Here is a 57,671-nt window from a genome sequence, read left to right on the forward strand (position 1 = left end):
CTTCCACCTGGGCGAGATGGCCACGGCCACCCAGTCCCTGGACGAGGACACCTTCTCGACGCTCGGCACGGAGCTGGGCTACGTCATCGAGATCGTGTCTCCCGAGGAGGAGGAGCGCGAGCTCCTCGAGAGCTTCGACATCGACCTCCAGGCCGAGGAGGCCGGGGAGACCGACGAGGACCTCATGCCGCGTCCGCCGGTGGTCACCGTCATGGGTCACGTCGACCACGGCAAGACCAAGCTCCTTGACGCCATCCGGTCCACGGACGTCGTCGCCGAGGAGCACGGCGGCATCACCCAGCACATCGGTGCCTACCAGGTCACGACCGAGCACGAGGACGTCGAGCGCCCGATCACCTTCATCGACACCCCCGGTCACGAGGCCTTCACCGCCATGCGTGCCCGTGGTGCGCAGGTGACGGACATCGCGATCCTCGTGGTCGCCGCGGACGACGGCGTGATGCCCCAGACCGTGGAAGCGCTCAACCACGCCCAGGCGGCCGGTGTGCCGATCGTCGTGGCGGTCAACAAGGTGGACAAGCCGGAGGCCAACCCGGCGAAGATCCGCCAGCAGCTGACCGAGTACAACCTCGTGACCGAGGAGTACGGCGGCGACACCATGTTCGTCGACGTCTCCGCCAAGTCCCGCACGGGCATCGACGACCTCCTCGAGGCCGTCCTGCTCACCGCGGACGCGGCGCTCGACCTGCGGGCGAACCCCGACAAGGACGCGCGCGGCGTGGCCATCGAGGCCAACCTCGACAAGGGCCGCGGCGCCGTCGCGACCGTGCTGGTGCAGACCGGCACGCTGCACGTCGGCGACTCGATCGTGACCGGCACCGCCCACGGGCGCGTACGGGCCATGTTCGACGAGCACGGCAACACCGTGAACGAGGCGGGCCCGGCCCGTCCGGTCCAGGTGCTCGGCCTGCAGTCGGTGCCACGCGCCGGCGACAGCTTCCTCGTCGCGCCCGACGACCGCACCGCCCGGCAGATCGCCGACAAGCGCGAGGCCGCCGAGCGTGCCGCGACGCTGGCCAAGCGCCGCAAGCGGGTCAGCCTGGAGGACTTCACCAAGGCCCTCGAGGAGGGCAAGGTCGAGAACCTCAACCTCATCATCAAGGGTGACGTCTCCGGTGCCGTCGAGGCACTCGAGGACGCCCTGCTCAAGATCGATGTGGGCGAGGAGGTCGCGCTGCGCATCATCCACCGCGGTGTGGGTGCCATCACGCAGAACGACGTCAACCTGGCGACGGTGGACAACGCCGTCATCATCGGCTTCAACGTGCGCCCCGCGGAGCGGGTCGCCGAGCTGGCCGACCGCGAGGGTGTCGACCTGAAGTTCTACTCGGTCATCTACGACGCGATCGACGAGGTGGAGAGCGCGCTCAAGGGCATGCTCAAGCCGGAGTTCGAGGAGGTCCAGCTGGGCACCGCGGAGATCCGTCAGGTGTTCCGCTCCTCCAAGTTCGGCAACATCGCCGGTTCGATCGTCCGGTCGGGTCTCATCCGCCGCAACGCCAGCGCGCGTCTCACGCGCGACGGCGTGGTGGTGGCCGACAAGCTCACCATCGAGTCCCTCCGCCGCGAGAAGGACGATGTCACCGAGGTCCGCGAGGGCTTCGAGTGCGGTATCGGCCTCGGCGCGAAGGACGTCCGGGAGGGCGACATCATCGAGACCTTCGAGATGCGCGAGAAGCCGCGCGCCTGATCGCCCACCGGCCGCCACCGGGTGGAGCCCGGCTCCGCGTCGTCGCCTCGTGCGACGGCGCGGGCCGAGGCCCCGCCCGGGGGCGGCCCTCTTCGTCCCAGCACCCCAGGAGAACGCTCATGGCCGACGCACCCCGCGCCCGCAAGCTCGCCGAACGGATCCAGCAGATCGTCGCGCGCATGCTCGACACCCGCATCAAGGACCCGCGTCTGGGTTTCGTCACCGTCACCGACGTCCGGGTCACCGGTGACCTGCAGAACGCCACGATCTTCTACACCGTCCTCGGCGACGAGCTGGACCGCACCTCCTCAGCCGCCGCGCTCGCGTCCGCCAAGGGCCTCATCCGCTCCGAGGTGGGCAAGCAGACCGGCATCCGCCTGACCCCCACGATCGAGTTCGTGCTCGACGCTGTGCCCGAGACCGCCGCGAGCCTCGAGGAGGCCTTGCGTACCGCCGCCGAACGCGACGCCGAGGTCGCCCAGCTCGCCGCCCAGGCCACCTACGCCGGCGACCCCGACCCGTACCGCCGTCCGGCCGACGAGGACGAGGACGACGGCGCCGGGCCTGCCCCCGCCGAGGACGCCGGCCCCGCGCGCCCGTGACCGAGGCGCGCACCGAGCGGCGCGGCGCGGACATCCCACGCGGCCGCGTCACGGCGGCCGACGGGCTCCTGGTCGTGGACAAGCCGCAGGGCTGGACCAGCCACGACGTCGTCGCCCGCACACGGCGGCTCGCCGCCACCAAGAAGGTCGGCCACGCCGGCACCCTGGACCCGATGGCCACCGGCGTGCTCGTCCTCGGGGTCGGGCGCGCCACCCGGCTGCTCACCTACCTGGTGGGCGCGGACAAGGAGTACACCGCCACCGTCCGCCTCGGCCAGGCCACCGTGACCGACGACGCCGAGGGCGACATCGTCGGCCAGCCCGGCGCCGAGCCGCTGCTGCGGGCCGACGGCACCGCCGAGACGGCCGCGATCGAGACCGCGCTGGCCGGCCTGCGTGGCCCGATCGAGCAGGTGCCCAGCGCCGTTTCGGCCATCAAGGTCGACGGCAAACGCGCGTACGCCCGCGTCCGGCAGGGCGAGGACGTCGCGCTCCCCGCACGGCCGGTGACCATCCACCGCCTCGAGCTGACCGCGCCGCCGCGTGCCGCCGTTGTCGGGGAGACCGCCGTGCTCGACCTGGACGTGGTGGTCGGCTGCTCCTCCGGTACCTACGTGCGTGCCCTGGCCCGCGACCTCGGTGCCGCCCTGGGGACTGGCGGGCACCTGACCGCACTGCGCCGTACCCGGGTCGGTCCCTTCACGCTCGACGGCGCTCGCACCGTGGCGGAGCTGGTCGCCGAGGTCGCCGCCCAGGCGGAGGAGCTGGAGCCGACCGGACTGCGCACGACCACCATGACCGAGGCCGCCACGGCCTGCTTCCCGGTACGCCACCTCGACGCCGACCAGACCGCGGCCGTGCGGGTGGGCAAGTTCCTGCACCCGACGGCGCAGCTCGGCTCGGGCCGGGACGAGGCTGTCACCGCCGCGCTGGCGCCCGACGGGCACGTGGTCGCCCTGCTGGGCGACCGCGCCGGGCAGGCGCGGCCGATCCTCGTGCTCGACCCCGCATAGAGTGTGTGCCAGGTACGCGGACGACGAGGGGAGAAAACCGTGAATAACACTGGGACGACGGCGGCCAACACCACGGCAGCCGAGACTACGGCAGCCGAGACGACGGCAGCCGAGACGACGGTGCGAACGGGCGGGTGCGGCTGCGGCGGGCACCACGGCGCAGGGCACGGCGGCGGGCACCACGCCGGACACCAGCACGGTGGCAGCCACCAGCCCGGTCTGCCGCAGGACCTCGCCGCCGGTCGGCGGAACCTCGGCCTCACCTCGGCCCGGCCTGGTGAGGGCACCGACCCCGAGACGCTGGCCAACCAGGGGCCCCGCCCCGGTGGCGGCTGCGCCTGCGGGCGGCACTGAGGCCCCACCAGCCGAGGCCGGCCTGAGAGGGGCCGCCCGCTGGGACCGGTGGTCGTGACCTCCTCGGGGCACGGCAGCCACAGAGAGAACGAGCCAGGAGGTCTGTGCGTGCAGGTGTGGAGAGGGACCGGGGAGGTCCCGGCTGACCTCGGCACGACCGTTGCCACCCTCGGCATCTTCGACGGCGTGCACCGGGGGCACCAGGTGGTGCTCGGCGCCACGGTCAGCGAGGCGGAGGCCGCCGACCTGGTCTCGGTGGCGATCACCTTCGACCCCCACCCGGCCACGGTGCACAGGCCCGACGAGCAGTTCGAGCTCATCGCCTCCCTGACCGACCGCCTCGAGCGGCTCGCCGCGACCGGTCTGGACGCGGTGCTCGTGCTCGAGTACTCCCTCGACCTCGCGCGCAACACCCCCGAGGAGTTCGTGCGCACCTACCTGGTCGACACCCTGCACGCCGCGATGGTCGTCGTGGGGGAGGACGTGCGGTTCGGCTGGCGCAACTCCGGGGACCAGCACACCATGCACGACCTCGGTCACGAGCTCGGCTTCGGGGTGCGCATCGTCGAGGACATCGCCTGCGAGGCCAACGGGCGACGCTGGTCGTCCACCTGGATCCGTGAGCTGCTCGCGGCCGGCGACGTCGCCGGTGCCACGGACGTGCTGGGCCGGACACACCGGGTGCGCGGCGTCGTCGTGCACGGCGCCAAGCGGGGCCGCGAGCTGGGTTACCCCACCGCGAACCTGCTCGCGGACGACCTCGGGGTGGTCCCCGCCGACGGCGTGTACGCCGGCTGGCTCATCCGCCCCGCGCACGCCCCCGCGGACGGCAGCTCCAAGCGCCTGCCCGCCGCGATCTCGGTCGGGACCAACCCGACGTTCCACGGCGTCGAGCGCACGGTGGAGGCCAATGTGCTGGGCCGCACCGACCTCGACCTCTACGGCGAGGAGGTCGTGGTCGAGCTCGTGGCGAACCTGCGGCCGATGATCGCGTTCGACGGCATCCCCGCGCTGCTCGACCAGATGGCGAAGGACGTCGCACGGAGTGCGGAGATTCTCGGGGTGCCCGCACCACAGCGGCCCGAGACCTCCACCTTCCCGTGAGCCGCACCGCCACCACCCCGTGAGATGTCATCTTTTCCGCGAGATGTCGTCGGGCCTCAAGCGTCACGGCGCGTGACGGCTCCCGAGGACATGACATGTCGCGGAGGACATGACACTTCGCGGGAGAGCTGGTGGCTCGGGGGAGTGTGTGGCGAACGTCCGGTCGAGCCGCCCGCCGCGTGCCTGATAGGCTGCCCACTGCCGTCAAGCCGGCCACGGATGCGTCATGCCCGGGAGAACATGCCCCGGTGCTCCGTGCAACGACCAACAGGAGAACCAATGGCCCTCGCTGCCGACGTGAAGCAGTCCATCATCGCTGAGTACGCCACCCACGAGGGTGACACCGGTTCGCCGGAGGTCCAGATCGCGATGCTCAGCCAGCGCATCAAGGACCTCACCGAGCACTTCAAGACCCACAAGCACGACCACCACTCCCGTCGTGGTCTGATGCTCCTCATCGGCCAGCGCAAGCGCCTCCTGGCATACCTGGCCGCCGAGGACATCGAGCGCTACCGCAGCCTCATCGCGCGGCTCGGCCTGCGCCGCTGAACCTCCGACCGGCTCGGACCTGCGGGTCCGAGCCGGTCGTGCATGCCCGTCCGGCGTGCGGCGCCGTCGCCGCCGGGCACCCGGGCCTCAGGGCCCACAGCAGGAACCCGGGCCCGCGGGCCCACAACTGAACACGCACACCACCTCCGCACCGGCCACGCACGAGTCGGTCCTCGGTAGTGGCCTCCGGAACGCGGGACAACCCGCGCCCGTCCGTGGGCCTCGATCGATGACCGCCGGGCCGCCGGGCGGACGAACCACGAAGGAGGGCACCCATGGAGGGTCCCGAGATCAAGTTCGCCGAAGCCGTCATCGACAACGGCTCGTTCGGCACCCGCACCGTCCGCTTCGAGACCGGGCGGCTCGCCCGGCAGGCCGCCGGCTCCGCCGTCGCCTACCTCGACGAGGAGACGATGGTGCTGTCGGCCACGACGGTCGGCAAGCACCCCAAGGAGCAGTTCGACTTCTTCCCCCTCACGGTGGACGTCGAGGAGCGCCAGTACGCCGCCGGGAAGATCCCCGGCTCGTTCTTCCGCCGCGAGGGCCGGCCCTCGACCGAGGCCATCCTCGCCTGCCGCCTCATCGACCGCCCGCTGCGCCCGTCCTTCGTCAAGGGCCTGCGCAACGAGGTCCAGATCGTCGAGACCATCCTCGCGATCCACCCCGACGACTCCTACGACGTCCTGGCGATCAACGCCGCCTCGATGTCCACCCAGATCTCCGGTCTGCCGTTCTCCGGCCCGATCGGCGGCGTCCGCATCGCGCTCATCGGCAGCCAGTGGGTCGCCTTCCCCCGCTACAGCGAGATCGAGAAGGCCGTCTTCTCGATGGTCGTCGCCGGCCGCGTCGTCACCAAGGACGACGGCACCAACGACGTCGCCGTGATGATGGTCGAGGCCGAGGCCACCGACAACGCCTGGACGCTCATCAAGGAGCAAGGCGCCACGGTCCCGACCGAGGAGGTCGTGGCCGAGGGCCTCGAGGCCTCCAAGCCCTTCATCAAGGCGCTCGTCGAGGCTCAGCAGCAGCTGGCCGCCGAGACCGCCAAGCCGACCGCCGAGTTCCCCCGGTTCCTCGACTACGAGGACGACGCCTACGCCGCCGTCGAGGCAGCGGTCTCCGCCGACCTCGCCCAGGCCATCCAGATCGCCGGCAAGCAGGAGCGCGAGACCCGCCAGGACGAGATTCGCGCCGCCATGCTCGAGACGCTCACCGAGCGTTTCGAGGGCCGCGAGAAGGAGCTCTCCGCCGCGTTCCGCGCCGTCGCGAAGACCGCCGTGCGCCACCGCGTCCTCACCGACGGCATCCGCATGGACGGCCGTGGCCTGAAGGACATCCGCACCCTGTCCGCCGAGGTCGAGGTGCTGCCCCGCGTGCACGGCTCGGCGCTGTTCGAGCGCGGCGAGACCCAGATCATGGGCGTCACCACGCTGAACATGCTGCGCATGGAGCAGCAGCTCGACACCCTGTCCCCGGTGACGCGCAAGCGCTACATGCACAACTACAACTTCCCGCCCTACTCCACCGGTGAGACCGGCCGGGTGGGCTCGCCCAAGCGCCGCGAGATCGGCCACGGCGCACTGGCTGAGCGGGCCCTCATGCCTGTCCTGCCCAGCCGCGAGGAGTTCCCCTACGCGATCCGGCAGGTCTCCGAGGCACTCAGCTCCAACGGGTCCACCTCCATGGGCTCGGTGTGCGCCTCGACCCTGTCGCTGCTCAACGCCGGTGTGCCGCTGCGCGCGCCTGTCGCGGGCATCGCCATGGGCCTCATGAGCGACACGGTCGACGGCGAGACCCGCTACGCCGCCCTGACCGACATCCTCGGCGCCGAGGACGCTTTCGGCGACATGGACTTCAAGGTCGCCGGCACCCGCGAGTTCGTCACCGCCATCCAGCTCGACACCAAGCTCGACGGCATCCCCGCCTCGGTCCTGGCCGGTGCGCTGACCCAGGCCCGCGACGCCCGCCTGTACATCCTCGATGTCATGAACGAGGCGATCGACGTCCCGGACGAGATGGCCCCGACCGCCCCGCGCGTCATCACCGTGAAGGTCCCGGTCGACAAGATCGGCGAGGTCATCGGCCCGAAGGGCAAGATGATCAACCAGATCCAGGAGGACACCGGCGCGGACATCTCCATCGAGGACGACGGCACCGTCTACATCGGCGCCACCGACGGTCCCTCGGCGGAAGCGGCACGGCAGGCGGTCAACGCCATCGCCAACCCGCAGATGCCGGAGATCGGCGAGCGCTTCGTGGGCACGGTCGTCAAGACCACCTCCTTCGGTGCCTTCGTCTCCCTCACCCCGGGCAAGGACGGCCTGCTGCACATCTCGCAGATCCGTCGCCTGACCGGCGGCAAGCGCGTGGAGAACGTCGAGGACGTCCTCTCCGTGGGCCAGAAGGTCCAGGTCGAGCTCGCCGAGATCGACCCGCGCGGCAAGCTGTCCCTGCACGCCGTCGTCGAGGGCGAGGAGGACGCCGAGGGCGAGGCGTCCGGTGACGGTGCCTCGGCCGACGGCGGGGCCTCCACCCAGCGCGACGGCGACCGGGACGGCCGCGACGGCGACCGGGACGGCCGCGACGGCGACCGGGACGGCCGCGACGGCGACCGGGACGGCGACCGGGACGGTGGGCGCCGTGACGGCGGCCGCCGCCAGCGCACCCGCACGCGCCGGCACGACGGCGCCGAAGGCGCCGAGGAGCCGGCGGCAGCGCCCGGCACCGACGCCTGAGGATGCCCGAACAGCTGAACCTGGGCCCGGCCGGCGCACCCGGCACGGAGATCCGCGCCGAGCAGGACGGCAGCGTCATCCGACGCTCCGTCCTGCCCGGCGGTATCCGGGTACTCACCGAGGCCATGCCCGGTCAGCGCTCGACGGCGGTAGGCGCCTGGGTGGCCGTCGGCTCGCGTGACGAGACCAACGGCCACCACGGCTCCACGCACTTCCTCGAGCACCTGCTCTTCAAGGGCACCCCCACGCGCACCGCGCTGGACATCGCCGAGGCCTTCGACGCCGTCGGCGGGGAGGCCAACGCCGCCACCGGCAAGGAGCACACCTGCTACTACGCGCGGGTGCTCGACGCCGACCTGCCCATGGCCGTGGACGTCATCACCGACATGGTGACCTCCTCGGTCATCGACGCCTCCGAGCTCGAGACCGAGCGTGGCGTCATCCTCGAAGAGCTCGCCATGAACGACGACGACCCCGTCGACGTCGCGCACGAACGCTTCACCACCGCTGTGCTGGGGGCCCACCCCCTGGGCCGGCCCATCGGCGGCACCCCGGAGACGATCCGCGCGGTGCCCCGTGAGGCGGTGGTCGAGCACTACCGCCGCACCTACGTCCCGCGCGAGCTCGTCGTGACGGCGGCGGGCAGCGTGGACCACGACGCCCTGTGCGAGCAGGTGCTCCGCGCCGTCCAGGAGGGCGGCTGGGCGCTGGATGCCGACGCCGTCCCCGCCGAACGGCGCGTGGGGGCCGCCGTCGCCGGGGCACGCGGCGTGCCACCGGGGTCGGGGGCCGTGATCGTCCCCGGGCCCGAGACGGCCCTGCTGCCGCAGCAGGGCAGCGCGGTGACCGTGCAGCGCCCCACCGAGCAGGCCAACGTGCTGCTGGGCGGGCCAGGTATCGCGGCCGGTGACGAGCGGCGGTACGTGCTCTCCGTGCTCACCACGGTGCTCGGCGGCGGCATGTCCTCGCGGCTTTTCCAGGAGATCCGCGAGAAGCGCGGACTGGCGTACTCCACCTACGCGTTCGCCTCGTCCTACGCCGAGGCCGGCACGTTCGGCCTCTACGCCGGGTGCGCGCCGGGCAACGTCACGCAGGTGGTCGAGCTGCTCACCACCGAGTGGGACCGCCTCGTCCGCGACGGCATCAGCGAGGACGAGCTGCGCCGCGGCGTCGGCCAGCTGCGCGGGAACATGGTCCTCGGCCTGGAGGACAACGGCTCGCGGATGTCCCGGCTCGGCCGCGCGGAGATCGTCCACGGCGAGCTGACCAGCCTGGACGAGATGATCGACCGCATCTCGAAGGTGACCGCCCCTCAGGTGCGCGAGCTCGCGGCCGACCTGGCCGCCGGACCGCGCTCGCTGGTCGCGGTGGGCCCGTTCGAGGACGACGTCGCCGCCCGGCTGCTCACCGCGTAGTCCGGTTCCTTTACGGGCTCAGCAGCTCGGTCATCCACTCCTCGACGGCCGAGCGGATGTTCGGGTGGTCCTTGGCCAGGCTGTGGTCGCCGTCGACCACCACCACGCGGCGGTCGGGGCCCGACGGCGGCATGCCGAAGGGGTCCCGTGAGCCCTGGACCACCAGGGTCGGCACGGTGACGCCGTCGAGCTCCGGCAGCCGGCTCGGCCGGTCGGCCCGGCCGGGCGGCCGGAGCGGGAAGGCCAGGCAGAGCACGCCGACGGCGCCGACCTCGGCGGCGGTGCGGCACGCGACCCGCGCACCCGAGGACCGTCCGCCGGTCACCAGCGGCGTTCGGTCGCCGGCCTGTTCGCGCAGCCATGCCGCGACCGCGACCCAGGCGGCGTCGAGCTGGCGGGCGGGGGCGGGGGCCCGGCGGCCGGCAACCCGGTAGGGCTGCTCGACCAGCGCCACCCCCAACCCGGCGCGACGCGCCACCGACGCGGCGAGCGTCAGGTCACCAGCCGTCACGCCACCACCCGCGCCGTGCCCGAGCATGACCGTCGCCCGGGATCCCGCCGGGCTGTCGAGGTGGACGCGCGCCGGACCGTGCGGGGTCGTGACCTCGGCGACGCTCGCGGACGCGTGGTCGGGTCCCGAGGGGGTTGTGGCCATCGGCAAATCGTATGCGCGGGACGTCCCCTGAGTATCGGACGGCAACAAGTGGCAACTGCTAGGTTTCCTGTGGCGCGGCTAACAGACTGGCCACACGTTCCTGGAGATCTGCTGGGAGCGGCGTGGTTCCACAGGGGGGATCGCGGTTGCGGGTCGCCAGACCCGGGTAAGCGAAAGCGGTATGGGGGCGTGCCGCGACCTGCGTGCGCCCGTGTAGTGGAACCGAGGTCGAGGGAGACCATCTTCATGAGCAGCACTTCCCGGCGGATCGGACGGCGTGGGCTTACGGGCCTCGCTGTCGCTCTGCCTCTCTCGCTGGTCCTGGCCGGTGGCGCGATGGCCGCACCACCGGAGCACGCCAACAACAGCGACCGCGCGGCGGCGGCGTCGAAGTCCAACGAGGGCAACCACGGCAAGCCGCCCGAGCTCGAGGCCCGCGTCAAGGACGTCATCAAGGTCAAGGGCCGGAGCTTCAAGGACCTCAACGACAACGGCAAGCTCGACGTCTACGAGGACTGGCGCAAGCCCACCTCCGAGCGCGTCGCGGACCTCGTCGAGCAGATGACGCTCGAGGAGAAGGCCGGCCTCATGCTCATCCAGACCCTGAACGCGGGGTGTGAGGGCACGGTCGTGGATCCGGCGACGGACTACATCGAGAACCAGTACATGCACCGGTTCATCTTCCGCAACGTGGTCAACTCCACAGCCTCCGAGTGTGGTGCACCGGGCACGCCGCAGGTCACCCCCGCGCAGGCGGCGGAGTTCACCAACGCGGTTCAGGAGAAGACGGAGGCCACGCGCCTGGGCATCCCGGCCCTGTTCAAGTCGAACGCCCGCAACCACATCGAGCACGACGCCCGCGTCGGGATCAGCGAGGCCGCCGGCGCCTTCAGCGCGTTCCCGAAGGAGGCCGGCATCGCCTCCGCCGCACTCGGCGACGACGAGTACATGGGCGTGGTCGAGGACTTCGCCACGGTCATGGGTGACGAGTGGTCCTCGATCGGACTGCGCGGCATGTACGGCTACATGGCCGACCTGTCCACCGACCCCCGCTGGTACCGCGTGCACGAGACCTTCACCGAGGACGCGGACCTCGGCGCGGACATCATGGGCACGCTGGTGGAGACCCTGCAGGGCCCGGTCGACAAGGATGGACTGTCGCTCAGCCCGGACACCGACGTCGCGCTCACGATGAAGCACTTCCCGGGCGGTGGCCCGCAGGCGCTCGGCCTGGACCCGCACTACGCCCACGGCAAGACGCAGGTCTACCCGGGTGACGGGTTCGGGGAGGCCCTCAAGCCGTTCGAGGCCGCCATCGACGCCGGCGTGTCGTCGATCATGCCGTACTACGGCGCGCCCATCGACGTCACCTACGAGGGCGTCACCTTCCAGGAGACCGGCTTCGCCTTCTCCGACCAGATCGTCAACGGGTTGCTCCGTGACCAGCTCGGCTTCAAGGGCTACGTCAACTCCGACACCGGCATCATCAACGACCGGGCGTGGGGGCTGGAGTCGGCCACCGTCCCCCAGCGTGTGGCGGCTGCCGTCAACGGGGGCACCGACACGCTGTCGGGCTTTAGCGACGTCCAGACCATCCTCGGCCTGGTGGACGCCGGCCTCGTCACCGAGGATCGGGTCGACCTCGCGGCCGAGCGCCTGCTCGCGCCGCTGTTCGACCTCGGTCTGTTCGAGGACCCGTACGTCGACCCGGCGCTGGCCACGGCGACCGTGGGCAGCGACGAGAACCGTGAGATGGCCCAGCTGCTGCAGCGCAAGTCCGTCGTGCCGCTGCAGAACTCGGGCGTGCTGCCGCTCAAGGCGGGCTCGAGCGTCTTCGTGATGGGCAACTACAACGAGGACCAGGTGGCGGAGTTCGGCTTCGACGTCATCAACGGCAACAAGGCGGGTGCCGGGGCGGCCGCGGTTGCGGATGTCGCGGTCATCAACGTGACGGCCGCGACCGACCGCGCGGTCACCGGCGCCTACCGGTCGAACTTCGACGACACCGGCTGGTTCAACCCGGCCACCGGCGAGTTCGCCGACGCCGACGACCCGAGCACCACCGCCGACTTCTACGTCATCGGTGGGATGGACCCGGAGTACGGGAACAACCCGGTCGTCATGGACGGCGTTCCCGGCCTCGACGGGAACAGCCCGTGGGGCGCTTCGGACCGCTGCGTCGCCGAGGGTGGCGAGGCTGCGATCAACAACCCCAGCCCGACGCCGTCCTGCACCGACAACCGCCTGGGATTCGGCGGGGCGCTCCCGTGGGAGTCCAACGTCCTCGACTTCACGGGCATGGCTGACTCGCAGTCCTGGAAGGTGACACCTTCGCTCGACGAGATCCAGACCGTCATGAACGAGGTCGGCGCGGAGAACGTCGTCCTCAGCGTCTACTTCCGCCAGCCGTACGTCCTCGACGACGCCAGCGGACTGACGGACGCGGGCGCGATCGTCGCCGGGTTCGGGGTCACCGACGCCGCGCTGTGGGACGTCCTCGCCGGCAACTTCACCCCGCAGGGCAAGATGCCGTTCGCTCTCGCGAACAACGTGGAAGCCATCAAGACGCAGGCGCCGGACCGCCCGGGCTACGAGGACGAGGACACCCTGTTCCCGTTCGCCTTCGGCCTGACGTACTAGCAGGGCGCTGATCCGGCGACCAGTCGCCGGACGCAGCACGACGGAGGACCCGCTCACCTTGGTGGGCGGGTCCTTCGCTGTCGCTGCGGAGGTGCGGACTCGATTCGCCGCCGGCCCGCACCGTGGGTGCAGGGATCGCCTGGCGGATTTAGATGACCACGACGGCGGGCATCCCGCCTGAGGGTCTTGACCGGTAGGGACTAGCGCACGGCGCCCGTGGCGAAGGCCACGGGCGCCGTCGCATGTCATCGCGCGAGCTGGGGCCCGGCTGATGACCCGCCGTGATACGCGCGCGGCCCGATCGCCTACGCTGCCCGCGTGACCTCCCACCTCTCGGTAGCAGTTGTCGGTGCCCACGGGCGGATGGGCCGGGCGGTGTGCGACGCCGTCGACGGCGCGCCCGACCTCGAGCTCGTCGCCCGGCTCGACGCGACCGACGACGTCGCCGGCCTCGCGGGCGGCCCCGCCAAGGTAGCCGTCGACTTCACCGTTCCCAGCGTCACCGAGGCCAACGTCCACGCCCTTCTCGACGCCGGCCTGCACGTGGTGGTGGGCACCACCGGCTGGACCGAGGAGTCCCTCGGGCGTGTACGCGACCACCTGGAGGAGGTCAACTCCGGCACCGGAGGAGGGCTAGGCGTCCTCATCGCCCCGAACTTCGCGCTGTCCGCCGTGCTCGCCATGACGTTCGCCCAGCGTGCCGCCCGGTTCTTCGAGTCCGCCGAGGTGATCGAGCTGCACCACCCCAACAAGGTGGACGCCCCCTCCGGCACCGCGATGACCACGGCCCGGCACATCGCGGCGGCCCGCGCCGAGGCAGGTCTCGGGCCGATGCCGGACGCCACCGAGACTCAGGTCGACGGCGCCCGCGGCGCCGTCGTCGACGGCGTGCACGTCCACGCGGTCCGGCTGCGCGGCCTGGTGGCCCACGAGGAGATCCTGCTAGGCAACCCCGGCGAGCAGCTGACGATCCGCACCGACTCCTTCGACCGGTCGAGCTTCATGCCCGGCGTGCTGCTGGCCGTGCGCGAGGTGGCCCGTCGTCCCGGTCTCACCTTCGGGCTGGACCAGGTGCTCGACCTCAGCTGACCTGCCGGTCGGCGTCGTGCCGGCCAGACGAGCTACAGATCCGCGTACCAGCAGATCTCGGTCACCTGGGAACCGCCGACGTCCAGGACCCGGCGCAACCCGGCCGGGGCGAACCCCGCCTGGCTGAGGAAACGGGTCCGTGACTCGTCGTCCTGCACGGTCCAGGTCTGCACCCGTGTGGCGCCCTGGTCGCGCAGCAGGTCCGCGCATGCGGCCAGCAGGCGGGAACCGTGCCCGCGCCGGGCGTGGGCGGCGGGCACCTCCAGCGCGAGGATCTCGGCGACGACGGCGGTGCTGTCCCGCTCGGCGTCCGAGGCCCCGGAGCCGGCGTCCGGCTCCTCGATGGTGTACGTCACCTCTACCGTCACCTCTGCCGGCGCGAAGGCGGCGAAGCCCACCACCTGGGCCCCGGCGACGGCGGTCAGCACGCGGTGGCGGGGCGTGGGCGGGGAGGTGATCGCCGCGGCCCAGAACTGACCGAAGGCGACGGGGTCGATGGCGTCGGCCACCTCGGAGGGGAGGTCGCCGACGGCGGCCGTGAGCGATGCCTTGAAGGTCCGGGCCTGGATGCTGCCGAGGAACGGGGCGTCCTCCGGGAGCGCCGGACGCACGGAAAGGTCCGCGGTCGGCCTGAGGGGGTCGAGGTGCGCGTGCCCGGCGTGCGGGTCGGCGTGCTCATGACCGGCATGCGGGTCTGCCGCACCGGCGGCCGCCGCGACGGTGCTGCCTGCACCGAGGCCGCCGGTGCCGGCCGGCCCCTCCGCGTCACCGGCCGCGTCGTCCAGGAGGCGGCCGAGCAGGTCGTCGTCGGGGGAGAGGGCGTCGCCGGAAGTCACCGCACCAGGCTAACCGGGCACGACGGCGGCCCGGCCCCCGCCGTCGTCGGCGCTCCCGGTCCGCCTGTGACCACCACCATGTGGGATGCGGCCCTGTCGGTGTGGGCGGTCGGCGCTACCGTCTGCACATGACTCAGCAGCCGGCCTCCGCCTCTCACCCGTCGCGCACGTTCGGGTCCGTCTCGACGGCGATGGTCACGCCGTTCCACGCCGACGGCTCGATCGACATCGACTCCGCGGTGCGGGTGGCGGTCAAGCTGGTGGACGACGGCTGTGACGCCCTCGTCCTCAACGGCACCACCGGCGAGTCACCCACCACCCACCAGCCGGAGAAGGACGACCTGGTGCGCGCCGTCGTCGACGCGGTGGGGGCGCGCGCCATGATCATCGGCGGCGCCGGGTCCAACGACACCGCGCACGCCGTGCGCATCGCTCAGGGCGCCGAGCGCTCCGGCGCCCGCGGCGTCCTGGTCGTCTCGCCCTACTACAACCGCCCCTCCCAGGAGGGCGTCTACCGGCACATCAAGGCGGTGGCCGACGCCGTCGACCTGCCGGTGCTGCTCTACGACATCCCCGGCCGCACCGGTGTGGCCATCGGTGACGAGACGCTCGACCGCCTCGCCGAGCACCCGCGCGTCCTGGGCGTCAAGGACGCCACCGGTGACGTGCCGGCCGGTTTCGAGCGGATGGCCCGCACCGGGCTGGAGTTCTACTCCGGTGACGACGGCCTCAACTTCGACTGGCTCGCCCACGGTGCCTCCGGCGTCGTCTCGGTGGTGGGCCACGTGGCCGCCGGCGCCTACGCCGAGATGGTCCGCGCCGTCGACGCCGGCGACCTGCCCGGCGCCCGCGCGGTCGCGGCCCGCATGCGCCCGCTCGTTGCCGCGATCATGGGTGGCGGGCAGGGTGCGGTCATGGCCAAGCACGCCCTGCACCTGCAGGGCGTGCTCCCCAGCACCACCGTGCGCCTGCCGCTGGTCGAGGCCACGCCCGCAGAGGTTGCCGCCCTGGAGCAGGTGCTCCGCGAGCACACGCTCATCCCGGCCTGACCGCCCGCGCCGGAGACGGCGTCCGCCGGCCGTGAGTCTGGTCACCCGGTGCCGGCGGCCGTCCGCGCGCCGTTCCGCGGCCCCGTCCGCCGGCGGCGGCTCCCGGCCCTGCCCGGGATGCGGCCCGGGCGTGGTCCGGGGCGCTGCGGGAGGGTGTCGCCTGGCAGGATGGGGCCCGTGAGCCATCCGCACCCTGAACTGTCCGCGCCCGGTCCCATCCCGCAGGGCGGCCTGCGCATCGTCCCGCTCGGCGGGCTCGGTGAGGTCGGGCGCAACATGACCGTGTTCGAGCACGGTGGCAAGCTGCTGATCGTCGACTGCGGCGTCCTCTTCCCCGAAGACAACCAGCCCGGGGTCGACCTGATCCTGCCGGACTTCGACTACATCGCCGGCCGCCTGGACGACGTCGAGGCCATCGTGCTCACGCACGGGCACGAGGACCACATCGGCGGTGTCCCATACCTGCTGCGGATGCGCCACGACATCCCGCTCATCGGCTCCCAGCTCACCCTCGCCTTCATCGAGGCTAAGCTCCGCGAGCACCGCATCTCGCCGGTCACCCTCTCGGTGCGCGAGGGGCAGACCGAGCAGCTCGGTCCGTTCGGGCTCGAGTTCGTGGCCGTCAACCACTCCATCCCCGACGCGCTCGCGGTCATGATCCGCACCGCCGCCGGCAACGTCCTGCACACCGGTGACTTCAAGATGGACCAGCTCCCGCTGGACGGTCGCGTCACCGACCTGCGGGCCTTCGCCCGCCTGGGCGAGGAGGGGGTCGACCTGTTCATGGTCGACTCCACCAACGCCGAGGTGCCCGGCTTCACCGCCCACGAGCGCAACATCGGCGGTGTCCTCGACAACGTCTTCGCCCAGGCCGAGGGGCAGATCGTCGTCGCGTCCTTCGCCTCGCACGTGCACCGCGTGCAGCAGGTGCTCGACGCCGCGGCCCTGCACGAGCGCAAGGTCGCCTTCGTCGGCCGGTCGATGGTCCGCAACATGGGCATCGCCGCCGACCTCGGCTACCTCCGTGTGCCGGAGAACACCCTCATCGACGTCAAGAAGATCGACGACTACCCGCCGAGCGACACCGTCCTGATGGCCACCGGATCCCAGGGTGAGCCGATGGCGGCCCTGAGCCGGATCGCGAACAAGGACCACCGGGTCGCCGTCGGCCCCGGCGACACCGTGATCTTCGCCAGCTCGCTCATCCCCGGCAACGAGAACTCGGTGTTCCGGGTGATCAACGGGCTCATGCGGCTGGGCGCCAAGGTCGTCCACCAGGGCAACGCGAAGGTGCACGTCTCCGGCCACGCCAGCGCCGGCGAGCTGCTCTACTGCTACAACATCGTCCGGCCCAAGAACGTCATGCCGGTGCACGGCGAGATCCGCCACCTGGTGGCCAACGGCTCTCTCGCCGTCTCCACCGGGGTGCCGCCCGAGCGGGTGGTGCTCGCCGAGGACGGCGTCGTCGTCGACCTCGTGGACGGGCGCGCCCGGATCGCCGGCGCGGTCCCGTGCGGGTATGTCTACGTGGATGGCTCGAGCGTCGGGGAGATCACCGACGCCGAGCTCAAGGACCGCCGCATCCTCGGTGAGGAGGGCTTCATCTCCATCTTCGCCGTCGTCGACACCTCCACCGGCAAGGTGCTCACCGGCCCGCACATCCAGGCCCGCGGCATGGCCGAGGACGACTCCGTCTTCGACGCGATCCTGCCCGACGTCACCTCGGCCCTGAACGAGGTGGTGGGCCGCGGCAACGCCGACCTGCACCAGATGCAGCAGGCGATGCGCCGCGTGGTGGGCCGGTGGGCCGCCAAGCGCCTGCGCCGCAGCCCCATGATCATCCCGACCGTCGTCGAGGCCTGAGCGGTCGGTCCGGCGGGACGCCGCGAGGCGTCCCGCCCGGCTCAAGGGGAGGTGCGCCACCCCCGCTCGCTCGTCCCCGTCGCTAGACGACCGGGCATGTGCGGTCCTCGGCTCGCAGGGCCGACGCCCTCGGGCGGGCCGGGTTGACAGCGGTGGCGGCCGGACGTCACGGCGGTCGTGTGAACGGCGGGCGGCGGCCCGGAAACGGTTCGGTGCGCGTGTCGCCGGCGCAAGGACCTGCACCGACGCCCCAATATTCGTACGATTCGCCTTGTGGACACACAGGCCGAGGAGGCCGCCGCGCAGCTGCGCGACCGGCTCGGGATCCGGCGTGCCGACGTCGGAGTGGTGCTCGGCTCCGGCTGGGGCCCGCTCGTCGCGGGCTGGGGTGCCCCCGCCGCCGACGTGGCGGCCGCCGAGGTGGCCCACTTCCGTGCCCCGGTCGCGCCCGGGCACGCCGGCCGGGTGCTCCGCTTCGAGCTCGGCGGCGGAGACGCACCACTGACGGTCGTGGTCCTCGCCGGCCGCACCCACCTGTACGAGGGGCACGGCCCGGGCGCCGTCGCCCACGGCGTGCGCACCCTCGCCACGCTGGGCGCGCGCACCGTGGTCCTCACCAACGCCAACGGCGCCCTGCGCACCGACTGGCCCCTCGGACACGTCGTCGCCCTCACCGACCACCTCAACCTCACGGGCGCCTCACCGCTGACCGGGCCCGCCTTCGTCGACCTCACCGACGCCTACGACCCGGCCCTGCGTGCGGCGCTGCTCGCCGCGGCGGCCGAGGACGGGCTCGACCTCGCCACCGGCGTCTACGCCATGCTGCGCGGCCCCCACTACGAGACCGCCGCCGAGGCGCGGATGGCCGCCTTCCTCGGGGCGGACGTGCTGGGCATGTCCACCGTGCTGGAGACCATCGCCGCCCGCGAGGCCGGGATGCGCGTCCTCGCGCTGTCCACCGTCACCGCGCACGAGGGCTCCGGCGAGCAGATCGACCCCGACGAGGTGGTCGCCGTCGCCGAGGCCTCCGCCGCGCGGCTCGGCCCCACCCTGAGCCGCGTGCTCACCGCCGCACGCGTGCCGGCCGCCTCCGCGGCCGGCCGACCCAAGGAGACATCGTGACCACCGAATCGAGCGCCACCCCCGCCGAGGTCCTCAGCCATGAGGGACCCACCTCCGCGCTGCGTATCGAGACCACCGGCATTGAGGTGATCGCCGACGCCGACCGCAAGGGCCGGCCCTCCTCGCTGTTCTGGCCGTGGTTCGCAGCGAACATCTCCGTCTTCGGCATCAGCTACGGCTCGTTCATCCTCGGCTTCGGCATCTCCTTCGCCCAGGCCACCCTGGTCGCGATCGCCGGCAGCATCCTGTCCTTCCTGCTGGTCGGGATCATCGCGCTCGCGGGCAAGCGCGGCTCCGCACCGACCCTGACGCTCTCGCGCGCCGCCTTCGGGCTGCGCGGCAACCTCGTGCCGGGCGTGGTGTCCTACCTGCTCCTGGTCGGCTGGGAGATCGTGCTGGTCGCGCTGGCCACCCTGGCCACGGACACGGTGATCCGGCAGCTGGGCTGGTCAGGCGGCAACACCGCGCTGATCATCGCGTTCCTCGTCGTGATCGCCGTCGTCGTTGGCGCCGGGATCCTCGGCTTCGACATGATCATGCGGGTCCAGACCGTGCTGACCATCGTCCTGGGCGTGGTGACCCTGGGGTATGTCGCCCTCACGATCGACCGGATCGACCTCGCCGCCCTGAGTGAGCTGCCCACCGGTTCCTGGGAGGCCGTGCTCGGCGCCTTCATGCTCGTCATGACCGCCCTCGGGCTGGGCTGGGTGAACGCCGCCGCCGACTACTCGCGGTACTTGCCCCGCTCGGCCTCCTCCGGCGGGGTGGTGTTCTGGACGACCTTCGGCGCCGCGCTCGCCCCCGTGGTGCTCATCGTGTACGGCCTCCTGCTCGTCGGCTCCGACCCGAGCCTGACCGACGGGATCGCCGCAGACCCGATCGGCACCCTCGCCACCCTGCTGCCCACCTGGTATCTCATCCCGTTCGTGCTGGTCGCGGTCGGCGGGCTCGCCTCCGGCGCGGTGCTGGACATCTACTCCTCAGGCCTGACCCTGCTCGCCGTAGGCCTGCGCGTGCCCCGCTGGGTGGCCGCCGCGATCGACGGGGTGCTCATGATCATCGGCACCATCGTGCTGGTGTGGTTCGCCGACGACTTCCTCGGGCCCTTCATGGGCTTCCTCATCACGCTCGGCGTCCCCATCGCCGCCTGGGCCGGGCTTTTCATCGCCGACCTGATCCTGCGCCGGCGGGACTACGACGTCGCCTCCCTGTTCGACGCCCGAGGCGTCTACGGCGCCGTCAACTGGACCAACGTGATCGGCATGCTCGCGCTCACCGCCGTCGGGTGGGGCCTGGTCACCAATTCTGTCCAGGGGCTGACGTGGCAGGGCTACCTGTTCGAGCCGCTCGGTCTCGACGTGGATGTCTGGGGCTTCTCGGGGGTCGGTGTCGCGGTGGCCCTGGTCGGCGGCTTCCTCGTCGGCCTCGCGAACCGCGGCCGCATCCGGCGCCAGGAGCAGGCCACGGCCGACGGCGCGGCGGCTCCTGACGGCGGTGACACCGTGACGGCGACCCGGTGACGGCGGTCGTCCGGTGACGGCGGCGACCGTGCGTGACCGCGCCCGGGGCGCCCTGTGGGGGCTCGCGGTAGGCGACGCTCTCGGCATGCCGACCGAGGGGCTGTCCCGCGCGGCCGTGCTCGTCCGGTACGGCCTGGTCGATCGTTTCCACCCTGGTCCGACCGATAGCGAGATCGCACCCGGCCTGCCGGCCGCGCACGTCACCGACGACACCGACCAGGCCGTCATCGTCGGCCGCCTCCTGGTCGCCGGCGGGGGGCGGGTCGACCACGCTGACCTCGCCGAGGAGCTCCTCGCCTGGCAGGAGCGGATGCAGGCGGCCGGCGTGGCCAGCCTGCTCGGCCCGTCCACCCGGCGCGCCCTGGAGTCGATCCGGGCAGATGGTCCCTCGCCCACCTCCGGGCGCTGGGGCGACACGAACGGTGCCGCCATGCGCATCGCCCCCGTCGGCATCGCCGTGCCGGGCCGGCCGCTCGCGACGCTCGTCGACGCCGTCGTCACGACGAGCGAACCGACGCACAACACCCACGTCGCCCTGGCCGGCGCGGCAGCCGTGGCCGCCGGCGTCTCCACCGCGATCGACGGTGGCAACCTCGCCGCCGTCCTGGACGCCGCGGCGCTGGCCGCCCGGGCCGGCGCGGAGCGCGGGTTCCACACCACGGCCCCGTCGGTGGCCGCCCGGCTCGAGAACGCCGTCCGGCTGGTCCGCGCCGAGGCGGGCGACGGGGACCCCGAGGAACGGATCGACGCCGGCTGCGAGGTCATCGACGAGGTGGTGGGCACGTCGATGGCCACCCAGGAGTCCGTGCCGGCCGCCTTCGCCGTGCTCGCCCTGGCGGACACGGTCCGGCCCGGGGGAGCGGCCGACCCGTGGCTGGTGTGCCGCCTGGGAGCGAGCCTGGGCGGGGACAGTGACACGATCGCGGCGATGGCGGGAGCGGTCTCGGGCGCGTTGGGCGGCGTCGACGCGCTGCCCGCGGCGGCACGTGAGCAGGTGGCGGCCGCCAACCCGGGGCTCGCGCTGGATGCCCTCGCCGACGACCTCCTCGCCCTGCGGGATCGGCGGTGACGGCGCCCGCCCCGGCTGAGGGGCCCGCCGCGGCGGCCCCCGGCACCCGGTTCGTCTCCACCGGGTCGGTCGTGGTGGACGTGCCCCTGTCCGTGCCGCACCTGCCCGAGCGCGGCGGCGACGTCCTGGCCGGCGGTGGCGGCGCCGTCGTCGGTGGCGGCTTCAACGTGGTGGCAGCCGCGGCACGGCAGGGCGCCGACGTCACCCTCGCCAGCCCCGTCGGCACGGGCCAGTGGGGCACGCTCGTGCGCGCCGCCCTGGGCGCCGAGGGCGTCACGGTGCTCACCGCGCCGGCGGAGGGGGACACCGGGCTGGTGCTCACCCTGGTCGAGCCCGACGGCGAGCGCACCTTCGTCACCACCGTCGGGGTCGAGGGACGGCCCCGGGCGGAGGAGCTCGCTGCCGTGCCGGTGCAACCCGGCGACGTCGTCTACGTCTCCGGCTACGACCTCGCCTACCCGGCCGCCGCGCCCGTGGTGAGTGCCTGGGCCGCCCGGTTGCCCGCCGGGGTGCGGCTGCTGCTGGACCCTGGCCCCCTCGCGGGCGAGATCGACGCGGTGGTCCTGGGCCCGGTGCTGGCGCGGTGCGATGTGCTGACCGTGAACGCTCGCGAGGCGATGCTGCTGTCGGGCGTGGGCGCGGGCGACGTGCTGGCGGACGCCGGTTCACCACCGCCGGTCCTGGCCGCGGTGCGCCGGCTCGTCCCCGGCAGCTGTGCGGTGCTGGTCCGGGTGGGCGAGCGCGGCTGCTGGGTGAGCGAAGCGGCCGGCGCACCCGCGCGGCTGGTGCCCTCCCGGCTGGTCCGGGCCGTGGACTCGACCGGCGCCGGGGACGCCCACACCGGGATCCTCGCCGCCGCGCTGCTCACCGGTGCAGGACTGCCGGACGCCGTCCGGCGTGCCAACCTCGGCGCCGCCCTCGCTGTGACGCGTCCGGGGCCGGCCACCGCGCCCAGCCGCGCCGAGCTCGACGAGCTGCTCCTCGAGGCGTGACGCGCGGCACGAGCGGCGCGGCGGGGTGCCGTGCCCGGACGGCGACGCTAGGTTGGGCGAATCATGGCTAGCCGTGCGACTTCCCCCGGACGGTCGGCCTCGACGGCACGTGGTTCATCCGCGCGCAGTTCTCGCGGAGGCAAGGGATCTCGTGGCCGCGGGCGCTCGACGTCATCGTCGCGCCCTCGTCGCAGCTCATTCCCGGTACGCCTGGTCCGTGGCATCTGGATGGGAGGAGCGCACATGGTGGCAGGTACGGCGCGCAGCGTCGGGACCAGCGCGAAGGATCTCGACCCCGCGTTGCGCCGGGACGGGCTGGCGTTCCTGCTCCTGGGGGTCGCGATCGTCATCGCGCTGCGCGAGTGGTTCGGGCTCTCCGGCATCGCCGGGGACGTCATCCACCACGTGGCTGCCGGCGTCGTGGGCGTGCTCGGCATCCTGCTGCCCGTGCTGCTGGTGGCGATGGCGGTCCGGCTCATGCGCCACCCGGAGCGGACCCAGGCCAACGTGCGGGTCAGCATCGGCATCGTCGCGATCACGGCGGCGGTGTGCGCGCTCATCCACATCGGCCGCGGTCTGCCCGCCCCCGCGGAGGGCTTCGCGGCGGTCGAGTCCGCCGGGGGGCTGCTCGGCTGGGCCGTGGGCACACCGCTGACCATCCTGCTCTCCGAGTGGGGCGCCGTCCCGCTCCTCGTGCTGCTGGCCGTGTTCGGTCTTCTCGTCGTCACGGCCACCCCGGTGGCCGCGGTCCCGCAGCGGCTCGCCGCGGCGGGCGGCTGGATGCTGGGCCGCGGGCCCGCGCAGGTCGACGAGGACGCCACGGAGGTGGTGGCCGCCGACGGGACCACCCGTCCGCCGCTGCCGCGGCGCCGGAAGAAGAAGGCGGACGCGGCCGAGGCCGTCGTCCCCGGTGACTACGTGGCCGACGAGGCCTTCGTCCAGCCCCACGAGCTCGCCCCCGCCGATGACGACGCCGCCACCGCGGCGCTGGCGGCGGCCCGGCGCGGCAAGGGCCGCAAGAAGGCTGCGGAGACCGCGCCGACCGCCGACACCGCGGGGGAGGACCACGCCGCCGAGCTGGAGGCGCCACCCACCCAGGCGCTGCCGGCACGCGCCGAGCAGCTCGAGCTGGCCCCGGACGTCATCTACACGCTGCCCGCCGACGACGTGCTCATCAAGGGCGCACCTCACAAGCTGCGCTCCGCCGCCAACGACCGGGTGGTCGAGGCCCTCACCCAGGTGCTCACCGAGTTCACCGTGGACGCGAAGGTCACCGGGTTCTCCCGGGGCCCGACGGTCACCCGCTACGAGCTCGAGCTCGGCCCCGGCGTGAAGGTCGAGCGCATCACCGCGCTGAGCAAGAACATCGCCTACGCCGTCGCCAGCGCCGACGTGCGCATCCTGTCCCCGATCCCGGGCAAGTCCGCCATCGGCGTCGAGATCCCCAACACCGACCGCGAGACGGTGGCGCTGGGCGACGTGCTGCGCTCCTCGGTCGCCCGCCGCAGCGAACACCCGCTCGTCGTCGGCGTGGGCAAGGACGTCGAGGGCGGGTACGTCGTCGCGAACCTCGCGAAGATGCCGCACCTGCTGGTGGCCGGCGCCACCGGTGCGGGTAAGTCGAGCTTCGTGAACTCAATGATCACCTCGATCATGATGCGGTCCACCCCGGAGGAGGTCCGGATGGTCCTGGTCGACCCCAAGCGGGTCGAGCTGACCATCTACGAGGGCATCCCGCACCTCATCACCCCGATCATCACCAGCCCCAAGAAGGCTGCCGAGGCGCTGGAGTGGGTGGTGCGCGAGATGGACGCGCGCTACGACGACCTGTCCATGTACGGCTACAAGCACCTCGACGACTTCAACGCCGCGGTGCGCGCCGGCAAAATCCAGCCCCTGCCCGGCAGTGAGCGGAAGATCTCGCCGTACCCCTATCTGCTGGTCATCGTCGACGAGCTCGCCGACCTCATGATGGTGGCCCCGCGCGACGTCGAGGCCTCGATCCAGCGCATCACGCAGCTCGCGCGCGCGGCCGGGATCCACCTCGTGCTCGCCACCCAGCGGCCCTCCGTGGACGTGGTCACCGGCCTCATCAAGGCCAACGTGCCGTCCCGCCTGGCCTTCGCGACGTCGTCGCTCGCCGACTCCCGCGTCGTCCTGGACCAGCCCGGCGCGGAGAAGCTCATCGGGCAGGGCGACGCGCTGTTCCTGCCGATGGGCTCGGCCAAGCCGATGCGCGTGCAGGGCGCCTGGGTCACCGAGTCGGAGATCCACGCCGTCGTCGACCACGTCAAGACCCAGCTGCAGCCCACCTACCGCGAGGACGTCATCGCCCCGGTGGTGAAGAAGCAGGTGGACGAGGACATCGGCGACGACCTCGACCTGCTGCTCCAGGCCGCCGAGCTGGTGGTCACCACGCAGTTCGGCTCGACGTCGATGCTCCAGCGCAAGCTGCGGGTGGGTTTCGCCAAGGCCGGGCGACTCATGGACCTGCTCGAGTCGCGCGAGATCGTGGGCCCGTCCGAGGGCTCCAAGGCCCGCGACGTGCTCGTCCAGCCCGACGACCTCCCCGCGACCCTGGCCATGCTCCGCGGCGAGGACCCACCGGGGGACGACGACGGCGAGCAGGCCTACGACGTCGAGTCCGACGCCGTCGAGGACCGCTACTCCGACGGCATCGAGGGCCACAGCCCGGCTGTCGCGGAGACCTGGGACGGCGAGGACGAGGGCAGCGACGAGGACGCCTGGCGGTTGACCGGCCGCTGAGGGCTCAAGCCGCGGCTGAGGTCACTCGCCCTGGCGGCGTCACTCGCCGGTTCGGGGGTCACTCGCCGCGCCGTGGCTGGACCTCGGGCGCCGCGCCCGTCGAGGTGGGGGGCACCGTCCGCTCGGGTGAGCCCATCACCTGCTGGACGCGGGCGGAACGGTCGGCCAGCGTCGCGGCGTCGAGGGTGACGCCCGGCGCCGGCGCGGTGCTCAGCGCGTGCAGGGGGTAGATGCGCTGGCCGCCCGCCCGGTCGACGGTCACGGCGGTCCAGTCCACCGCCGTCACGCGCGCCGGGAACCCTGAGGGCGCGAGGACGGTGGCGGTGACGACCAGGCCGGTGGCGGTCTCCGGCACACAGCACACCGAGTCCTGGTTGGAGATGAAGTTGCCCATGCTCCACACCACCCACGTGCCGGTCCCGTCCGGTCCGCCGGGCAGGTGCTCGATGGGCTGCGGCACGTGCGGGTGCGAGCCGAGGACGAGGTCGATCTGCCCCGAGGCCGCCAGTGTGGCGGCGGCCTCCCGCTGGGTGGCGTCGGGCGCGCCGAGGTACTCGGTGCCCCAGTGCATGGACACGACCACCAGGTCCGCCCCGGTCTGGCGAGCAAGCCTCGCTTGGGCGACCAGGACGGCGACGTTCGTGCCCAGCGACCACGCAGACTCTGCGGGCAAGGGCGGGCCGTTGAGGACCAGCGTGGTCGACAGGTGCGCGACGACGAGCCGCCGGCCGGCGCGCTCGAGCACGTAGCGCTGCGGCGCAGCAGCCTCCGCGGGCGTGCGGGCGGTGCCGACGTAGCCCAGCCCGGCGGCGGCGAGGACGTCGACGGTGTGCCTGAGACCGGGCAGCCCGCGATCGAGCGCGTGGTTGGTCGCGGTGGCGCAGCCGTCCCACCCGAGGTCGGCCAGTGCGGCCACGAGCTCGTCCGGCGCCCCGAAGGCTGGGTAGGCGGTGACCTCCTCGCCCGGTGGGGCGAGAGGCACCTCGAGCGAGCACAGTGCGAGGTCACCGCCGGCGGTCCACGGCTCCAGCCCCGCCATCAGCGGGACGAAGTCGTAGCTGCCGTCCGGGCGTTGGGCGGCGCGGTTCACCGAGGCGTGGGGGAGGACGTCCCCGGCGGAGACGATCGTGAACGTGGCCGCGCGCCCGTCGCCCGGGGCGCTGCCGGTGGGCGGCTCGGGCACTGGGGGCGATGCGGCGTCGTCGGACGGCGGGACCGAGGGGGAGCGGTTCGTCGCACCCGAGCCGGCCGAGGAGGTGGCGGCGGAGGTCGGTGCTGCAGGGCCCGGTCCGCCCGAGGACTGAGGGGCCGCGCAGGCCGCCGCGAGGGCCGCCGCGGCGCAGCAAGCCAGCACGCCCCGGCGGAGATGCCGCCCGGACGGCGTGCTGTGCCGGGCGCCGCTGCCCATGGTTTCAGCGTAGGCCGCCGAGCCGCGGACGCCGGGGAGCGCCACGGGCCATACGCTGTGCATGTGACGACCGATCCCGCGACGACGCCGCCCGGCGCCGGCCCCCCACCCGCTGACGTGCCGCTGTGGAACATCGCCAACGTGCTCACGATGGTGCGGATCGTGCTCGTCCCCGTCTTCGCGTACCTGATGCTGCAGGGCACGCCCAGCACCCGGATGTGGGCGGCGGTGGTCTTCGCGATCGCCGCCGCCACCGACAAGCTCGACGGCTCGCTGGCCCGCAGCCGCGGCCTCGTCACGGACTTCGGCAAGCTGGCGGACCCCATCGCCGACAAGGCCCTGGTCATCACCGCGTTGGTGCTGCTGTCCGCCGACGGCTCGTTGCCGTGGTGGGTCACGGTGGTGATCATCGTCCGCGAGCTGGGCATCACCGTGCTGCGGTTCTTCATGGTTCGCCGGGCGGTCATGGCGGCGTCGAAGGGCGGCAAGCTCAAGACCACCCTGCAGGTGGCCTTCATCCTGCTCCTGCTGGTCCCGTGGGCGTCGGCGCTGCCCACCGGGGTGGCGGACGTCATCAACGTCATCACCGAGGTGCTGGTGCTGGTCACCGTCGCGGTGACGGTGATCACCGGGCTCGACTACGTGGTCCAGGCCATCCGGATCGCCCGCGCGGGCCCGTCGGCGCGTGCGGACGCCGGGCGGCCGGGTGCCGAACCGGGTGCTGAGCGGCCGGGTGCCGAACCGGGTGCTGAGCGGCCGGGTGCCGAACCGGGGCGCTGAGTGCGTACCCCCGTCGACCGTGTCGTCGCTGCGCTGCTCGCCCGCCGGGCGAGCCTTGCGGTGGCGGAGTCCCTCACCGGCGGACAGCTGAGCGCCACCCTCGTCACCGTCCCCGGGGTGTCGGCCGTGCTGCGCGGCGCCGTCGTCGCGTACGCCACGGACCTGAAGGCCGACCTGCTCGGCGTCGACCGCGAGCTCCTCACCGCCAGCGGGCCGGTCCACCCCGACGTCGCACGGCAGATGGCCCGGGGCGTCGCTCGGCGGCTGGGCGCCGACCATGCCGTCGCGACCACCGGGGTCGCCGGCCCGGGGGCGGCGGACGGCCAGCCGGCCGGCACCGTCTTCGTCGCCGCGTGCGGCCCTGGGACCGAACGGGTGCGTGGCCTGCGGCTGAGCGGGACGCGCGCCGACGTCCGGGACGCCGCCACCGCCGCCGCGCTCGCGCTGCTCGCCGGCGTCCTCGACGACGGCCGATGAGGACCGCCGCGGGGGCCCGGCGTAGACGGCACGGGGAACAACGGACCACCCCGAACCGTTGTGACGAGTGATGACCACCAGCAAGTACGTGTACCGTGCCAACACATTGCGCGGATCCACCGCTGCACCGACGCGACCCCACGGTCGTGCCGATGCACGGCCAGGCAAGCGCCCGTCCCCCGCCGCGGGGTACGGTAGGACCACAACGCCCATCAGGGCAGGGGAGGAGGGCCGCACGATGATCTTGCTCCGTCGCGAGATCGGGGACGTGCTTCGTGACGCCCGCCAGCGTCAGGGCCGGACCCTGCGTGAAGTCTCCTCAGCCGCACGTGTGTCCCTCGGCTATCTCAGCGAGGTCGAGCGTGGACAGAAAGAGGCTTCGTCCGAGCTCCTCGCGTCCATCTGCGAGGCCCTCAACGTCCCGATGAGCTTCGTGCTCCGTGTCGTCTCCGACCGTGTCGCCGTCGAGGAGGGTGTGCACGTCCCGGACACCGTCCCCGACGAGCTGCTCCGCCGCGAGATTCTCGCGCCGGTCGGCTGACGCCGCTCCGTCAACGAACCGACGAGGCCCGGACCATGCGGTCCGGGCCTCGTCGTGTCCGCAGCTATGTCGGGGGCTGCCCGGGCTGGCACCGTGGGCACCAGTACACCCGGCGTGCCGTCGGCGGCCGGCCGACCTCGGCGCGGCGGATCGGGGTCCCGCAGCGCGGGCAGGACCGCCGCTCGCGCCCGTGCACGTTGGTGTCACGGCGGGTGTCGCCCGTGGCAGTCGGCACCCGCGCCGCCGCGGACCGCAGCATGAGGCGGCGCGCGGTGGTGACGAGGTCCCGCGCCGTCGGCCCTAGACCGCCGGCCGGCGCCCAGGGGGAGGCCCGCTGCGCCCAGAGCGACTCCGCCATGTAGATGGTGCCCAGTCCCGCCACCACGGTCTGGTCCAGCAGCACCTCACCGATGCCCCGCTCGCCCTGGGCGAGGATCCGGGCCGCGGCCGCCGCGACGTCGAGGTCTGGCGCCAGCACGTCGGGCCCTAGGTGGCCCAGCAGCCGGTCCTCCTCGGCTGTGGCCACCAGGTCCATCATGCCCAGGTCGATGCCGAGGCAGGTCCACTGCTGTGTGCCGAGCACCGCCCGTACCCGGTGGGACCGGTCGGCGCGGCTCACCCCGGCGGCCAGGTCGGCCGTGGGGTGCACGCGCCACAGCCCGTCCATCCGCAGGTGGGTGTGGAGGGAGCGGCCGTCGTCGAGCCGGGTCAGGAGGTGCTTGCCGTGGGTGCCGTGGCCCAGCACCCCGGCGCCGGTGAGGTCGACCCCGCCCAGCGTGGGCCAGCGCAGCTCCCCGCGGGTGAGCACCTGGCCCGCCAGCGCGGCGTCGAGCCGGCGGGCCACCCGCAGGACGACGTCACCCTCGGGCATCGGAGCCCACCTCGTCCGTGTCAAAGCTCGGGTCGGTGTTGCTCGCGGCAGTGGTGGCGGGGTGGGGCACGTGCCCCGGGGCGCGTCGGCCCTGCTCGGCCCGCTCCTGCCGACGGGCGGGCAGGTACAGCGGCGCCGCGACGGCGAGGACGGCGGCGCCCACGCAGATGGCCACGCTCAGCGAGGCGGCGTCCGCCAGCGCCGTCAGGGTGATGGTCCCGAGCGCACCGGCGGGCTGGGCGACCATGGAGTTCAGCGACAAGACCGTGGCGCGGCGTGCGCCGTCGACCTGACGGTGCAGCAGGGTCAGGTGTGCCGGATTTGCCGCCCCGTGCACCACGTAGCACGCAAGGTAGGCGGTGACGACGCCGAGCACGCCACCGAAGAGGCCGATGCCGACCACGGTGACGCCCTGCAGCACGCGCAGGAGCGCGGCGGTCCAGGCCATCCCGAGCCGGCGGCCCAGCCACGGCGTGATGGCCGCGCCGGCGGCTGAGGCGAGCCAGGCCGCCGCGCCCGCCGGGCCGGCGATCTCGGCCGCCGCCTCCGCGTCGCCGACGATCTCCGCGAGCCGGACGGGGGTCAGCGTCTCGAACGCGACCATCCCGAAGCCCCAGAACAGCTCGACGGCCACGAGGGCGCGGAGCACGCGGCCCCGCCGCAGCAGGGTGACGCCGTCGGCGATGGCGCGGGGCGTCTGGGCCGCCGCCCGCCAGGTCCCACCGGCCGCGCCAGCGCGAGGCGGCTCGGCCATCAACGTGGCGACCCCGACGAGGGCGAGGACCTGCCCGGCGAGCGCGGCGAGGACCGGGGTCGCCAGCGCCTCCACGCCGGGCAGCGGGGCCCACGCGACCAGCCCCCCGCCGGCGAGCGCGCCGCCCGCGATGGCCACGCCGAGGACGGTGCCCTGCGCGCTCAGACCGATCTCGATCCGGGTGCGCGGGTCCGCCTCGAGGGCGGCGTCGACGTACCACGCCTCCAGGGGACCGCTGTCGAGCGCGCGGAAGACGCCCTGGAGCGCGAACGCGGCGGCGAAGAGGGCCAGGCCGTCCGCCACCACGTACGTCGTCATCGCCGCGACGCCGACGACGCCGGCGAGCAGGAGCACGCGGCGGCGGCCGATGGTGTCCGCCAGGCCACCGGTGGGCAGCTCGAGGGCGAGGACGACGAAGCCCTGCAGCGACGTCACCAGCCCCACCTCGGTCAGGCTCAGGCCCCGGTCGAGCGGCAGGAGCACCATGACCGGGATGACCAGCCCCACCGGGAACCAGCGCAGGGCGGTCAGGGCCAGGAACCGGCGGCGGGCGGAGCGGGCGGTCAGGCTCACGAGGTGCCGTCCGGCACGCGTGGGAACGTGTGGAGGATGACGAACACCGGGTGGGCGTCCTCTGTCCCGGCGGGCGCCGGCGGTGCGGTGCGGTAGCGCTCGACGAGCGCGTCCACCTCGTCCACGAAGCTGTTCAGCTGGTCCGGGGTGAGATCGAGGGCATAGTCCGAGCTCCCGGCGGCGTCCTGCCACGCCGGCGGGAACGTCGCGGCCCGGGCCTGCCACGCCTCGGCCCAGGCGAGGTACTGGCGCTGGTACTCCCCGCGCAGCCAGGACTGGGCGGCCTGCGCGTCGGGGGAGCCGGCGGCGTCGCTGGCGACGATCGAGTGGCTCCCGTGGGCGGCACGCCACCACCGTTCGCGTCCCGCGCCCTCGCCGGTCTCGGTGACCAGGCCGACCTCGGCGAGCCGGCGCAGGTGGTAGCTGGTTGCCCCGGTGTTCGTGCCGAGGGCGCGGGCCAGGGTGGTGGCGGTGGCCGGTCCGTCCAGGCGGAGGGCGCTGAGCAGGCGGGAGCGCAGCGGGTGGGCGAGCACGCTCAGGGCGTGCTCGTCGAGCCGGGTGGTCGGGGCGGGCGTGGTCTCCATGAACGTGCACAATACTCGTGCACATAAAGTATGCAAGTGCCTGGAGGGCTGCGCCGGACGTCGTGCAGCACCGCCGGAGCGAGGCAGCGGGCGAGTCTGCTGTTGCGGGAGCACGAGGCGCGGGGCCGGGGCTCTGCAACCCCGGCCCCGCGCCGGCCCACGGCGTCAGGCTGCGTCGTGGTCGCCCACCGGGAGCAACTCCCGCGGGTGCGGCTTGCCGGACTTGCCGGCGCTGTGCTTGCCGTTGATGGCGGCGGTGTCCTGGGCGAGGGTGATCGCCGCATGGGCGATCGCGTCGCTCATGACGTCCAGCGCCTCGAGGTCGACGTTGGCCAGGTCGTCCTGCGCGGTGTGGTAGTTCGGGTCGTACGTGATGCCGGCGGTGCCGCCGAAGAGGGTGACCTCCTCGAGCGTCTTCACGCCGTCGGCGCCGGTGAACAGCCCCGAGGCCGGGACCCCGTTGGAGATGAACGACTGGTAGTCCGACCGGCCGGAGAACTCGGTGTCCACCCACGCCTGACCGATGCGGTCGAAGTAGCCGGTGAAGACCGCCTCCGACTCGGCCGAGCCCGTGGGCACCTCGACGGGCGCCTCGTGGGTGGACTCGTCGGCGTCGTAGACGCCGATGACGTGGTTCGGCGAGGCGACCATGTCGAAGTTGAGGTACGTCGCGATGTTCCCCAGCTCGTCGGTGCCGTTCTCCTGGTCCCTCGCGACGAGGTCGTCGACGTAGTGCCACGAGCCGAGGAGCCCGTTCTCCTCCGCGCCCCACCAGGCGAAGCGCACCTTGTTGTTGAGCTTGTTGACCTCGGCGAGCTGGATGGCCGTCTCGAGGATGGCGGCCGAGCCGCTGCCGTTGTCGTTGATGCCTGGGCCTTCGATGACGCCGTCGAGGTGGGCACCGAGCATGACCACGTTGTCCGACCGGCCCGTGCCTGTCTCGGCGATGACGTTGAACGTGGTCTCTCGTCGCGACACCGCCTGGACGTCCAGGTTCACGGTGACGGCGCCGGCGGCCACCTGGCCGAGCAGCTCCTGGCCGAGCTCCTGGGTGATGCCGAAACCGGGCACCTGGGCGTCGTCCAGGCCGCCGTAGGTGCCGTTGAGCTCGCCGGGGCCGTTGTTGTAGATGATGACGCCCGCAGCGCCCGCCGCACCGGCCGCGACGGCCTTCGCGCTGAAGGCGCAGGTGCCGCGCTGGACCAGGGCGATCTTGCCCGTCAGGTCCGCCCCGGCGTAAGCGGCCGCGTCGCAACCTTGCGGGCCCGCCGGCGCCGCCAGCTCGCCGCTCACCCCACCCGCCGGGGCGGAGGGGGAGTACTCCATCGGGGTGCCCGCGAGCTCCCGCTCCACCGGCGCGGTCTGCTCGAGCGTGGCCGACTGGAGCTCCCAGTAGTCGAACTCGAAGTACTGCCGCTGGGGCTCGTAGCCCGCCGCCCTCAGCTGGGCCTCGACGTAGTCGGCACCGGCCTCGTACCCCGGCGTGCCGGACGCGCGGTTGTCGTACTCGTCGGCGAGGGCCTGGAACGCCTCGAGGTGGTCGTGGACCGCCTCGACCGTCACCGCCCGGGTGAGCTTCTTGGAGTTGTTCGGGTTGGGTTTGGCGAGGGCCGGCGTGGCTGCCGCCGTGGTCAGGAGAATCGTGGCGGCGGAAAGGGCCGCGAGGCGTCGTCTGTCGATCTGCACGTGTGCTTCCTCCAGCTGGTGAGGCCCGGTCGGGGCCGTGGGGGACTACGGGATCGTGCCGCCCGAATTGAGGCGGTTTCTGACCGTCCCGTTCCGCTGCGCGTGGGTCAAGGCTGAATGAAGGAACAGTTCCTGCCACGGCATGAACATGCCAGGACCAGGCCACGTCCGACCCGGCGGCGCGTTCGTCGCGTCGCGTCGGATCGCAGGTGATCAGCGGTGGCTCTGGTGGGCGGTGCGCAGCCGCAGCCCGCGCGGGGTCGGGCCGAAGCCTGCCGCGTCAAGGGCTTGCCGCAGCGGCCCCCGGGTCTCCAGAGCGGCGACCCCGTCGACCCGGCCCAGGGTGAGGGGGCCGAGCGCACCGGTGCGGGCCATCTCGGCCAGCGCGCCCGCGGCCGGGCCGAGCAGCATGGGGTCGGACGTGAACGACAGCAGGGTGCGGCCACCGCGCTCCACGTACAGCGCGAGGATGCCGTCCGCCAGCACGACGGCGGCCCCTGCCTTGCGGCCGGGGCGGTGGCCCTCACCTGCGGTCGTCGGCGGCCAACCCAGAGCCGCGCCGTACGGGTTGGCCGGGTCGGTCGCCGCCAGCAGCACCACGCGGGGTTGGGCGGTGCCGGCGGCGGCACGCTCACGGCGGGCGGTGAGGTCGGCGGCGTCGCCGCGCAACCGGTCCACGACCTCGGGCAGCGCGAACTGCGCCGCGCCGAGACCCTCCACCAGGTACCCGCGCCGCACCTGACCGGACTCCTCCAGCCGGCGGAGCACCTGGTACGCCGCCCCGAACCCGCCGGGCAGCTCCTCGAGGCCTGCGGCGCCGCGCACCAGCACGCCGTGGCGTTCGAGCAGCGCGACAGTCAGGGCCGTGACCTTGGCGGTGCGGGCCTCGGCGTCGTCCCCGGGGCCGGCGTCCGGTGCTGCGGGCCGGACGAGCGACCATCGCCCCGCTGCCGCGGGCAGCGCGACCGCCGTCGCCGCCCGGGCCCCGGCCAGCGCCGCACGGGAGAGCGCGGCGCGTCGCAGCCCCGCCCCCGGGCGCAGCGACCGGGCAGGGGCGGGCACCCGCGCGGCGGCGTGGGTGGGTCGGCCGCCGCCGAGCCGAGCGCGCATCGGGGCAAGGGTGTCGTTGGTGACCAGGCCCGCCCACACGAGCTCCCACAGCGCCTCGAGCACCTCCTGGGGTCGGGGGCTGACGGCCCGGCCCTCGGGCCCGAGCGCGTCGGGGGGCTGGAGGTCGCGGAAGAAGCGTCCACCACCGCCGGCGAGGGTCTCGAGCAGGTGCGTGTGCAGCTCTCTGAGCTGCGGCCGCGCCGGTGTGGGGGCGAGGTCGGTGACGGCGTCCGCCGGCAGCAGCGCGACCAGCCCGTCGACCCCGGGAAGTGCACCCGCGCCCACCCACACCACCTCGCCCGAGCTCGTGAGCTCGTCGAGCATGGCGGGGGAGTAGCCCCGCACCCGGGCGGGAAGCACCAGGGACTCCAGCGCCGACGCGGGCACCAGCGCCCCGGCGAGCTGGTCGACCACGGTGAGCACACCGTCCACGCCGCGCAGGTCCGGTGCCGCGCCGACCGGCGCCACGTGCTGCCAGCGCGGCGTGAAGACGCCCAGCGTCTGCGGGACCACCGGCTCGACCTCGCTGCGCAACCGGGCGAGCGAGCGGCGCCGGATGCGTCGCATGACCTCCGCGTCGCAGTACTCCACCGCCCGGGAGGCGAAGCCGTCGCCGGCGACGGTCCCGCCCAGAGCGCCGTCGCCTGAATCCGGCGTCTGGGCCGGGCTCAGGCGCCCCTCGATCATCGACCCGGTGCGGACCAGGTCCGCGAGCACCGGCAGGACGGCACCGGGCGCGAGCCCGAGTCGGGCGGCGACGTCGGCGGCGGTGAACGTGGCGTGCGTGCGGGCGTGGCGGCGGACCAGGTCTCCGAGGGGGTCGGCGACCGGTTCGAGGACCGAGGCCGGCAGCCCGAGCGGGAGGGCCACCCCTAGGGCGTCACGCAGCCGGCCGGCGTCCTCGACCACCGCCCACTGCTCGGTGCCCGCGACCCGGACGGCCATCACCCGGCGCTGCGCCTCGAGGTCGGCGAGCCAACCGGGCGCCGCGGCGGGCTCGACGGCGCGGACGGCGAGGTCCGCCGTCGTCAGCGGTCCGAGGCGGCGGACGAGGTCGACCATGCCCTCGGCGTCGCGTGCCCGTGCGGCGTCGGTGCGCAGGCCCACCTCCGCGGCGACCTGAGCGACCGCCTCGGGGTCGAGCAGGTCCGCCAGGTCGCCCAGGTCAGAGCCGACCAGCTCCGCCAGCAGCGCCGGGTCCAGGGACAGCGCGGCCGCGCGCCGCTCGGCCAGGGGGGCGTCGTCGCCGTAGAGGAACTGCGCCATGTACCCCATGAGCAGCGAGCGGGCGAAGGGCGAGGGCATCTGCGTGGCCACCTCGACCACCCGCACCTCCCGAGCCGTGACCCGGCGCATCAGCTCCGTCAGCGCCGGCACGTCGAAGTCGTCCTGGACGCACTCTCGTACCGCCTCGAGCACCACGGGGAAGTCCGGGTACCGCGCCGCGACCGCCAGGAGCTGCGCCGCTCGCTGGCGTTGCTGCCACAGGGGCTGGCGGCGGTCCGGACGGCGCCGCGGCAGCAGCAGCGACCGCGCCGCTCCCTCCCGGAAGCGGGCCGCGAAGTGTGCGGAGCCGGCCAGTGCCCCGACCACCTGCCCGGAGACCTCGGCCGGGTCGAGCAGCAGGTCCGTCAGCTCGAACGGGCCCCGCTCGGCAGAGGTGGTGCCGTCGACGTCGGGCAGGCGGAGCACGATCCCGTCGTCGCTCGGTGCGGCGTTGACGTCCATCCCGGTGGTGTCCCGCAGCCGCGACGACAGCACCAGCGCCCAGGGGGCGTGCACCCGGGCCCCGTAGGGGGAGTGGATGACGACGCGCCAGTCGCCGAGCTCGTCGCGGAACCGTTCGACGACGATCGTGCGGTCGTCGGGCAGGTGGCCGGTGGCCTCGCGTTGAGCTTCGAGGTAGGCCACCACGTTCTCCGTGGCCCAGGTGTCCAGCCCGGCGCCGGTCAGCATCTCGGCCGCGGCGCCGTCACCCAGGTGGGCGGCGAGCTGACGGGTCGTGGCACCGAGCGCCTGACCGAGCTCGGCCGGCCGTCCGGGGGTGTCCCCCTTCCAGAACGGCAGGCGGCCCGGCTGCCCCGGGGCGGGGGAGACGAGCACCCGGTCCGGCGTGATCGCCTCGATGCGCCACGTGCTGGTGCCGAGCGTGAAGGTGTCCCCGACGCGTGACTCGTAGACCATCTCCTCGTCCAGCTCGCCGACCCGCCGGCCGGTGCCGCGTGCGCCGGCCGTGACCGAGCCGGCGCCGTCGTCGCCGACCCCGCTCACCGACCCGGTGGCGAGGTAGACGCCGTAGAGCCCGCGGTCGGGGATGGTGCCCCCGGAGGTGACGGCGAGGCGCAGCGCACCGGGACGGGCGCGCAGCACTCCCGCCGTGCGGTCCCACACGATGCGCGGGCGCAGCTCGGCGAAGTCCTCGCTGGGGTACCGGCCGGCGAGCATGTCGAGGACCGCCGTGAACGACCGCTCGCCGAGCCCGGCGAAGGGGGCCGCACGCCGCACCAGCGTGGTGACCTCCTCCACCGTCAGCTCCTCGACGGCGAGCATCGCGACGATCTGCTGGGCCAGGACGTCCAGGGGGTTGGCCGGGACGTGGATCGCCTCGATCTGGCCGGCCTTGGCACGGGCGGCCGCCACGGCGGCCGGCAACAGGTCACCGCGGTGCGTGGGCAGGACCACGCCGTGGGACAGGGCGCCGACCTGGTGCCCGGCCCGGCCGATGCGCTGCAACGCCGAGGCGACCGAGGGTGGGGCACCGACCTGGACCACGAGGTCCACCGCGCCCATGTCGATGCCGAGCTCGAGGGAGGAGGTGGAGACCACGGCACGCAGCTGGCCGGACTTCAGCGCGGTCTCGGTGCGCACCCGCTCCTCGCGGCTCATCGACCCGTGGTGGGCGCGGGCGACGACCTCCGCCGTCGGCACGGCCGTGCCCGACTGTCCGGGCATCGCGGCTGCCCACGAGGCGCCGGCGGCGTCGAGCACCGCGGCGGCGCCGTCGCCCTCGGTGCGCGCCTGCCACTCCTCGTTCAGGCGTGCCGTGAGCCGTTCAGCGGATCGGCGCGAGTTGGTGAAGACGATGGTCGAGCGATGCTCGGCCACCAGGTCCACCACCCGCTCGGTCAGGTGCGGCCAGACCGAGGGGTGCCGCTGGTCCGGTGGTGCCCCGGCGGCGTCGCCGGAGAGGTCGGGGCCGCCGATCCCCCGGGCGGCGCCGGGGGACCGGGTGTCCGAAGGCGGGTCCGCCGCACGGGAGGCGGCCCGCAGCGGCGTGGCGGAGGGGTCGCTCAGATCCTCGACCGGGACGACGACGTCGACCCGCAGCGCCTTGCTCGACGGCGGTTCGACGACCCGGACGGGCCGGCCGCCCTCGGTGAGGGGCCGGTGCCCGGCGAGGAAGGTGGCCACGGTAGTGACCGGCCGCACGGTCGCGGAGAGGCCGACCCGCTGGGCGGGCGCCGGGAGCAGCGCGTCCAGGCGTTCGAGGGACAGGGCCAGATGGGCCCCGCGCTTCGTGCCGGCGACGGCGTGGACCTCGTCGAGGATGACGGTGCGCACCCCGCGCAGGCCCTCCCGGGCGGCGGAGGTGAGGACGAGGTACAAGGACTCGGGGGTGGTGATGAGGATGTCCGGTGGGTGTGTCGCCATCCGGCGCCGCTCGCTCGCGGGGGTGTCCCCGGTGCGCATGCCGACCCGGACGTCGTTGAGGGGCCGGCCCAGCCGGGCCGCGGCGGCGGAGATGCCCACGAGCGGGGAGCGCAAGTTGCGCTCGATGTCCGCGGCGAGCGCCTTGAGCGGTGAGACGTAGAGCACCCGGCAGCGCTCGCCGTCGTCCGGTACGTCTCCGGTGAACATCTGGTCGATCGCCCAGAGGAAGGCCGCGAGGGTCTTGCCGGACCCGGTGGGCGCGACCACCAGGGCATGGTCGCCGGAGGAGATCGCGTCCCATGCCCCCTCCTGGGCCGCGGTGGGCGCCGCGAAGGCGTTGTCGAACCACGCGCGGGTCGGCTCGGAGAACGGCACGGTCGCCATTGTGCCGCCCGGCACCGACACCGCGCGGCGGGCGCAGTCCGGGCCGGCGGGGCGGGCGCGGCCGGGGAGGGGCTCCGGACTGGCGTGCTGCTCGGCCAGGCGTGACGCGCGCGGCGCACGTGGCACCCTGTGGGGGTGAAGCACTCGGAGTTCTGGCAGGTGGTCGAGGAAGCGTTCGGCGCGGGATACGGCCGGTCGCTCGCCGCGGACCTGGTGCTCACGGGTGTCGGCGGCCGCACGGCCGCCCAGGCGCTGGACGCGGGCGTCGCGCCGCGGGAGGTGTGGGCCGCGCTGTGTGACGAGATGGAGGTCGACGACGCGACGCGGTGGCGCCACCGCCGGGACCCGAAGGAGCGCGACAAGCGCCGGTGACACACCAGCGTGTCGCACGTGGCTTCGAACACCCGTTCGGCGTAGTCTCCTGCGCAGGCGGCGACGGCCGGGGATCTCCACAGCGCAGGGGAGCCTCTCGGCCGGATGTCAGTGGTCGGGCATAGCGTCGCCAGCAGGTAGCCGTCCGGAGAGGGCGGGCCCTGCCACAGACCAGCCCTGACCGAACCGCTGGGCCACCCCGGGTGGCCCACCTGCCGAGAGGTGAATCGACATGCCCGCTCCTGTAGCAGACCGCAGCAAGGCCCTGGAGGCCGCGCTCAGCCAGATCGACCGCCAGTTCGGCAAGGGGTCGATCATGCGGCTGGGTGACGACACACGGCCCAAGGTGGCGGTGATTCCCACCGGTTCCGTCGCCCTCGACGTCGCTCTCGGTATCGGCGGGCTCCCGCGCGGCCGCGTCGTCGAGATCTACGGCCCGGAGTCCTCCGGCAAGACGACCGTCGCCCTGCACGCCGTGGCCAGCGCCCAGCGGGCGGGCGGCATCGCGGCCTTCATCGACGCCGAGCACGCGCTGGACCCCGAGTACGCCAAGAAGCTGGGCGTCGACACCGACGCGCTCCTCGTCTCGCAGCCGGACACCGGTGAGCAGGCGCTGGAGATCATGGACATGCTCATCAGGTCCGGCGCGCTGGACATCGTCGTGATCGACTCCGTCGCGGCCCTGGTGCCCAAGGCCGAGATCGAGGGCGAGATGGGTGACTCCCACGTGGGCCTGCAGGCGCGCCTGATGTCTCAGGCGCTGCGCAAGATCACCGGTGCGCTCTCCGCGTCCGGCACCACCGCGATCTTCATCAACCAGCTGCGCGAGAAGATCGGCGTCTTCTTCGGTTCCCCCGAGACGACCACCGGCGGCAAGGCGCTGAAGTTCTACGCCTCCGTGCGCCTGGACATCCGCCGCATCGAGACCCTCAAGGAGGCCACGGTCGCGGTGGGTAACCGCACCCGGGTCAAGGTGGTCAAGAACAAGATGGCCCCGCCCTTCAAGCAGGCCGAGTTCGACATCCTCTACGGCGAGGGCATCTCCCGTGAGGGTGGCCTGATCGACCTGGGCGTGGAGAACGGCATCGTGCGCAAGTCCGGTGCCTGGTTCACCTACGAGGGCGACCAGCTGGGACAGGGCAAGGAGAAGTCCCGCCAGTTCCTCAAGGACAACCCCGAGCTCGCGGAGGAGATCGAGAAGAAGATCCTCCTCAAGCTCGGTATCGGCGAGGAGGCGGCTGCGGCCGCCGCTGCCGCCGCGGCGGCGGCCGCTGACGCCGAGGTTGCGGTCGAGTTCTGACAGTGGCACCCGATGCCTCCGGCCGGCGGCCGCGGGCTCGTCGCCGGGACGAGCCCGAGCCGCCGTCGGCCGGAGCCGCCGCGGTCGACCCGGAGCCCGATGCCGAGGAGGTCGCCCGCACCATCGCGCTGCGCCAGCTCACCGCCGCACCCCGCAGCCGCGCCCAGCTCGAGGAGGCGCTGGCCCGCCGCGGCGTGCCGGCAGACGTCGCCGCCCGGGTGCTCGACCGCTTCACCGAGGTGGGCCTCATCGACGACACCGCCTACGCCGAGATGCTCGTGCGCACCCGGCACGCCGAGCGTGGACTGGCACGGCGGGCACTCGCCCAGGAGCTGCGGCGCAAGGGCATCGACGCCGAGGTGGCCGAGGTCGCGCTGGAGCAGGTCGACGACGCCGACGAGGAGACTGCGGCGCGCCGTCTGGTGGAGAAGAAGGCGCGCAGCACGGCCGGGCTCGACCGGCAGGTGCGCCGCCGCCGGCTCGCGGCCATGCTCGCGCGCAAGGGCTTCGGCCCCGGCGTGGCCGTTCGGGTCATCGACGAGGTGCTCGCTGAGGAGGGTATCGACCCGCTGGCGGAGCCGGGAGAGTGGGACTCCCAGGACTGAGCGCCGGCGGTTGGCCGACCGGCGCCCGGTCCAGGGCCGGTCAGAGTCGCTGGTTCCCGGTCGGCACCGCCCCGAGGGGCGGCGCGGCGGCGAGCTCCAGGTCGGCCGGCCGGGCTCGGCCGGATGTCCGCTTGTCCAGGCGCCGCGCCACCCGCAACGCGACCCAGGTCAGGGTGTAGTTGATGACGATGAACATCACGGCGGCCACGATGAGCGCCGGGAGGTAGTTGGCGAAGGACGAACCCACCAGACGGGCCGAGCGGAGCAGCTCGGAGTAGGCGATGAGGTAGCCCAGGGCGGTGTCCTTGAGGATGACCACGAGCTGGCTGATCATCGAGGGCATCATGGCGATGAGCGCCTGCGGCAGCTCGACGAGGCGCAGGCTCTTGCCGGGTGTGAGGCCGATCGCGAGGGCGGCCTCTCGCTGACCCCGGGGCAGCCCGTACACCCCGGAGCGGACGAGCTCGGCGATGACCGAGCCGTTGTACAGCGTCAGCCCGAAGACGACGCCGTAGAACGGGGCATCGCTGGCCGGCACGATGCCGGAGAAGGACAGCCAGAAGTAGAAGAAGAACATCAGCACAAGGACGGGCACGGCGCGGAAGAACTCCACGACCACGCCGCTGACCCATCGCACGGGCGCGAGCTGCGAGAGCCGGCCCAGGCCGAAGATCAGGCCGAAGACGTTCGCGGTGACGATGGAGACACCGGCCGCGCGCAGCGTGTTCCACAAGCCGACGAGGAGGTAGTCCTGCCACACCGAGGCCGTGAGGAACGGGCTCCATTTGGCGGCGGTGAGCTGTCCTTTCTGGGCCAGGGCCCAGATCACCCACGCGAGGACGCCGAGCACCACGAGGGCACCGACGATGTTGACGACCATGATCCGGCGGCGGCCGCGCGGCCCCGGGGCGTCGAAGAGGATCGTGCTCATCGGGACACCGCCAGTCGCTTGGAGAGGTACGTGGTCACAAGCCCGATCGGCAGGACGATGGCGATGAAGCCCAGGGCGATGATCAGGAAGATCGCGACGATCAGGTCGGGCCGGAACTCGAACATCGCGAGCATCACGGACCCGGCCTGGACCACACCCGCGGCCTGGGCGACGGTGCTGTTCTTGGTCAGCGCGATCAGGGTGTTGCCGAGGGGTGCGATGGCGCCGCGGATGGCCTGGGGCAGGATGATCATGCGCATCGACTGCCCGAAACCGAGCCCGATGGCCCGGGCGGCCTCGGCCTGACCGACGGGAACCGTGTTCACGCCCGAGCGCAGCGCCTCGCACACGAACGCCGCGGTATAGGCGGAGAGCCCGAGGACGGCCAGGCGGAAGCTGTTGGTCGCGATGAACCCCTCGGTCCCCCGGCCGGCGAGCTCGATGCCGAGCTGGCCCCACAGTCCGAGCGAGCAGGCCAGGATGATCAGGGTCAGGGGTGTGTTGCGCACGAGGTTCACGTACGCGGTGCCCGCCCATTGCAGGCTGGGCGCGGGCGAGACCCGCATGACCGCCAGCACGGTGCCGATCAGGAACGCGAAGATGGCCGAGAAGAAGGTCAGCTGGACGTTGACGAGGAAAGCGCCCACGATGTCGTAGGTGCTGAACAGCTCGCCCATGTCGGCGAGATAGCCGCCCACTCAGGACTCCTTTGCGTGTGCGCGGACCGGGACAGCCGTGACCCGGGCGGCGAGAGCCGCCCGGGCATCGTGCCGTCAGGCGCAGGGCTGCGGCTCCGGCGGGTTGAGGTCGGAGTTCGGCGTGAACGCCTCGCCGACGTTCTTGGCGATGAGCTTCTCCCAGGTGCCGTCGTCGATCATCTCGGTGATCGCGGCGTTGACGTCCTCGCAGATGTCGTTGTCCTTGGGCAGGCCCACGCCGTAGTTCTCCTCCGAGAACGGGTTGCCGACCACCTTGAACTGTCCCTCGTACTCGCTCTGGGCGGCGTAGCCCGCGAGGATCACGTCGTCGGTGGTGACGGCGTCGATGGTGCCCGCGCTGAGGAGCTCGACGCACTCGGAGTAGGTCTGGGCGGGGTAGAGCTCGACGCCCTCGGAGTGCTCGTCGCGAATGCGCTCGGCGGAGGTCGAGCCCTCGACGGAGCACAGAACCTTGCCATCGAGGGTGTCCGGACCGGTGATCTCGGAGTTGTCTGCCGCCACCAGGAGGTCCTGGCCGGCGACGAAGTACGGACCCGCGAACGCCACGCGCTCCTTGCGAGCGTCGGTGATGGAGTACGTCGCGAAGATCATGTCCACCGAGCCGTTCTCCAGCAGCGTCTCGCGCTGGGAGGAGACGGACTCCTCGAACTGGATCTGGTCCTCGGTGTACCCGAGCTTCCCGGCCACGTACTTGGCGACGTCCACGTCGAACCCGGTGTACTCCGAGCCCTCCTGCAGCCCCAGGCCCGGCTGGTCGAACTTGATGCCTATGGTCAGGCCCTCACCGCCGGACCCGCCGCCGCCCTCGGTCGCCTCTGCGGTTCCGGCGGGAGTCTCCCCGCCGTCGTCCCCGGGTTCCCCGGCCGAACAGGCGGCCAGGGTGAGGGCGGCAGCCATGGACAGGGCAATGCCGGCGTTGCGCATGCGTCGCATGTCGTCTCCTTGTGTCGGTCCCCGGCGGGGCACGTGGTGGTGCGGAAGGTCAGTGACTGAGCAGCTTCGAGAGGAAGTCCTTGGCGCGGTCGGAGGTGGGGTTGTTGAAGAACTCCTCCGGCGAGGCCTCCTCGACGATCACGCCGGCGTCCATGAAGATCACGCGGTCGGCGGCCTTGCGGGCGAAGCCCATCTCGTGCGTGACGACGACCATCGTCATGCCGTCGCGGGCGAGGGCCGTCATGACGTCGAGGACCTCGGTGATCATCTCCGGGTCGAGGGCAGAGGTGGGCTCGTCGAAGAGCATCACCTTGGGCTGCATGGCCAGGGCGCGGGCGATCGCGACGCGCTGCTGCTGACCGCCGGAGAGCTGGGCAGGGTGCTTGCCCGCCTGGTTGGCCACGCCGACCCGCTCCAGCAGGTCCATGGCGCGCTGCTTCGCCTCGGCGGACTTGATCCCCTTGGCCTTGACCGGGCCGAGCGTGACGTTCTCCAGGATCGTCTTGTGCGCGAAGAGGTTGAAGGACTGGAAGACCATGCCGACGTCGGCGCGCAGCCGGGCGAGGTCCTTGCCCTCCTCGGGCAGCTCCTTGCCGTCGATGGTGATGGAGCCGGAGTCGATGGGCTCGAGGCGGTTGATGGTGCGGCAGAGGGTCGACTTGCCGGAGCCGGACGGGCCGATGACGACGACCACCTCGCCGCGCCGGACAGTGAGGTTGATGTCTCGGAGCACGTGGAGGTCGCCGAAGTGCTTGTTGACGTCCGTGAGCCGCACGAGCGGCGCGCCAAGCGTCGGGGCCGCCTGCGCGGCGGGGGCGGGCGCGGTCTCGTCCCCGCGCACCTGGGGGTCCGTCATGTGCGTCAACCTAACTGGGCGGTCCTGTGTGGCTCGCGTCACGGTGGTAACAGTGTGGCCACAATAGTGGGGGCTTGACGAGATGTTGACCTTCGACGAGGTCCGGGCGTGGCGTCGCGGTGCGACATGTCCGGTTAGTCCGCACACGAGGGCCCCCGCGGTGGCGTGTGTCACACGAATGGTCCACGGCCTGACGGTCCGGGCAACGTTTGTCGTCGGAAAGGGCCAAGAACGGCCATGCGTGTCGTAGGCGGCTCGGTCGGCAGAACCACCCGCCCGGCGTCCCGCGGTCACGCCCCGCCGGCCTCGGGCCGCCGGTAGAACGGCAGCTCGACCACCTCGAACGGCTGCGGAGTGCCTCGCACGTCCACCGTGACCGCCGTGCCCACGGCGCTGTGCCCGGCGTCGACGTAGGCAAGCGCCACCGGGTGGCCGAGCGTCGGGCTCGGCGCACCGGACGTCAGCTCACCGACCACCTCCGAATCCACCAGCACGGCTTGGTGCGGACGTCCGGCCCGCTTGCCCAGGCCACGCAGGCCCACGAGGACCCGGCCCAGGCCCGCCGCCGTGCGCTCCCGGGCGGCGTCCAGCGCGTCGCGGCCGACGAACTGCTCCTTGGTCAGGGCGACGACGCCGCCGAGCCCGGCCGTGAACGGGTCGACGTCCCGGGTGAGCTCGTTGCCGTACAGCGGCATGCCCGCCTCGAGGCGCAGGGAGTCCCGGGCGGCCAGCCCGGCCGGGACGAGCCCGCGGCTCTCACCGGCCTCGAGCAGCGCAGCCCACAGCGCCGGGGCCTGGGCGTTGGGCACGAACAGCTCGAAGCCGTCCTCCCCGGTGTAGCCCGTCCGCGCGAGCAGCACCTCCCGGCCCGCCACGGTCGTCGGCGTCGCGGCGTAGTACCGCAAGGAGCGCACCACCTCGGCTTCGTCGGCCGGGACGAGCGCGCGCACGATGGCCTCCGCCTGCGGTCCCTGGACCGCCACGAGCGACGTGGCGGCCGACTCGTCGCGAACCGCGGCGTCGAACCCCGCGGCCCGCTCCTCCAGCTCGGCGACCACCGCCGGGGTGTTCCCCGCGTTGGGGACCACGAGGAAGCGGTCCTCGGCGAGCCGGTAGGTGATGACGTCGTCGAGGATCCCGCCGTCCGGCGCGCACAGCAGGGAGTACTTCGCCCGGCCCACGGCGACCCTGGAGAGCCGCCCCACCAGGGCGTGGTCGAGGGCGGCGCCCGCCTGCGGGCCGGAGACCGTCACCTCGCCCATGTGGCTGAGGTCGAACAGGCCGGCGGCGTCGCGGACCGCGCGGTGCTCGGCGAGCTCGGAGGTGTACCGCAGGGGCATCCGCCACCCCCCGAAGTCGGTGAACGTCGCCCCCAGGCGCTCGTGCTCGGCCTCCAGTGCCGTGGTCCGGACCGCCTGGTTCATCGACGCACCTTCCTCGTCCTGCACGACGGCGGCCCGCGGCTCCCAGCGGGGCGGGCCGGCTCGCTCCCCTCCGGGCAACGTAGTGGCCCCGCGAGCCGGAGGCACCCGATCGGCGGACGCAGCTGATCGGCGCCGCCCCAGCGGCACTTAGACTGCTGCCACCATGACTGCTGCTCCGCCGGCCCCCTCCGCCGCCGTCCCGCACACCGGCGCGGGCCCCCGCACGTACCTGGTGCGCACCCTCGGCTGCCAGATGAACGTGCACGACTCCGAGCGCCTCGCCGGGATGCTCGAGGCCCAGGGCTACGTCCCGGTCGAGTCCGTCCCGGAGGCCGCCGCCCGCGCCACGGACGCCGGCGACGGCGGAGCGGACGTCGTCGTCATCAACACGTGCTCGGTGCGCGAGAACGCCGCCACCCGACTGTTCGGCAACCTCGGCCAGCTGGCCTCGGTCAAGCGCCGACGCCCCGGGATGCAGATCGCCGTCGGCGGCTGCCTGGCTCAGCAGATGCGCACCGGGATCGTGGAGAAGGCGCCGTGGGTGGACGTCGTGCTCGGCACCCACAACCTCGACGTGCTGCCCGCCCTGCTCGAGCGGGCCCGGCACAACGCCGAGGCGCAGGTGGAGATCGAGGAGGCGCTGAAGGTCTTCCCGTCCACGCTGCCCACCCGCCGCGAGTCCGCCTACGCGGCGTTCGTGTCGATCTCCGTGGGCTGCAACAACACCTGCACCTTCTGCATCGTGCCGCATCTGCGCGGCAAGGAGCGCGACCGGCGGCCCGGCGAGGTGCTCGCCGAGGTGCAGGCCGTCGTCGCCCAGGGCGCCATCGAGGTGACCCTGCTGGGACAGAACGTCAACAGCTACGGCGTCGGGTTCGGCGACCGTGGCGCCTTCGCCAAGCTGCTGCGCGCCTGCGGCGAGATCGACGGCCTCGAACGGGTCCGCTTCACCTCCCCGCACCCGGCCGCATTCACCGACGACGTCATCGAGGCGATGGCCGAGACCCCGAACGTCATGCCGAGCCTGCACATGCCGCTGCAGTCCGGCTCGGACGCGGTGCTGCGCGCCATGCGCCGCAGCTACCGGCAGGGGAAGTACCTCGGGATCATCGACCGCGTCCGCGGGGCCATCCCCGAGGCCGCCATCACCACCGACATCATCGTCGGCTTCCCCGGTGAGACCGAGTCGGACTTCCAGGCCACCCTCGACGTGGTGGCGGCCAGCCGGTTCTCCTCGGCCTTCACGTTCCAGTACTCCCCGCGGCCGGGCACGCCCGCGGCCGACCTCGAGCAGGTGCCGGCCGAGGTGGTCACCGACCGCTACCAGCGTCTCCTCGCCCTGCAGAAGCGGATCTCCACCGAGGAGAACGAGCAGCAGGAGGGCCGGACGGTCGACGTCCTCGTCGCCGAGGGGGAGGGCCGCAAGGACGGCGCCACCCACCGGGTCACCGGGCGCGCCGCGGACAACCGGCTCGTGCACGTCGCACTGCCTCCGGGGCTTGCCGACGACGAGCGGCCCCGCCCGGGGGACATGGTCACGGCGACCGTCACCCACGGCGCCCCGCACCACCTCGTGGCCGACTCCGCACTGACCGGTGGCACCTACCGGCTGAGGCGCACCCGCGCCGGGGAGGCCTGGGCGCGCCGCGCGGGCCTGGTCGAGGAGCCGCACAGCCACGGCGAGGCCGCCCCGGCCGGGCCCGTCACGCTGGGCATGCCGGCGCTGCGGCGGTAGCCCCGGCTCAGATCTCCGGCGAGGGCTCCTCGATCGGCGGCATCGACCGACCCAGCGCCTGGAAGAACTGAACCCCGGCCGAGAGGCCGCCCTCGACGATGTCGAGCAGCTGGCGGTCGGTCGCGCCGGCGCCGACGTCGGCCATGATCTCGGTGCGGACGGACAGGCCCTCGGCGGTCTCGGCCGTGAAGATGGTCGGCCAGATCTTGTCGCGGTTCCAGTCGTTGGCGGCCTGCGCGACGGCGCCGCGCAGCTCCGGCGGCACGAGCCGCCCCCACAGGCCACGCACGCTGAGGAAGTCCTGCTCCTCCCCGGTGAGCCGCACCTGGAACTGGTAGCCGTCCCACAGCCCCGACATCGACCCGTCCGGCTCCTCCCGCACGTGGTACCCGCGAGCGGCGATGACGTCGTGCAGCCGGGCCGCGGCGACCGGGGACGTCCGCAGCGTCGGCGGGCCCGGCGGCCGGCGGCCGGCATCACGCGCCGGTGGGGCCGCACCCCCCGCCTCCGGGTCGCGCTGCCCCGGCTGGTCAGGTTGCTCTGCCGGCGGTGCCGCCCCGGGCCGGGGCCGGCGCCACCATGCCCAGGTCACGACAGACCACCCGGCGGCTGTTCCGCAGGGTCGGGGTAGCGCACCTCGAGGTCCCGCATCATCCGCATGCCCTGACCCACCCCCCGCTGGATCAGCCGCTCGAGCTGGTTGTCGCTCGCGCCGCCACCGAGAGGGGTGGAGACCTCGGCGACCACGCTGAGCCGGCCGTCGTCGAGCACCCGCACGTAGCACTTGGGCCCCACGAACTCGCGGTTCCAGCCGTCCACCAGAGCGAGCACCTCGCCGAGGCGTTCCAGCGCGAGACGGCGGTGCCAGGAGCCGCGCACCTGCAGCACCGACTCGTCCGGCCCGAGGAGGTAGATGTGGAACACCGCCTGCGCCCACATCGCGCCGAGGTCGCCGTTGCGGTCGCGGAAGAGGGGGTAGTCCAGCTCCTCGAGCATCGCGGCCACCCGTGACCGGCTCAGGGGCAGCACGACGTCGCGGGCCGCAGCCGCGCCGGTCGCCGCGCCGTGACCGCCGGGCCGCCCCGCGTCCTCGAAACCGGGCCGGGCCATGCGCATGAGCCTACGCGTGCGGCCCGTCTCACGGCGCGCCGGTAGGTTGGTTGTCCGTGCAGCCCCCAGCCCCCCAGCCACTTCCCGTCCTCGCCGTCGTCGGGACGACGGCGTCCGGCAAGTCGGCCCTGGCGCTGGACCTCGCCGAGGCCCTGGGCGGCCCGGACGGCGTCGAGGCCGTCAACGCCGACGCCATGCAGCTCTACCGCGGCATGGACGTCGGCACCGCCAAGCTCGCCGTGTCCGAGCGGCGCGGCGTCGTCCACCACCAGCTCGACGTGCTGGACGTGCGCGAGGAGGCGAACGTCGCCGCCTACCAGGTGGCCGCCCGGGCCGATCTCGCCGCCGTACGTGCTCGCGGCCGCGTGCCCGTCCTGGTGGGTGGCTCCGGCCTGTACGTGCGCGCGGTCCTGGACCACCTCGACTTCCCGGGCACCGACCCCGCCGTGCGGGCCGCCCTGGAGGAGCGGGCCGCCACCGAGGGCACCTGGCTGCTGCACGAGGAGCTGTCCCGGGCGGATCCCGAGGCCGCCGCTCGCATCGATCCGCGCAACACCCGGCGGGTGGTGCGCGCCCTGGAGGTCATCACCCTCACCGGGGACAAGTTCTCCGCCCGCATGCCCGAGCACACCTACGCCGTGCCCGCCGTCCAGGTGGCGATCGACGTGCCGCGCCCTGAGCTGGACGCCCGGATCGCCGCCCGCACGGCCGCGATGATGCGCGACGGGCTGGTGGAGGAGACCGAGGCGCTGCTCGCGCACGGTCTGGCGGAGGGTGTCACCGCCCGCCGCGCGGTCGGGTACGCCCAGGCCGCCGACGTCGTCGCCGGTCGCCTCACCCCGGCGGAGGCCACCGAGGCCATCGCCGTGGCGACGCGGCAGCTGGCCCGCCGTCAGGAGAAGTGGTTCCGGCGCGACCCGCGCATCACCTGGCTCCCTGCCGGGGACGCGCGCGCCGTGCGGGACCAGGCGCTGCGTACCCTGGGCCTATGACCCCTTTCGGCGCCCTGACCGGCCGTGCCCTGACCACCGGTCACGGGACCGAGAACGACTTCATCCTCGTGCCCGACCCCGACGGCGAGCTCCGCCTGGACGCGGCCGACGTCGTCGCCGCCTGCGACCGGCACGCCGGGCTCGGTGCCGACGGACTCATCCGCGTGGTGCGCTCGGCCGCGCTGCCGGAGGGGGCCGCCGCGCTCGCGGAGGACCCCACCGCCGAGTGGTTCATGGACTACCGCAACAGCGACGGCTCGGTCGCGGAGATGTGCGGTAACGGGGTGCGGGTCTTCGTGCACTACCTGCGCGAGCGTGGCCTGGTCGAGCTGCCGGCGGGAGGCGGCGTCGTCGTCGGCACCCGTGCAGGGGCGCGGCGGGTCACCTTCGACGGCGAGCGGTACACGGTGGAGATGGGCACCTGGGCCATGCCGGGCGGGGCCGAGGCCGTGGCGGCCGGCTACGACGTCGTGGTCCGGATCCCCGGGCTGGACGCGCCGCGCGGCGGGCTGCGGGTCACCATGCCCAACCCTCACACCGTGGTCGCCCTGCCCGACGAGGGGGAGCTGGCCGCCGCCGTCCTCACCGGTGAGCCGGCCTACGAGCCTGTCCCGCCCCAGGGCACCAACCTCGAGCTGGTGGTCCCGCTGGGCGAGGACGACGGCGACGGCGAGCCCGTCGGCCGTGTGCGGATGCGGGTGCTCGAGCGGGGCGTGGGGGAGACCCGCTCGTGCGGCACGGGCACCTGCGCCGCGGCGCTGGCGGTCCGGGCCTGGGCCGGTCCCGGAGCCCCGGACACCTGGCGCGTGCTCGTGCCCGGCGGGGAGGTCACCGTGCGGGTGCTGGGCGAGACCGTCACGCTCACCGGTCCGGCGGCGCTGACCGCCGACGTCACGCTGCTCGGCTGATCCGGGCCCGGACGGGTACCCGCGTGCCGACGGGTACCGGCGTGCCCAGGACGTGCCGGCCCGCCGGGTAGCGTGGTGCGGCAAGCTCCTCCCAGCGGCCCGGAAGAATCATGCCCAAGAAGAAGCGCAAGCCCCGCAAGACCGCCTCGCAGCACCGCCGTCACGCCGGCGGTGCCGGGGCACACCGGTCCACCGCACCCGAGGCCCTCCTGAGGGAGTTCGAGGAGTGGGCGTACGCGAACGACCTCCTGGTGAAGGACAGCACCTGGTTGGTGGGGGCCGCTATCGACCTCAAGCGTGACTGGCTGGGCTCCGCCGACCCGACCGCGTGGAGCGGGGCAGACATCCGGGCGGTCCTCACCGAGCTGTTCCCCACCCGGGTCGTGCTGGAGCCGGGCGACAGGCAGCTGCTCACGCCCACGATCACGCTGTACCTGACGTTCCTGCTCCAGACCGAGCGGCTGCGCACGGACCTGTCCGAGCCGCAGCTGACCGCTCTCATGGAGGCGCTCGCGGCTGAGGTGCCGCGGGCGCTGGCGGCGCCGTCGGGCCGCTCGATGGGCGGCAACATCATGGCCTACGCGGTCGAGCAGGGCGTGGACGTCTCCGACCCTGCGGCGATCGCCGCCCTCATGGAGCACTACAACAGCCTCCCGCACGCCGACCGGGTGGCAATCTCCGACGGTGCCGCCGGCGGTGCGCCGGCCGGACACGGCGCCGCCTTCGGCCTGGGCGCGGGCGCCGGCGTCGACGCCGGCGTCGACGCCGGCGTCGCCGCGCCGCGCCCGGCCGGCTCCTCGCGCCCCACGAGAGCCCTCGCGCAGATCTGGCCGAAGGCCCTCGGCCCGCTGCCGGACCCCGCAGCCCTCGAGCGCGGGCCCTTCGACCTGGTCAAGACGGCGGCGTGGATGGAGCAGTCCCTCCTGCTGACCCGCGCCCGCGTGCTCGCCGAGCACGTCGGGGCCGGGCTGCCCGTCACCAGCACCGGAGCCCTGCGCCGGGCCGACACCGCGGCGCTGATGGAACGGCTCGGGCTGCACCGCGAGTTCGAGCCCCAGTCCATGTGGGACGTCACCGAGCTGACGGTCGTCTGGCTCGCCCTGGCACGGCTGGGCTACCTCGACATCAGCAAGACCCGCGTCCGCCCGGGCGAGGAGTCACTGCCCCCGGCGGGTGCGTCGGCGCAGGACGTGGTCACGGCCGGTGCGGCCGTCCACGCCGCCGTCCTCCACGCCCTGGTCCAGGCCCGGACCGACCACGCCAGCGACGGCGAGGAGCCGGCCCTGGTCTGGGGGGCGCTGCTCCGCGCCGCCGACCCGGCCGGGGTCGCCGTCGTCGCACCGAGCCCCCTGGACGACCGGCTCGCGTGGGACCTCGACGCCCGCCGCCTCTACTACCTCGCGCACGACCTCAGGACGCTGACCGAGGTGGGCGTCCTCGAGCGGAAGGGGGACACGTTCCGGCTGCCGAAGGAGCTCTTCCCCATCGTCCCGGCGGCCATGTCCATGGTCGACGACCACTGACCGCCGTCAGCGCGACCGCGGCCGGACGGTCAGCACCCGGAACCCCTTCGAGGTCGCGGTCCGGGTGACGTCCTGGGCCAGCTCCACCTCGAGCCACCGGTGCAGGGAGTCGGCGCCCAAGTTCTTCTGCACCACGAGGTGCGCCCGCCCGGTCGGCGCGAGCAGACCCAACCAGCGGCGCAGCAGCTCGTGCAGGGCCGGCTTGCCGACGCGGATGGGCGGGTTGGACCAGATCTCGTCGATCCGAGTCCCCGACCCGGCGAAGGTGGACAGCGCGTCCTCGGCGTCGAGCGCCGTGACGTGGCCCAGACCCAGCGCGGCCGCGTTACGGCGGGTGAGCTCCACGGCACGTCGGTTCACGTCGACCCCGTAGACCTGCGCACCGGGGGAGGCCAGCGCCATCGCCAGGGTGATCGGCCCCCAGCCGCAGCCGACATCCACGAGCGTGCCGGCGGCCGGTGGGTCGCCCACCGCGTCGAGGAGGACCCGGGTGCCCAGGTCGAGCCTGTCCCCGGAGAACACGCCGGGCGCCGCCAGCACCCGCACGTCGTGTCCGCGCAGGTGCACGTGCAGCGGGCGGAGCTCCGCCGCCGAGGCGGGCTCCGCGGAGAAGTAGTGGTCGGGCGTCGGCACGGCGCCAAACTACCCGTGCACCGCCCGGTCTGTGGAAAAGCGATGGCCGGTGCCAGCACCGCATGGGATCCTTGGAGGAGCCACGGAAGGACACCATGACCCAGACTCCCCACCCGAACAGCCCGAACCCGGACGAGAGCACGAGAGCCGCGCAGCAGGCCGCCGAGGACGTCGTCGCGCGGATCCTCGCCCGCGCCGGGTCGTCGCTCAGGTCCACGGAGGGCACCGCGCTCCAGGCCGGCGGTGACGACGAGTCAGCGGAGGGGTACGACGGGGACCAGCTCGAGCGCGAAGAACGTGCGGCGTTGCGTCGCGTCGCCGGCCTGTCCACCGAGCTCGAGGACGTCACCGAGGTCGAGTACCGCCAGCTGCGCCTCGAGCGGGTGGTGCTCGTGGGCCTGTGGTCCACCGGCACCAGCGCGATGGCCGAGGTCTCGCTGCGCGAGCTGGCCGCGCTCGCGGAGACCGCCGGCTCGGAGGTCCTCGACGGGCTGCTCCAGCGGCGCACCGGTCCCGACCCCGGCACCTACCTCGGCGCCGGCAAGGCCCAGGAGCTCGCGGAGATGGTCCGCGCCGTCGGGGCCGACACCGTGATCGTCGACGGCGAGCTCAGCCCCTCGCAGCGCCGCGGGCTGGAGGACGTCGTCCAGGTCAAGGTCATCGACCGTACGGCGCTGATCCTCGACATCTTCGCCCAGCACGCCAAGTCCCGGGAGGGCAAGGCACAGGTCGAGCTCGCCCAGCTCGAGTACCTGCTGCCGCGCCTGCGCGGCTGGGGCGAGTCGATGTCCCGCCAGGCGGGTGGCCGGGTGGCCGGCGGTGCCGGGATCGGCTCCCGCGGTCCCGGTGAGACGAAGATCGAGCTGGACCGGCGCCGCATCCGCACCCGGATGGCACGGCTGCGCCGTCAGATCAAGGAGATGGCCCCCGCCCGCAGTACCAAGCGCGGGTCGCGACGCCACAACGAGGTGCCCTCGGTGGCGATCGCCGGGTACACCAACGCCGGCAAGTCCTCCTTGCTCAACCGGCTCACCGGCGCCGGTGTCCTCGTGCAGAACCAGCTCTTCGCCACGCTGGACCCCACCGTGCGCCGGGCCACCACCCCGGACGGGCGTGCCTACACCCTGACCGACACCGTCGGTTTCGTGCGGTCCCTGCCCACCGAGCTGGTCGAGGCGTTCCGCTCCACCCTGGAGGAGGTGGCCGAGGCGGACCTGCTGCTGCACGTCGTCGACGCCGCCCATCCCGACCCCGAGGGGCAGGTGCACACCGTCCGTGGCGTGGTCGCCGACATCCCCGGCGGCGCCGACGTGCCCGAGCTCATCGTCCTGAACAAGGCCGACCTGGCCGCGCCCGAGGACCTGGCGGCGCTGCGCACCCGGTACCCGGGGGCGGTGGTCGTCTCCGCCCGCACCGGGCTGGGCATCGAGGAGCTCGCCCAGCGGGTCGCCGAGCTGCTCCCACGGCCGACCGAGGAGATCGACCTCGTCGTGCCCTACCCGCGGGGCGACCTCGTCTCCCGCGCGCACTCCGACGGAGAGATCCTCGCGGAGGAGTACGTCGAGGGCGGCACCCGGCTGCACGCCCGGGTCGGGCCCGACCTGGCCGCCGACCTGCGCGCCGTCGGCCTGCCGGAGCCTGAGGCCCCGGTCGCCCGGCCCGCCTCCTGATGGCCGACGTCCCGGAGATCCTGGCCGACGCCGTCGCCTCGCTGGGCGGCACCGCGCGCCAGGGCCAGCAGCAGATGGCCGACGCCGTCACCCAGACCCTGGACGACGGCAGCCACCTGCTGGTCCAGGCCGGCACCGGCACCGGCAAGTCGCTCGCCTACCTCGTCCCGGTGCTCACGCACGCCGTGGAGTCCGGCCAGCGCGCCGTGATCTCGACGGCCACCCTCGCCCTGCAGCGCCAGGTGCTCGTGCACGACGCGCCGCGGGTGGCCGCCGTCGTGGCCGAGCGCACGGGCCTGCGCCCCGACGTCGCGCTTCTCAAGGGCTGGCACAACTACCTGTGCAAGCACAAGGTCGCCGGCGGGTACCCGGCCGATGAGGAGCCCGGCCTGTTCGCCGCGTCCGCCGCCACCGGTGTCGACCCCGCCGCCCCCGGGGGCGGCGGGGTCCCGACGGAGCGCGAGTCCCTCGCGGACCAGGTGCTGCGCCTGCGGGAATGGGCGGAGGAGACCGGCACCGGCGACCGGGACGACCTCGTCCCCGGCGTCACCGAGCGAGCCTGGCGGCAGGTCGCGGTGACGAAGATGGAGTGTTTGGGCAACAAGTGCCCGATGATCGCCGAGTGCTTCCCCGAGGCCGCCCGCCAGGCCGCCCGCGAGGCCGACGTGGTCGTGACCAACCACGCGATGCTCGGCATCGCAGCGGCGGGCTCGGCGAACGTGCTGCCCGAGCACGACGTCCTCGTGGTCGACGAGGCCCACGAGCTCGCCGACCGGGTCACCGCCCAGGCCAGCCTGGAGCTGAGCGCGGGCGTCGTCGAGCGCACCGTCCGGCTGGCTCGCCGCCACGCCGGAGTGAACAGCGAGACCTTGGACAAGGCCGCCGCCGCGCTGCGCCAGCACCTCGAGGTGCTGCCCGACGGCCGGCTGCCGGCGGGGCTTCCCGCCTCGGTGCGCGACGCCGTCGTCCTCGTGGAGGCCGGGGCGCGGGAGGCCGTCAGCGCGATGAAGCCCCAGCCCGGCGCGACGGCGGAGGACGCGGGCGGCCGGTCGATGGCCCGCTCGGCGATGGTCGTGCTGCTCGAGACGGCCGAACGGATCCTCGGCGACGGCGTCGCCCAGCGCCGCGACGTGCTGTGGTGCGAGCGGCCGCGCATCGGCAGCGACCAGCCCCGGCTGCGCCTCGCCCCGCTCGACGTGGCGGGGCCCATGAAGGACAACCTGCTGGCCGGCCGCGCCGTCGTCCTGACCTCGGCGACCCTGACGCTGGGCGGCACGTTCGACGCCATGGCCCGCTCGCTCGGCCTGACCCTCGACGAGGACCGGCCCTGGCGCGGGCTGGACGTCGGCTCGCCGTTCGACTACCCCCGCCAGGGCATCTTGTACCTGGCACGGCACCTGCCCCCACCGGGGCGGGACGGCAGCAGCGAGGAGGCGATGGAGGAGCTCGTCGAGCTGGTCCGGGCCGCCGGCGGCGCCACCCTGGGGCTGTTCTCCTCGCGGCGGGCGGCAGAGGCGGCCGCCGAGCGGCTGCGCGCCGAGGTCGACACACCGGTGCTCTGCCAGGGCGAGGACCAGCTGCCCACGCTCGTGCGCCGCTTCGCCGACGACGAGGCCACCTCGCTCATGGGCACCTTGTCCCTGTGGCAGGGCGTGGACGTGCCCGGGCCGACCTGCCGGCTGGTGGTCATCGACCGCATCCCGTTCCCCCGGCCCGACGACCCGGTGAAGTCCGCCAGGTCCGAGGTGGTCGCGGCCGCGGGCGGCAACGGCTTCATGTCCGTCGCCGCCACCCACGCCGCCCTGCTCCTCGCCCAGGGGGCGGGACGGCTGGTGCGCACCACCACCGACCGCGGCGTCGTCGCGGTCCTCGACCCCAGGCTGGCCACCGCCCGGTACGGCACCTTCCTCACCCGGTCCATGCCGCCGCTGTGGCGCACGTACGACGGCGAGACCACCCGGGCGGCACTGCGCCGCCTCGCGGCCGGCACCGTGCGGCCCCCGGCGGAGCAGGCCGGCGCGGTCGTTGCGGAGCCCGATCAGCTGGCGGCCGTGCAGGGCTGACACCGCGGACCCGGGCCGCGACCCGGCGTCGGCCTCCCTATGGTGGGGAAACGCATGTCCACGGGAGCAAGGAGCGAGACCATGACCGAGGTCGACGAGGTCGGGCGCGACGAGATGCCGGGCGACAGCCGCGGCGAGCGTCGTCCGAGCAAGGTAGCGATCGTCGGGGCCGGGGCCGTGGGCTCGACCCTGGCGTACGCGTGCCTCCTGCGCGGCGCCGCCCGTGAGGTGGTGCTCCACGACCTGAACAAGACCAAGGTCGAGGCGGAGGCGCTGGACATCGCCCACGGCATCCAGTTCACCCCGATGGGCTCCGTGCGCGGCTCGGACGACGTCGCCATCTGCGCGGGCGCCGACGTCGTCGTCATCACGGCCGGTGCGCGGCAGAAGCCCGGGCAGTCCCGACTGGACCTCGCCGGCGGCACGATCGACATCATGCGGACCCTCGTGCCGCAGCTGGTCGAGGTCGCCCCCGACGCGGTGTACATCATGGTCGCCAACCCGGTGGACGTGGTCACCTATGCCGGCCTGAAGATCTCCGACCTGCCGGATGGGCAGTTCTTCGGCTCCGGCACCGTGCTCGACTCCTCCAGGCTGCGCTACCTCATCGCCCGCCAGTGCGGCGTCGCCGTGCAGAGCGTGCACGCCTACATCGCCGGCGAGCACGGCGACTCCGAGATCCCGCTGTGGAGCTCGGCGATGATCGGGGCGGTCCCGCTGCTGCAGTGGGGCCCCACCACCGACGGCAGTCTGCTCGACGAAGGGGTGCGCGCGAGCATCGCGTCCGAGGTGATGAACTCGGCCTACCGGATCATCGAGGGCAAGGGAGCCACCAACTACGCCGTCGGCCTCGCGGTGGTGCGGATCATCGAGGCCGTGCTGCGGGACGAGCACCGGGTGCTCTCCGTCTCCTCGCTGCTGGACGACTACCTGGGGATCTCCGACGTCTGCATGTCGGTGCCCACCGTGGTCGGGCACGACGGCGTGGGACGGCGCCTCGTCCCGGTGGTCACCGAGACCGAGCGCTACGGGCTCGCCCGCAGCGCCGAGTCCATCCGCGCCGTCGCGAAGCAGTTCGGGTTCTGACCGCCTGACAGCCCGCTGAAGGAGCCCCGGTCACAGGCTCCGGAGCACCGTGACGACGCGGCCGAGCACCTGGGACCCGTCCCCCGGGATCGGGGCGAAGGCGGGGTTCTGCGGCATCAGCCACACGTGGCCGTCGCGGCGCTGGAACGTCTTCACGGTCGCCTCGCCGTCGATCATCGCCGCCACGATCTCACCGTTCTCCGCGACCGGCTGACGGCGCACCACGACCCAGTCGCCGTCGCAGATGGCCGCCTCGATCATCGACTCACCGACCACCTTGAGCAGGAACAGCTCGCCGTCGCCGACCAGCTGGCGGGGGAGCGGGAAGACGTCCTCCACCGACTGCTCGGCGAGGATCGGCCCACCGGCCGCGATGCGCCCGACCACGGGCACCATCGTCGCGGCGCCCGCCTGCAGCCCGTCACCGTCGAAGGCGGTCAGGGCGGCGGTCGAGCCGGCGCGCGGCTCGTCGTCGATCAGCTCGATCGCCCGGGGACGGTTCGGGTCGCGGCGCACGTAGCCCTTGCGCTCGAGCACCCCCAGCTGGTGCTTGACCGACGACGGGCTGGTCAGGCCCACCGCCTCCCCGATCTCGCGCATGCTCGGCGGGTAACCGTGCGCGGTCACCGCCCGGCGGATGGTCGCCAGGATCAGCCGCTGACGCTCGGTGAGCCCTTCGGCCGGGGACTGGTCCTGCATCGGTTCCTCGAGGGTGCTCACGACGGCGGTCCTTCCTCGCGCACCGCGCCCGCGGTGCCGGCGACCGGCGAATCGTTGGTAATCCGCCGATGTCAGTGGTCGGTGATGGGCTTCGTGAGGTCAGCGTAGAAGCCCCGGGGCCCGATATCAAACACCTGTTCGAGGGTGTGTCGACATCGGGACCCGAAGGCCCTACTCTGTCGTACAGA

The 57,671-nt window shown here is 73.3% G+C and carries 47 protein-coding genes (1 of these 47 cut by a window edge); 30 read left to right on the forward strand and 17 right to left on the reverse strand.

Going from position 1 to position 57,671, the window contains the following annotated elements; translation table 11 throughout:
• The 8 genes from infB to FE374_RS06280 all read left to right on the forward strand — a co-directional run.
• On the forward strand, window positions 1-1,711 hold the 3' portion of the coding sequence (gene infB / locus FE374_RS06245; RefSeq protein ID WP_139927721.1) for a translation initiation factor IF-2. The gene continues 1,280 nt to the left of window position 1, outside the view; 1,711 of the gene's 2,991 nt are visible here — the last part of the coding sequence; its start codon lies off the left edge, out of view; its stop codon occupies window positions 1,709-1,711.
• A gap of 119 nt (window positions 1,712-1,830) precedes the next feature.
• The gene (gene rbfA / locus FE374_RS06250) at window positions 1,831-2,313 is read left to right on the forward strand and encodes a 30S ribosome-binding factor RbfA (protein WP_139927722.1); all 483 of its coding nucleotides are present in this window, start codon (window positions 1,831-1,833) and stop codon (window positions 2,311-2,313) included.
• Entirely contained in the window at window positions 2,310-3,326 is a 1,017-nt protein-coding gene (gene truB / locus FE374_RS06255) for a tRNA pseudouridine(55) synthase TruB (protein WP_139927723.1), read from the forward strand. Before rbfA ends, truB begins: the two co-directional genes overlap by 4 nt.
• A gap of 39 nt (window positions 3,327-3,365) precedes the next feature.
• Window positions 3,366-3,680: a hypothetical protein gene (locus FE374_RS06260; RefSeq protein ID WP_139927724.1), complete on the forward strand. Its 315-nt coding sequence runs from the start codon at window positions 3,366-3,368 to the stop codon at window positions 3,678-3,680.
• 108 nt (window positions 3,681-3,788) lie between these two features.
• A complete protein-coding gene (locus FE374_RS06265) occupies window positions 3,789-4,784 on the forward strand; it encodes a bifunctional riboflavin kinase/FAD synthetase (RefSeq protein WP_139927725.1) in 996 nt (331 codons plus the stop codon).
• A gap of 279 nt (window positions 4,785-5,063) precedes the next feature.
• On the forward strand, window positions 5,064-5,333 hold the full coding sequence (gene rpsO / locus FE374_RS06270; RefSeq protein ID WP_139927726.1) for a 30S ribosomal protein S15: 270 nt from the start codon (window positions 5,064-5,066) through the stop codon (window positions 5,331-5,333).
• 275 nt (window positions 5,334-5,608) lie between these two features.
• Window positions 5,609-8,068, forward strand: a complete 2,460-nt coding sequence (locus FE374_RS06275) for a polyribonucleotide nucleotidyltransferase (RefSeq protein ID WP_139927727.1) — start codon at window positions 5,609-5,611, stop codon at window positions 8,066-8,068.
• A gap of 2 nt (window positions 8,069-8,070) precedes the next feature.
• Window positions 8,071-9,483, forward strand: a complete 1,413-nt coding sequence (locus tag FE374_RS06280; RefSeq protein WP_139927728.1) for a M16 family metallopeptidase — start codon at window positions 8,071-8,073, stop codon at window positions 9,481-9,483.
• Window positions 9,484-9,493: 10 nt separating this feature from the next.
• Here FE374_RS06280 and FE374_RS06285 read toward each other — a convergent pair whose 3' ends face one another.
• Complete coding sequence (locus tag FE374_RS06285; protein WP_139927729.1) at window positions 9,494-10,138, reverse strand: alpha/beta hydrolase family protein; 645 nt, start codon at window positions 10,136-10,138, stop codon at window positions 9,494-9,496.
• 246 nt (window positions 10,139-10,384) lie between these two features.
• On the opposite strand from FE374_RS06285, the gene FE374_RS06290 reads away from it, so the two are divergent.
• Both FE374_RS06290 and dapB read left to right on the forward strand, forming a co-directional pair.
• Window positions 10,385-12,778 (forward strand): glycoside hydrolase family 3 protein, encoded by a 2,394-nt coding sequence (locus FE374_RS06290; RefSeq protein ID WP_223173657.1) that lies wholly within the window; start codon window positions 10,385-10,387, stop codon window positions 12,776-12,778.
• A gap of 318 nt (window positions 12,779-13,096) precedes the next feature.
• Window positions 13,097-13,867, forward strand: coding sequence for a 4-hydroxy-tetrahydrodipicolinate reductase (gene dapB / locus FE374_RS06295; RefSeq protein WP_139927730.1), 771 nt, complete (start codon window positions 13,097-13,099; stop codon window positions 13,865-13,867).
• A gap of 32 nt (window positions 13,868-13,899) precedes the next feature.
• Here dapB and FE374_RS06300 read toward each other — a convergent pair whose 3' ends face one another.
• Window positions 13,900-14,703, reverse strand: a complete 804-nt coding sequence (locus FE374_RS06300) for a GNAT family N-acetyltransferase (RefSeq protein WP_230978487.1) — start codon at window positions 14,701-14,703, stop codon at window positions 13,900-13,902.
• Window positions 14,704-14,831: 128 nt separating this feature from the next.
• On the opposite strand from FE374_RS06300, the gene dapA reads away from it, so the two are divergent.
• The 7 genes from dapA (at window position 14,832) to FE374_RS06335 (ending at window position 25,084) form a co-directional block, all read left to right on the forward strand.
• Complete coding sequence (gene dapA, locus FE374_RS06305) at window positions 14,832-15,752, forward strand: 4-hydroxy-tetrahydrodipicolinate synthase (RefSeq protein ID WP_139927731.1); 921 nt, start codon at window positions 14,832-14,834, stop codon at window positions 15,750-15,752.
• A gap of 168 nt (window positions 15,753-15,920) precedes the next feature.
• Entirely contained in the window at window positions 15,921-17,615 is a 1,695-nt protein-coding gene (locus FE374_RS06310) for a ribonuclease J (protein WP_179957352.1), read from the forward strand.
• A gap of 273 nt (window positions 17,616-17,888) precedes the next feature.
• Window positions 17,889-18,737, forward strand: coding sequence for a purine-nucleoside phosphorylase (locus tag FE374_RS06315; RefSeq protein WP_230978488.1), 849 nt, complete (start codon window positions 17,889-17,891; stop codon window positions 18,735-18,737).
• Complete coding sequence (locus FE374_RS06320; protein ID WP_223173658.1) at window positions 18,734-20,257, forward strand: purine-cytosine permease family protein; 1,524 nt, start codon at window positions 18,734-18,736, stop codon at window positions 20,255-20,257. The genes FE374_RS06315 and FE374_RS06320 overlap by 4 nt, the downstream gene beginning before the upstream one ends.
• A gap of 13 nt (window positions 20,258-20,270) precedes the next feature.
• Window positions 20,271-21,326 carry an ADP-ribosylglycohydrolase family protein gene (locus FE374_RS06325; RefSeq protein ID WP_223173659.1) on the forward strand — a complete coding sequence of 352 codons (1,056 nt, stop codon included), beginning with the start codon at window positions 20,271-20,273 and terminating at the stop codon, window positions 21,324-21,326.
• Entirely contained in the window at window positions 21,323-22,318 is a 996-nt protein-coding gene (locus FE374_RS06330; RefSeq protein ID WP_139927734.1) for a PfkB family carbohydrate kinase, read from the forward strand. Before FE374_RS06325 ends, FE374_RS06330 begins: the two co-directional genes overlap by 4 nt.
• Before the next feature lie 63 nt (window positions 22,319-22,381).
• A complete protein-coding gene (locus FE374_RS06335; RefSeq protein WP_139927735.1) occupies window positions 22,382-25,084 on the forward strand; it encodes an FtsK/SpoIIIE family DNA translocase in 2,703 nt (900 codons plus the stop codon).
• Window positions 25,085-25,142: 58 nt separating this feature from the next.
• Here the strand turns inward: FE374_RS06335 and FE374_RS06340 are convergent, their stop codons facing one another.
• Complete coding sequence (locus FE374_RS06340; RefSeq protein ID WP_139927736.1) at window positions 25,143-26,492, reverse strand: CapA family protein; 1,350 nt, start codon at window positions 26,490-26,492, stop codon at window positions 25,143-25,145.
• Window positions 26,493-26,555: 63 nt separating this feature from the next.
• Here FE374_RS06340 and pgsA point away from each other — a divergent pair, with 63 nt between their 5' ends.
• The 3 genes from pgsA (at window position 26,556) to FE374_RS06355 (ending at window position 28,290) form a co-directional block, all read left to right on the forward strand.
• Entirely contained in the window at window positions 26,556-27,272 is a 717-nt protein-coding gene (pgsA, locus tag FE374_RS06345; RefSeq protein ID WP_230978490.1) for a CDP-diacylglycerol--glycerol-3-phosphate 3-phosphatidyltransferase, read from the forward strand.
• A complete protein-coding gene (locus tag FE374_RS06350; protein WP_139927738.1) occupies window positions 27,273-27,749 on the forward strand; it encodes a CinA family protein in 477 nt (158 codons plus the stop codon).
• Between the two features lie 238 nt (window positions 27,750-27,987).
• Window positions 27,988-28,290: a helix-turn-helix domain-containing protein gene (locus tag FE374_RS06355; protein WP_139927739.1), complete on the forward strand. Its 303-nt coding sequence runs from the start codon at window positions 27,988-27,990 to the stop codon at window positions 28,288-28,290.
• 64 nt (window positions 28,291-28,354) lie between these two features.
• Here the strand turns inward: FE374_RS06355 and FE374_RS06360 are convergent, their stop codons facing one another.
• The 5 genes from FE374_RS06360 to FE374_RS06380 form a co-directional block, all read right to left on the reverse strand.
• On the reverse strand, window positions 28,355-29,161 hold the full coding sequence (locus FE374_RS06360; RefSeq protein ID WP_139927740.1) for an Fpg/Nei family DNA glycosylase: 807 nt from the start codon (window positions 29,159-29,161) through the stop codon (window positions 28,355-28,357).
• Entirely contained in the window at window positions 29,148-30,488 is a 1,341-nt protein-coding gene (locus tag FE374_RS06365) for an MFS transporter (RefSeq protein ID WP_230978491.1), read from the reverse strand. The genes FE374_RS06360 and FE374_RS06365 overlap by 14 nt, the downstream gene beginning before the upstream one ends.
• On the reverse strand, window positions 30,485-31,072 hold the full coding sequence (locus FE374_RS06370; RefSeq protein WP_139927741.1) for an ArsR/SmtB family transcription factor: 588 nt from the start codon (window positions 31,070-31,072) through the stop codon (window positions 30,485-30,487). Before FE374_RS06370 ends, FE374_RS06365 begins: the two co-directional genes overlap by 4 nt.
• 165 nt (window positions 31,073-31,237) lie before the next feature.
• Window positions 31,238-32,758 carry a M20/M25/M40 family metallo-hydrolase gene (locus FE374_RS06375; RefSeq protein WP_139927742.1) on the reverse strand — a complete coding sequence of 507 codons (1,521 nt, stop codon included), beginning with the start codon at window positions 32,756-32,758 and terminating at the stop codon, window positions 31,238-31,240.
• Window positions 32,759-32,971: 213 nt separating this feature from the next.
• Window positions 32,972-37,903, reverse strand: coding sequence for a DEAD/DEAH box helicase (locus tag FE374_RS06380; protein WP_139931425.1), 4,932 nt, complete (start codon window positions 37,901-37,903; stop codon window positions 32,972-32,974).
• 135 nt (window positions 37,904-38,038) lie between these two features.
• On the opposite strand from FE374_RS06380, the gene FE374_RS06385 reads away from it, so the two are divergent.
• The 3 genes from FE374_RS06385 to FE374_RS06395 all read left to right on the forward strand — a co-directional run bounded on the left by FE374_RS06385 (window position 38,039) and on the right by FE374_RS06395 (window position 40,180).
• Window positions 38,039-38,275, forward strand: a complete 237-nt coding sequence (locus FE374_RS06385; protein WP_139927743.1) for a DUF3046 domain-containing protein — start codon at window positions 38,039-38,041, stop codon at window positions 38,273-38,275.
• Between the two features lie 232 nt (window positions 38,276-38,507).
• Window positions 38,508-39,575, forward strand: a complete 1,068-nt coding sequence (gene recA, locus FE374_RS06390) for a recombinase RecA (protein WP_139927744.1) — start codon at window positions 38,508-38,510, stop codon at window positions 39,573-39,575.
• A 2-nt stretch (window positions 39,576-39,577) separates the two neighbouring features.
• Window positions 39,578-40,180, forward strand: coding sequence for a regulatory protein RecX (locus FE374_RS06395; RefSeq protein WP_139927745.1), 603 nt, complete (start codon window positions 39,578-39,580; stop codon window positions 40,178-40,180).
• 40 nt (window positions 40,181-40,220) lie between these two features.
• On the opposite strand, the gene FE374_RS06400 is transcribed toward FE374_RS06395, so the two are convergent.
• From FE374_RS06400 to gcvT, 5 genes are all read right to left on the reverse strand, one after another.
• Window positions 40,221-41,111 carry an amino acid ABC transporter permease gene (locus tag FE374_RS06400; RefSeq protein WP_139927746.1) on the reverse strand — a complete coding sequence of 297 codons (891 nt, stop codon included), beginning with the start codon at window positions 41,109-41,111 and terminating at the stop codon, window positions 40,221-40,223.
• Window positions 41,108-41,788, reverse strand: a complete 681-nt coding sequence (locus FE374_RS06405) for an amino acid ABC transporter permease (RefSeq protein ID WP_139931426.1) — start codon at window positions 41,786-41,788, stop codon at window positions 41,108-41,110. The genes FE374_RS06400 and FE374_RS06405 overlap by 4 nt, the downstream gene beginning before the upstream one ends.
• A gap of 96 nt (window positions 41,789-41,884) precedes the next feature.
• A complete protein-coding gene (locus FE374_RS06410; protein ID WP_139927747.1) occupies window positions 41,885-42,763 on the reverse strand; it encodes a glutamate ABC transporter substrate-binding protein in 879 nt (292 codons plus the stop codon).
• 49 nt (window positions 42,764-42,812) lie between these two features.
• The gene (locus FE374_RS06415; protein WP_139927748.1) at window positions 42,813-43,619 is read right to left on the reverse strand and encodes an amino acid ABC transporter ATP-binding protein; all 807 of its coding nucleotides are present in this window, start codon (window positions 43,617-43,619) and stop codon (window positions 42,813-42,815) included.
• A gap of 290 nt (window positions 43,620-43,909) precedes the next feature.
• Window positions 43,910-45,043 (reverse strand): glycine cleavage system aminomethyltransferase GcvT, encoded by a 1,134-nt coding sequence (gene gcvT, locus FE374_RS06420; RefSeq protein WP_139927749.1) that lies wholly within the window; start codon window positions 45,041-45,043, stop codon window positions 43,910-43,912.
• Window positions 45,044-45,206: 163 nt separating this feature from the next.
• Between gcvT and miaB the strand changes: the two genes are divergently transcribed.
• Window positions 45,207-46,778 (forward strand): tRNA (N6-isopentenyl adenosine(37)-C2)-methylthiotransferase MiaB, encoded by a 1,572-nt coding sequence (miaB, locus tag FE374_RS06425; RefSeq protein ID WP_139927750.1) that lies wholly within the window; start codon window positions 45,207-45,209, stop codon window positions 46,776-46,778.
• Between the two features lie 7 nt (window positions 46,779-46,785).
• Here the strand turns inward: miaB and FE374_RS06430 are convergent, their stop codons facing one another.
• The gene (locus FE374_RS06430; protein WP_139927751.1) at window positions 46,786-47,370 is read right to left on the reverse strand and encodes a type III secretion system chaperone family protein; all 585 of its coding nucleotides are present in this window, start codon (window positions 47,368-47,370) and stop codon (window positions 46,786-46,788) included.
• Window positions 47,367-47,888, reverse strand: a complete 522-nt coding sequence (locus tag FE374_RS06435) for a type III secretion system chaperone family protein (protein ID WP_168205609.1) — start codon at window positions 47,886-47,888, stop codon at window positions 47,367-47,369. Before FE374_RS06435 ends, FE374_RS06430 begins: the two co-directional genes overlap by 4 nt.
• A gap of 56 nt (window positions 47,889-47,944) precedes the next feature.
• Here FE374_RS06435 and miaA point away from each other — a divergent pair, with 56 nt between their 5' ends.
• The 3 genes from miaA (at window position 47,945) to FE374_RS19120 (ending at window position 51,311) form a co-directional block, all read left to right on the forward strand.
• A complete protein-coding gene (miaA, locus tag FE374_RS06440; RefSeq protein WP_139927753.1) occupies window positions 47,945-48,880 on the forward strand; it encodes a tRNA (adenosine(37)-N6)-dimethylallyltransferase MiaA in 936 nt (311 codons plus the stop codon).
• Window positions 48,877-49,788: a diaminopimelate epimerase gene (gene dapF, locus FE374_RS06445; protein WP_139927754.1), complete on the forward strand. Its 912-nt coding sequence runs from the start codon at window positions 48,877-48,879 to the stop codon at window positions 49,786-49,788. Before miaA ends, dapF begins: the two co-directional genes overlap by 4 nt.
• A gap of 110 nt (window positions 49,789-49,898) precedes the next feature.
• Window positions 49,899-51,311 (forward strand): hypothetical protein, encoded by a 1,413-nt coding sequence (locus tag FE374_RS19120; protein ID WP_168205610.1) that lies wholly within the window; start codon window positions 49,899-49,901, stop codon window positions 51,309-51,311.
• 6 nt (window positions 51,312-51,317) lie between these two features.
• Here FE374_RS19120 and FE374_RS06455 read toward each other — a convergent pair whose 3' ends face one another.
• Entirely contained in the window at window positions 51,318-51,944 is a 627-nt protein-coding gene (locus tag FE374_RS06455; protein ID WP_139927755.1) for a class I SAM-dependent methyltransferase, read from the reverse strand.
• A 95-nt stretch (window positions 51,945-52,039) separates the two neighbouring features.
• On the opposite strand from FE374_RS06455, the gene hflX reads away from it, so the two are divergent.
• The 3 genes from hflX to FE374_RS06470 all read left to right on the forward strand — a co-directional run bounded on the left by hflX (window position 52,040) and on the right by FE374_RS06470 (window position 56,763).
• Window positions 52,040-53,614: a GTPase HflX gene (hflX, locus tag FE374_RS06460; protein ID WP_139927756.1), complete on the forward strand. Its 1,575-nt coding sequence runs from the start codon at window positions 52,040-52,042 to the stop codon at window positions 53,612-53,614.
• The gene (locus tag FE374_RS06465; protein ID WP_139927757.1) at window positions 53,614-55,677 is read left to right on the forward strand and encodes an ATP-dependent DNA helicase; all 2,064 of its coding nucleotides are present in this window, start codon (window positions 53,614-53,616) and stop codon (window positions 55,675-55,677) included. The genes hflX and FE374_RS06465 overlap by 1 nt, the downstream gene beginning before the upstream one ends.
• A gap of 81 nt (window positions 55,678-55,758) precedes the next feature.
• Window positions 55,759-56,763, forward strand: a complete 1,005-nt coding sequence (locus FE374_RS06470; protein WP_139927758.1) for an L-lactate dehydrogenase — start codon at window positions 55,759-55,761, stop codon at window positions 56,761-56,763.
• Between the two features lie 30 nt (window positions 56,764-56,793).
• Here the strand turns inward: FE374_RS06470 and lexA are convergent, their stop codons facing one another.
• Window positions 56,794-57,462, reverse strand: coding sequence for a transcriptional repressor LexA (lexA, locus tag FE374_RS06475; protein ID WP_139931427.1), 669 nt, complete (start codon window positions 57,460-57,462; stop codon window positions 56,794-56,796).
• Between the last annotated feature and the right edge of the window lie 209 nt (window positions 57,463-57,671).

This window comes from Georgenia yuyongxinii, assembly GCF_006352065.1.
In the GTDB taxonomy this organism is placed as follows: Bacteria; Actinomycetota; Actinomycetes; order Actinomycetales; family Actinomycetaceae; genus Georgenia; species Georgenia yuyongxinii.

Coding starts and splice junctions, on each gene's coding strand:
- rbfA (WP_139927722.1), top strand. CDS start 1,831: ATGGCCGACGCACCCCGCGCCCGCAAGCTCGCCGAACGGATCCAGCAG.
- rpsO (WP_139927726.1), top strand. CDS start 5,064: ATGGCCCTCGCTGCCGACGTGAAGCAGTCCATCATCGCTGAGTACGCC.
- FE374_RS06275 (WP_139927727.1), top strand. CDS start 5,609: ATGGAGGGTCCCGAGATCAAGTTCGCCGAAGCCGTCATCGACAACGGC.
- FE374_RS06280 (WP_139927728.1), top strand. CDS start 8,071: ATGCCCGAACAGCTGAACCTGGGCCCGGCCGGCGCACCCGGCACGGAG.
- FE374_RS06285 (WP_139927729.1), bottom strand. CDS start 10,138: ATGGCCACAACCCCCTCGGGACCCGACCACGCGTCCGCGAGCGTCGCC.
- FE374_RS06290 (WP_223173657.1), top strand. CDS start 10,385: ATGAGCAGCACTTCCCGGCGGATCGGACGGCGTGGGCTTACGGGCCTC.
- dapA (WP_139927731.1), top strand. CDS start 14,832: ATGACTCAGCAGCCGGCCTCCGCCTCTCACCCGTCGCGCACGTTCGGG.
- FE374_RS06310 (WP_179957352.1), top strand. CDS start 15,921: ATGGGGCCCGTGAGCCATCCGCACCCTGAACTGTCCGCGCCCGGTCCC.
- FE374_RS06335 (WP_139927735.1), top strand. CDS start 22,382: ATGGCTAGCCGTGCGACTTCCCCCGGACGGTCGGCCTCGACGGCACGT.
- FE374_RS06340 (WP_139927736.1), bottom strand. CDS start 26,492: ATGGGCAGCGGCGCCCGGCACAGCACGCCGTCCGGGCGGCATCTCCGC.
- FE374_RS06355 (WP_139927739.1), top strand. CDS start 27,988: ATGATCTTGCTCCGTCGCGAGATCGGGGACGTGCTTCGTGACGCCCGC.
- FE374_RS06360 (WP_139927740.1), bottom strand. CDS start 29,161: ATGCCCGAGGGTGACGTCGTCCTGCGGGTGGCCCGCCGGCTCGACGCC.
- FE374_RS06370 (WP_139927741.1), bottom strand. CDS start 31,072: ATGGAGACCACGCCCGCCCCGACCACCCGGCTCGACGAGCACGCCCTG.
- FE374_RS06380 (WP_139931425.1), bottom strand. CDS start 37,903: ATGGCGACCGTGCCGTTCTCCGAGCCGACCCGCGCGTGGTTCGACAAC.
- recA (WP_139927744.1), top strand. CDS start 38,508: ATGCCCGCTCCTGTAGCAGACCGCAGCAAGGCCCTGGAGGCCGCGCTC.
- FE374_RS06400 (WP_139927746.1), bottom strand. CDS start 41,111: ATGAGCACGATCCTCTTCGACGCCCCGGGGCCGCGCGGCCGCCGCCGG.
- FE374_RS06405 (WP_139931426.1), bottom strand. CDS start 41,788: ATGGGCGAGCTGTTCAGCACCTACGACATCGTGGGCGCTTTCCTCGTC.
- FE374_RS06410 (WP_139927747.1), bottom strand. CDS start 42,763: ATGCGACGCATGCGCAACGCCGGCATTGCCCTGTCCATGGCTGCCGCC.
- FE374_RS06415 (WP_139927748.1), bottom strand. CDS start 43,619: ATGACGGACCCCCAGGTGCGCGGGGACGAGACCGCGCCCGCCCCCGCC.
- gcvT (WP_139927749.1), bottom strand. CDS start 45,043: ATGAACCAGGCGGTCCGGACCACGGCACTGGAGGCCGAGCACGAGCGC.
- miaB (WP_139927750.1), top strand. CDS start 45,207: ATGACTGCTGCTCCGCCGGCCCCCTCCGCCGCCGTCCCGCACACCGGC.
- FE374_RS06435 (WP_168205609.1), bottom strand. CDS start 47,888: ATGGCCCGGCCCGGTTTCGAGGACGCGGGGCGGCCCGGCGGTCACGGC.
- dapF (WP_139927754.1), top strand. CDS start 48,877: ATGACCCCTTTCGGCGCCCTGACCGGCCGTGCCCTGACCACCGGTCAC.
- FE374_RS19120 (WP_168205610.1), top strand. CDS start 49,899: ATGCCCAAGAAGAAGCGCAAGCCCCGCAAGACCGCCTCGCAGCACCGC.
- hflX (WP_139927756.1), top strand. CDS start 52,040: ATGACCCAGACTCCCCACCCGAACAGCCCGAACCCGGACGAGAGCACG.
- FE374_RS06465 (WP_139927757.1), top strand. CDS start 53,614: ATGGCCGACGTCCCGGAGATCCTGGCCGACGCCGTCGCCTCGCTGGGC.
- FE374_RS06470 (WP_139927758.1), top strand. CDS start 55,759: ATGACCGAGGTCGACGAGGTCGGGCGCGACGAGATGCCGGGCGACAGC.
- lexA (WP_139931427.1), bottom strand. CDS start 57,462: ATGCAGGACCAGTCCCCGGCCGAAGGGCTCACCGAGCGTCAGCGGCTG.